Source organism: Lysinimonas soli, assembly GCF_042655435.1.
GTDB lineage: Bacteria > Actinomycetota > Actinomycetes > Actinomycetales > Microbacteriaceae > Lysinimonas > Lysinimonas soli.
This window is the reverse complement of the sequence record NZ_JBHSMG010000002.1, coordinates 55,411-111,636: the sequence shown is the minus strand read 5'-3', so window position 1 is coordinate 111,636 and position 56,226 is coordinate 55,411. Positions and strand designations below refer to the sequence as shown.

General features: G+C 71.3%; 53 protein-coding genes (2 of these 53 cut by a window edge). 24 read left to right on the top strand and 29 right to left on the bottom strand.

Going from position 1 to position 56,226, the window contains the following annotated elements:
• A protein-coding gene (locus ACFPJ4_RS08070) for an HAD-IIA family hydrolase (RefSeq protein WP_386739894.1) crosses the window boundary here: on the bottom strand, positions 1-447 show its 5' portion. 351 nt of this gene lie to the left of the window's left edge; only the first 447 of its 798 coding nucleotides appear in the window; it begins with the start codon at positions 445-447; the stop codon falls past the left edge of the window.
• A gap of 91 nt (positions 448-538) precedes the next feature.
• Between ACFPJ4_RS08070 and ACFPJ4_RS08065 the strand changes: the two genes are divergently transcribed.
• Positions 539-1,303 (top strand): nucleotidyltransferase domain-containing protein, encoded by a 765-nt coding sequence (locus tag ACFPJ4_RS08065; RefSeq protein WP_386739893.1) that lies wholly within the window; start codon positions 539-541, stop codon positions 1,301-1,303.
• Positions 1,304-1,352: 49 nt separating this feature from the next.
• Here ACFPJ4_RS08065 and ACFPJ4_RS08060 read toward each other — a convergent pair whose 3' ends face one another.
• Positions 1,353-2,222, bottom strand: coding sequence for a DNA-methyltransferase (locus ACFPJ4_RS08060; protein ID WP_386739892.1), 870 nt, complete (start codon positions 2,220-2,222; stop codon positions 1,353-1,355).
• A 33-nt stretch (positions 2,223-2,255) separates the two neighbouring features.
• Here ACFPJ4_RS08060 and ACFPJ4_RS08055 point away from each other — a divergent pair, with 33 nt between their 5' ends.
• Complete coding sequence (locus tag ACFPJ4_RS08055) at positions 2,256-2,963, top strand: TrmH family RNA methyltransferase (protein WP_386739891.1); 708 nt, start codon at positions 2,256-2,258, stop codon at positions 2,961-2,963.
• Here the strand turns inward: ACFPJ4_RS08055 and ACFPJ4_RS08050 are convergent.
• The 3 genes from ACFPJ4_RS08050 to ACFPJ4_RS08040 are packed head-to-tail and all read right to left on the bottom strand — an operon-like array spanning position 2,949 to position 6,078.
• Positions 2,949-4,703 (bottom strand): YhgE/Pip family protein, encoded by a 1,755-nt coding sequence (locus ACFPJ4_RS08050; RefSeq protein ID WP_386739890.1) that lies wholly within the window; start codon positions 4,701-4,703, stop codon positions 2,949-2,951. The two genes, ACFPJ4_RS08055 and ACFPJ4_RS08050, sit on opposite strands and share 15 nt — an antisense overlap.
• Positions 4,700-5,398: a hypothetical protein gene (locus ACFPJ4_RS08045; protein WP_386739889.1), complete on the bottom strand. Its 699-nt coding sequence runs from the start codon at positions 5,396-5,398 to the stop codon at positions 4,700-4,702. The genes ACFPJ4_RS08050 and ACFPJ4_RS08045 overlap by 4 nt, the downstream gene beginning before the upstream one ends.
• The gene (locus ACFPJ4_RS08040) at positions 5,395-6,078 is read right to left on the bottom strand and encodes a TetR/AcrR family transcriptional regulator (protein WP_386739888.1); all 684 of its coding nucleotides are present in this window, start codon (positions 6,076-6,078) and stop codon (positions 5,395-5,397) included. Before ACFPJ4_RS08040 ends, ACFPJ4_RS08045 begins: the two co-directional genes overlap by 4 nt.
• Before the next feature lie 214 nt (positions 6,079-6,292).
• Between ACFPJ4_RS08040 and ACFPJ4_RS08035 the strand changes: the two genes are divergently transcribed.
• Genes ACFPJ4_RS08035 through ACFPJ4_RS08020 form a run of 4 tightly spaced genes read left to right on the top strand, consistent with a single transcriptional unit; the run spans position 6,293 to position 9,497 of the window.
• Positions 6,293-7,579 (top strand): adenylosuccinate synthase, encoded by a 1,287-nt coding sequence (locus ACFPJ4_RS08035; RefSeq protein ID WP_386739887.1) that lies wholly within the window; start codon positions 6,293-6,295, stop codon positions 7,577-7,579.
• A gap of 4 nt (positions 7,580-7,583) precedes the next feature.
• Positions 7,584-8,255, top strand: coding sequence for a GNAT family N-acetyltransferase (locus tag ACFPJ4_RS08030; RefSeq protein ID WP_386739886.1), 672 nt, complete (start codon positions 7,584-7,586; stop codon positions 8,253-8,255).
• Complete coding sequence (locus ACFPJ4_RS08025; RefSeq protein WP_386739885.1) at positions 8,245-8,586, top strand: chorismate mutase; 342 nt, start codon at positions 8,245-8,247, stop codon at positions 8,584-8,586. Before ACFPJ4_RS08030 ends, ACFPJ4_RS08025 begins: the two co-directional genes overlap by 11 nt.
• Positions 8,583-9,497, top strand: coding sequence for an SDR family NAD(P)-dependent oxidoreductase (locus tag ACFPJ4_RS08020; protein WP_386739884.1), 915 nt, complete (start codon positions 8,583-8,585; stop codon positions 9,495-9,497). The genes ACFPJ4_RS08025 and ACFPJ4_RS08020 overlap by 4 nt, the downstream gene beginning before the upstream one ends.
• Here the strand turns inward: ACFPJ4_RS08020 and ACFPJ4_RS08015 are convergent.
• The 9 genes from ACFPJ4_RS08015 to ACFPJ4_RS07975 form a co-directional block, all read right to left on the bottom strand.
• On the bottom strand, positions 9,487-11,952 hold the full coding sequence (locus ACFPJ4_RS08015; RefSeq protein ID WP_386739883.1) for an HAD-IC family P-type ATPase: 2,466 nt from the start codon (positions 11,950-11,952) through the stop codon (positions 9,487-9,489). The genes ACFPJ4_RS08020 and ACFPJ4_RS08015 overlap by 11 nt on opposite strands.
• A 9-nt stretch (positions 11,953-11,961) precedes the next feature.
• Entirely contained in the window at positions 11,962-14,316 is a 2,355-nt protein-coding gene (purL, locus tag ACFPJ4_RS08010) for a phosphoribosylformylglycinamidine synthase subunit PurL (protein ID WP_386739882.1), read from the bottom strand.
• Between the two features lie 125 nt (positions 14,317-14,441).
• Positions 14,442-15,365: an endonuclease domain-containing protein gene (locus tag ACFPJ4_RS08005; RefSeq protein WP_386739881.1), complete on the bottom strand. Its 924-nt coding sequence runs from the start codon at positions 15,363-15,365 to the stop codon at positions 14,442-14,444.
• Between the two features lie 191 nt (positions 15,366-15,556).
• Entirely contained in the window at positions 15,557-16,255 is a 699-nt protein-coding gene (purQ, locus tag ACFPJ4_RS08000; RefSeq protein ID WP_386739880.1) for a phosphoribosylformylglycinamidine synthase subunit PurQ, read from the bottom strand.
• On the bottom strand, positions 16,252-16,524 hold the full coding sequence (gene purS, locus ACFPJ4_RS07995) for a phosphoribosylformylglycinamidine synthase subunit PurS (RefSeq protein WP_386739879.1): 273 nt from the start codon (positions 16,522-16,524) through the stop codon (positions 16,252-16,254). Before purS ends, purQ begins: the two co-directional genes overlap by 4 nt.
• Before the next feature lie 35 nt (positions 16,525-16,559).
• On the bottom strand, positions 16,560-17,213 hold the full coding sequence (locus ACFPJ4_RS07990; RefSeq protein ID WP_386739878.1) for a nucleoside/nucleotide kinase family protein: 654 nt from the start codon (positions 17,211-17,213) through the stop codon (positions 16,560-16,562).
• Positions 17,210-17,971, bottom strand: a complete 762-nt coding sequence (locus ACFPJ4_RS07985; protein WP_386739877.1) for an SGNH/GDSL hydrolase family protein — start codon at positions 17,969-17,971, stop codon at positions 17,210-17,212. Before ACFPJ4_RS07985 ends, ACFPJ4_RS07990 begins: the two co-directional genes overlap by 4 nt.
• 35 nt (positions 17,972-18,006) lie before the next feature.
• Complete coding sequence (locus tag ACFPJ4_RS07980; protein WP_386739876.1) at positions 18,007-19,077, bottom strand: glycosyl hydrolase family 18 protein; 1,071 nt, start codon at positions 19,075-19,077, stop codon at positions 18,007-18,009.
• Positions 19,078-19,122: 45 nt separating this feature from the next.
• A complete protein-coding gene (locus tag ACFPJ4_RS07975; protein ID WP_386739875.1) occupies positions 19,123-20,001 on the bottom strand; it encodes a VOC family protein in 879 nt (292 codons plus the stop codon).
• A gap of 55 nt (positions 20,002-20,056) precedes the next feature.
• Between ACFPJ4_RS07975 and ACFPJ4_RS07970 the strand changes: the two genes are divergently transcribed.
• Positions 20,057-20,512 (top strand): MarR family winged helix-turn-helix transcriptional regulator, encoded by a 456-nt coding sequence (locus ACFPJ4_RS07970; RefSeq protein ID WP_386739874.1) that lies wholly within the window; start codon positions 20,057-20,059, stop codon positions 20,510-20,512.
• 70 nt (positions 20,513-20,582) lie between these two features.
• Here the strand turns inward: ACFPJ4_RS07970 and ACFPJ4_RS07965 are convergent, their stop codons facing one another.
• The 3 genes from ACFPJ4_RS07965 to purD are packed head-to-tail and all read right to left on the bottom strand — an operon-like array spanning position 20,583 to position 23,234.
• Entirely contained in the window at positions 20,583-21,050 is a 468-nt protein-coding gene (locus tag ACFPJ4_RS07965; protein ID WP_386739873.1) for a GNAT family N-acetyltransferase, read from the bottom strand.
• Complete coding sequence (locus ACFPJ4_RS07960) at positions 21,047-21,949, bottom strand: phosphoribosylaminoimidazolesuccinocarboxamide synthase (protein WP_386739872.1); 903 nt, start codon at positions 21,947-21,949, stop codon at positions 21,047-21,049. Before ACFPJ4_RS07960 ends, ACFPJ4_RS07965 begins: the two co-directional genes overlap by 4 nt.
• 10 nt (positions 21,950-21,959) lie before the next feature.
• On the bottom strand, positions 21,960-23,234 hold the full coding sequence (gene purD, locus ACFPJ4_RS07955) for a phosphoribosylamine--glycine ligase (RefSeq protein ID WP_386739871.1): 1,275 nt from the start codon (positions 23,232-23,234) through the stop codon (positions 21,960-21,962).
• Positions 23,235-23,294: 60 nt separating this feature from the next.
• Between purD and ACFPJ4_RS07950 the strand changes: the two genes are divergently transcribed.
• Complete coding sequence (locus ACFPJ4_RS07950; protein WP_386739870.1) at positions 23,295-23,660, top strand: sterol carrier family protein; 366 nt, start codon at positions 23,295-23,297, stop codon at positions 23,658-23,660.
• Between the two features lie 81 nt (positions 23,661-23,741).
• The gene (locus ACFPJ4_RS07945; RefSeq protein WP_386739869.1) at positions 23,742-24,050 is read left to right on the top strand and encodes a hypothetical protein; all 309 of its coding nucleotides are present in this window, start codon (positions 23,742-23,744) and stop codon (positions 24,048-24,050) included.
• A gap of 34 nt (positions 24,051-24,084) precedes the next feature.
• Here ACFPJ4_RS07945 and purF read toward each other — a convergent pair whose 3' ends face one another.
• Positions 24,085-25,542 carry an amidophosphoribosyltransferase gene (purF, locus tag ACFPJ4_RS07940; RefSeq protein WP_386740614.1) on the bottom strand — a complete coding sequence of 486 codons (1,458 nt, stop codon included), beginning with the start codon at positions 25,540-25,542 and terminating at the stop codon, positions 24,085-24,087.
• A gap of 89 nt (positions 25,543-25,631) precedes the next feature.
• Positions 25,632-27,140 (bottom strand): MFS transporter, encoded by a 1,509-nt coding sequence (locus ACFPJ4_RS07935; RefSeq protein ID WP_386739868.1) that lies wholly within the window; start codon positions 27,138-27,140, stop codon positions 25,632-25,634.
• A gap of 110 nt (positions 27,141-27,250) precedes the next feature.
• Here ACFPJ4_RS07935 and ACFPJ4_RS07930 point away from each other — a divergent pair, with 110 nt between their 5' ends.
• A complete protein-coding gene (locus ACFPJ4_RS07930) occupies positions 27,251-27,925 on the top strand; it encodes a TetR/AcrR family transcriptional regulator (protein WP_386739867.1) in 675 nt (224 codons plus the stop codon).
• Here ACFPJ4_RS07930 and ACFPJ4_RS07925 read toward each other — a convergent pair.
• On the bottom strand, positions 27,883-28,461 hold the full coding sequence (locus ACFPJ4_RS07925; protein WP_386739866.1) for a hypothetical protein: 579 nt from the start codon (positions 28,459-28,461) through the stop codon (positions 27,883-27,885). The genes ACFPJ4_RS07930 and ACFPJ4_RS07925 overlap by 43 nt on opposite strands.
• 32 nt (positions 28,462-28,493) lie before the next feature.
• On the opposite strand from ACFPJ4_RS07925, the gene purM reads away from it, so the two are divergent.
• Complete coding sequence (gene purM, locus ACFPJ4_RS07920; protein WP_386739865.1) at positions 28,494-29,597, top strand: phosphoribosylformylglycinamidine cyclo-ligase; 1,104 nt, start codon at positions 28,494-28,496, stop codon at positions 29,595-29,597.
• A gap of 45 nt (positions 29,598-29,642) precedes the next feature.
• Here the strand turns inward: purM and ACFPJ4_RS07915 are convergent, their stop codons facing one another.
• Positions 29,643-29,855 carry a DUF3073 domain-containing protein gene (locus ACFPJ4_RS07915; RefSeq protein ID WP_386739864.1) on the bottom strand — a complete coding sequence of 71 codons (213 nt, stop codon included), beginning with the start codon at positions 29,853-29,855 and terminating at the stop codon, positions 29,643-29,645.
• A 166-nt stretch (positions 29,856-30,021) separates the two neighbouring features.
• Here ACFPJ4_RS07915 and ACFPJ4_RS07910 point away from each other — a divergent pair, with 166 nt between their 5' ends.
• Both ACFPJ4_RS07910 and ACFPJ4_RS07905 read left to right on the top strand, forming a co-directional pair.
• Positions 30,022-31,125 (top strand): FAD-dependent oxidoreductase, encoded by a 1,104-nt coding sequence (locus tag ACFPJ4_RS07910; protein WP_386739863.1) that lies wholly within the window; start codon positions 30,022-30,024, stop codon positions 31,123-31,125.
• Positions 31,126-31,138: 13 nt separating this feature from the next.
• Complete coding sequence (locus ACFPJ4_RS07905) at positions 31,139-32,296, top strand: AAA family ATPase (protein ID WP_386739862.1); 1,158 nt, start codon at positions 31,139-31,141, stop codon at positions 32,294-32,296.
• Between the two features lie 21 nt (positions 32,297-32,317).
• Here the strand turns inward: ACFPJ4_RS07905 and ACFPJ4_RS07900 are convergent, their stop codons facing one another.
• From ACFPJ4_RS07900 to ACFPJ4_RS07890, 3 genes are all read right to left on the bottom strand, one after another.
• The gene (locus ACFPJ4_RS07900; protein WP_386739861.1) at positions 32,318-34,567 is read right to left on the bottom strand and encodes an APC family permease; all 2,250 of its coding nucleotides are present in this window, start codon (positions 34,565-34,567) and stop codon (positions 32,318-32,320) included.
• A 69-nt stretch (positions 34,568-34,636) separates the two neighbouring features.
• Positions 34,637-35,239, bottom strand: a complete 603-nt coding sequence (locus ACFPJ4_RS07895; RefSeq protein ID WP_386739860.1) for a PadR family transcriptional regulator — start codon at positions 35,237-35,239, stop codon at positions 34,637-34,639.
• Positions 35,236-36,054 carry a DUF4097 family beta strand repeat-containing protein gene (locus tag ACFPJ4_RS07890; RefSeq protein WP_386739859.1) on the bottom strand — a complete coding sequence of 273 codons (819 nt, stop codon included), beginning with the start codon at positions 36,052-36,054 and terminating at the stop codon, positions 35,236-35,238. Before ACFPJ4_RS07890 ends, ACFPJ4_RS07895 begins: the two co-directional genes overlap by 4 nt.
• Positions 36,055-36,444: 390 nt before the next feature.
• On the opposite strand from ACFPJ4_RS07890, the gene ACFPJ4_RS07885 reads away from it, so the two are divergent.
• Positions 36,445-37,218, top strand: a complete 774-nt coding sequence (locus tag ACFPJ4_RS07885; RefSeq protein WP_386739858.1) for a MerR family transcriptional regulator — start codon at positions 36,445-36,447, stop codon at positions 37,216-37,218.
• Here ACFPJ4_RS07885 and ACFPJ4_RS07880 read toward each other — a convergent pair.
• Complete coding sequence (locus ACFPJ4_RS07880; RefSeq protein ID WP_386739857.1) at positions 37,197-37,322, bottom strand: hypothetical protein; 126 nt, start codon at positions 37,320-37,322, stop codon at positions 37,197-37,199. The two genes, ACFPJ4_RS07885 and ACFPJ4_RS07880, sit on opposite strands and share 22 nt — an antisense overlap.
• Positions 37,319-38,032 carry a membrane protein YczE gene (gene yczE, locus ACFPJ4_RS07875; RefSeq protein ID WP_386739856.1) on the bottom strand — a complete coding sequence of 238 codons (714 nt, stop codon included), beginning with the start codon at positions 38,030-38,032 and terminating at the stop codon, positions 37,319-37,321. Before yczE ends, ACFPJ4_RS07880 begins: the two co-directional genes overlap by 4 nt.
• 61 nt (positions 38,033-38,093) lie before the next feature.
• Here yczE and yczR point away from each other — a divergent pair, with 61 nt between their 5' ends.
• The 5 genes from yczR (at position 38,094) to ACFPJ4_RS07850 (ending at position 49,613) form a co-directional block, all read left to right on the top strand.
• Positions 38,094-39,548 (top strand): MocR-like transcription factor YczR, encoded by a 1,455-nt coding sequence (gene yczR, locus ACFPJ4_RS07870; protein ID WP_386739855.1) that lies wholly within the window; start codon positions 38,094-38,096, stop codon positions 39,546-39,548.
• A gap of 143 nt (positions 39,549-39,691) precedes the next feature.
• Positions 39,692-42,802 carry an efflux RND transporter permease subunit gene (locus ACFPJ4_RS07865; RefSeq protein WP_386739854.1) on the top strand — a complete coding sequence of 1,037 codons (3,111 nt, stop codon included), beginning with the start codon at positions 39,692-39,694 and terminating at the stop codon, positions 42,800-42,802.
• A gap of 195 nt (positions 42,803-42,997) precedes the next feature.
• Entirely contained in the window at positions 42,998-45,064 is a 2,067-nt protein-coding gene (locus ACFPJ4_RS07860) for a DEAD/DEAH box helicase (RefSeq protein WP_386739853.1), read from the top strand.
• Between the two features lie 455 nt (positions 45,065-45,519).
• A complete protein-coding gene (gene recQ, locus ACFPJ4_RS07855) occupies positions 45,520-47,343 on the top strand; it encodes a DNA helicase RecQ (protein WP_386739852.1) in 1,824 nt (607 codons plus the stop codon).
• Positions 47,344-47,525: 182 nt separating this feature from the next.
• Complete coding sequence (locus ACFPJ4_RS07850) at positions 47,526-49,613, top strand: acyl-CoA dehydrogenase family protein (protein ID WP_386739851.1); 2,088 nt, start codon at positions 47,526-47,528, stop codon at positions 49,611-49,613.
• Between the two features lie 25 nt (positions 49,614-49,638).
• On the opposite strand, the gene ACFPJ4_RS07845 is transcribed toward ACFPJ4_RS07850, so the two are convergent.
• Positions 49,639-49,785 (bottom strand): hypothetical protein, encoded by a 147-nt coding sequence (locus tag ACFPJ4_RS07845; protein ID WP_386739850.1) that lies wholly within the window; start codon positions 49,783-49,785, stop codon positions 49,639-49,641.
• A 62-nt stretch (positions 49,786-49,847) separates the two neighbouring features.
• Complete coding sequence (locus ACFPJ4_RS07840) at positions 49,848-51,002, bottom strand: SLC13 family permease (RefSeq protein ID WP_386739849.1); 1,155 nt, start codon at positions 51,000-51,002, stop codon at positions 49,848-49,850.
• A 68-nt stretch (positions 51,003-51,070) separates the two neighbouring features.
• Between ACFPJ4_RS07840 and ACFPJ4_RS07835 the strand changes: the two genes are divergently transcribed.
• The 5 genes from ACFPJ4_RS07835 to ACFPJ4_RS07815 all read left to right on the top strand — a co-directional run bounded on the left by ACFPJ4_RS07835 (position 51,071) and on the right by ACFPJ4_RS07815 (position 55,812).
• On the top strand, positions 51,071-51,748 hold the full coding sequence (locus ACFPJ4_RS07835; RefSeq protein ID WP_386739848.1) for a response regulator transcription factor: 678 nt from the start codon (positions 51,071-51,073) through the stop codon (positions 51,746-51,748).
• The gene (locus tag ACFPJ4_RS07830; RefSeq protein WP_386739847.1) at positions 51,748-53,097 is read left to right on the top strand and encodes a HAMP domain-containing sensor histidine kinase; all 1,350 of its coding nucleotides are present in this window, start codon (positions 51,748-51,750) and stop codon (positions 53,095-53,097) included. Before ACFPJ4_RS07835 ends, ACFPJ4_RS07830 begins: the two co-directional genes overlap by 1 nt.
• A gap of 65 nt (positions 53,098-53,162) precedes the next feature.
• Positions 53,163-54,587, top strand: coding sequence for a ferredoxin reductase family protein (locus ACFPJ4_RS07825; RefSeq protein ID WP_386739846.1), 1,425 nt, complete (start codon positions 53,163-53,165; stop codon positions 54,585-54,587).
• Positions 54,584-55,066 (top strand): FMN-binding protein, encoded by a 483-nt coding sequence (locus tag ACFPJ4_RS07820; protein WP_386739845.1) that lies wholly within the window; start codon positions 54,584-54,586, stop codon positions 55,064-55,066. The genes ACFPJ4_RS07825 and ACFPJ4_RS07820 overlap by 4 nt, the downstream gene beginning before the upstream one ends.
• A gap of 29 nt (positions 55,067-55,095) precedes the next feature.
• Positions 55,096-55,812, top strand: a complete 717-nt coding sequence (locus tag ACFPJ4_RS07815) for an FAD:protein FMN transferase (protein WP_386739844.1) — start codon at positions 55,096-55,098, stop codon at positions 55,810-55,812.
• 2 nt (positions 55,813-55,814) lie between these two features.
• Here the strand turns inward: ACFPJ4_RS07815 and ACFPJ4_RS07810 are convergent, their stop codons facing one another.
• On the bottom strand, positions 55,815-56,226 hold the 3' portion of the coding sequence (locus tag ACFPJ4_RS07810; protein ID WP_386739843.1) for an arsenate reductase/protein-tyrosine-phosphatase family protein. Its footprint extends 257 nt past the window's final position; the window shows 412 of its 669 coding nt (coding positions 258-669); the start codon falls outside the window, past its right edge; it ends in the stop codon at positions 55,815-55,817.

Genomic DNA, 56,226 nt, shown 5'->3' with positions numbered 1-56,226 from the left:
GTTGGTGGCGATGAAGCGGGCGCCGTCGTTGATGAGTCGGATCGCCTTGGTGATCGCCTCGAAGGAGTAGTTGCGGGTCTCGCCGACGACCACGTAGTCGGGGTCGGTCTCGGTCAGGATGAAGCCGACCTCGTGCAGCGCGTTCGTCATCCCGGATTCGCCGATCACGAAGGCTGTTCCGCCCGGCATCTGCGAGGCGCAGAAGTCGGCGGTCGCCAGCGCGCTCGTCCAGATCGCGGCCTCGGGAACATCCAGCCCCGACGAGCGCAGCCGCGCCGCCAGGTCACGCGGGGTGAAGATCGAGTTGTTGGTGAGCACCAGGAAGGGCGTTCCGCGGTCGGTCCACTGCCGGATGAGCTGCTGCGCGCCGGGCAGCGCCGTGTTCTCGTGGACCAGCACGCCATCCATGTCGGTCAGCCAGCATTCGACCTCGCCGCGATCGCTCATGGGGAAAGCGTAGCGACGCCGGCCGGCTCGGCCGACGCCGGTGGTTCCTCGACCCCGCCTCCTCCCCGACCCCCCCGCATAGGATGACCCGATGGATGACGAGGCCTTCGTCGACGAGCTCGCCACTCGGCTGGCCGGCCTTCCCACGGTGGAGGCGGTCGCGCTCGGCGGTTCGCGTGCGCAGGGAACGCACCGCCCCGACAGCGACTGGGATCTCGCGATCTACTACCGGGGCGACTTCGACCCGAACGAGCTGCGGGCGCTCGGCTACCCCGGCGAGGTGTCGCAGCTCGGCGGCGAGGGCAGCGTCTTCGGCGGCGGAGCCTGGCTTCGGGTCGACGGACGCGCGGTCGACGTGCTCTTCCGCGACCTGGCCGACATCGAGGCGGAGCTCGCCGCGGCCGAGGCCGGACGGGTGCGCATCGAGGCGCTCTCCTTCCATCTCGCGGGGGTGCCGAGCTACCTCGTCATCGCCGAACTCGCTCTGTGCCGCGTGCTGCGCGGCGAGCTGCCGCGGCCGGCCTTCCCGGCGGCGCTGCGCCGCTCGGCGTCCGCGGCCTGGTGGGGACGGGCTCGCCTGCACCTCGACTACGCGCGGAATGCACACGCCTCGGCCGGCCGGGCCGCCCAGTGCCTCGCGATGCTCACCGTCGCCGCCTCGCAGACCTCGCACGCGGTGCTCGCGGCTCGGGGTGAGTGGATCACCAACGAGAAGACCCTGCTCGACCGGGCCGGGCTGCGCGGCATCGACTGGATCGTCACCTCGGTGAGCCCGGATGCGGACGGCCTGCGGGCCGCGTGCGACGCGATCGATGCGCTCTGCTCGGATGCCGTGCTTGCGGCCTCGCGTTCCTGAGGGGACGTAGGCCGGCTCTCTCGGGTCAGCAGGCGAGCGGGTCAGCGGGTCACGGGGTCAGCTCGACGACCCGCGCGGCAGGCAGGCGCGCCTGCATGACGGCCACGGCATCCGGACTCTCGTCGACCAGCAGGAAGCGGCGCCCGAGCGCGGCGGCGACCGCGCCCGTCGTGCCCGAGCCGGCGAAGAAGTCGATGACCCGATCGCCCGGTGCGCTCGAGGCCTGCACGATGCGACGCAGCACTCCCTCGGGCTTCTGGGTCGCGTAGCCGGTGCGCTCGGATCCGTTGGTCGACACGATCGTGTGCCACCAGACGTCGGTGGGCAGCTTGCCGCGTGCGACCTTCTCGGGCGTGACCAGACCGGGAGCCATGTACGGCTCGCGGTCGACCGCCGCGCTGTCGAAGTAGTAGTTCTCGGGGTTCTTGACGTAGACCAGGATCGTGTCGTGCTTCGCCGGCCAGCGCTTGGTCGCCTTGGCCCCGTAGTCGTAGGCCCAGATCAGCTCGTTGAGAAAGCATTCGCGGCCGAACAGCGCGTCGAGCGCGACCTTCGCGTAGTGGGCCTCGCGGTAGTCCAGGTGCAGGTAGAGGGTTCCGCGGTCGTCGAGCAGGCGCCACGCCTCGGCGAGGCGGGGCTCGAGGAACTCCCAGTAGTCCTCGAAGCGGTCGTCGTAGCGGAACAGCGTGGTCTTGACCGTCTCGTAGCTGCGGCCCCCGAAGCCGCGCCGGGCCCCCTCGGCGCTGCGGGTCGTCGCGATGCTCTGCCGGCGCTGCACGCGCCCCGTGTTGAACGGCGGATCGAGGTAGACCAGCCGGGCGACCCCGTCGGGCAGCAGCGCCGTCGCGGCGAGGTTGTCGCCCAGCACGATCGTGTCGGGGCCGTCGGGGTCCCAGACGAAGGCGGGGCGGTCGGGCATGTGCCGACATTAACGCGCCGGTAGCCTCGACCCGTGGATGACGACGCCGAGCGCGGCCCCGAGCCGGATGCCGAGCCCTTCGCCGGGGCGGCTGCAGAGCCGGATGCCGAGCCCACCCTGTCGGTCGGGGTCGGCCCATGGCCCGGCGGCCCTGATGCCTGGCCGAGCGACCCGCGCTACGACCGCGAGCTGCTGGCGAACGGCGACGCGCGCAACGTCGTCGACCGTTTTCGCTACTGGACCGTCGAGGCCATCGTCGCCGAGCTCGACCGGCATCGGCACGGCTTCTCGGTCGCGATCGAGAACTGGCAGCACGACATGAACATCGGCTCGATCGTGCGCACCGCGAACGCCTTCCTGGCCGAGACCGTGCACATCGTCGGACGCCGCCGCTGGAACAAGCGCGGCGCGATGGTGACGGATCGCTACCAGCACATCGTGCACCACGACACGATCGACTCGCTCGTCGCCTTCGCCCGGGCGAACGATCGCCCGATCGTCGCGGTCGACAACGTGCCGGGTTCGGTCGACGTGACCGAGTTCGGCTTTCCGGAGCGCTGCATCCTGCTCTTCGGTCAGGAGGGACCCGGCCTCACGGCCGAGGCACTCGATGCGGCGGATGCCGTGGTCGAGATCCGCCAGTTCGGGTCGACCCGGTCGCTCAACGCCGGCGCCGCCGCCGCGATCGTGATGCACCAGTGGATCGAGGAGTGGGCGGCACCGGGGTCAGCCGATCAGTGACGGGCGCAGGTCGCGCAGGGTGCGGAAGCGGGTCATCCGCGTGGCACCCAGCGCCGCCGCGGTGAACGCGACGCCCAGCCAGAGCAACAGCACGCCGGCATCCGACAGCGCGGTGTCGAGACTGCCGCCGTACATCAGCTGGCGCAGCCCGTCGACGCCGAAACTCATCGGCAGCACGTGGTGCAGCGCCGCGAGCGGGGCGGGCAGGGTCTGCCACGGGAAGGTGCCGCCGGCCGTGACGAGCTGCACGACCATGAGCACGAGCCCGAGGAACTGCCCGACGCTGCCGAGCCAGACGTTGAGGGCCAGGATGATGGCCGCGAAGGTCAGCGAGATCAGCACCATGAAGGCGAGCGCTCCGATCGGGTTCGCCACGGTGAAGCCGAGCGCGAGGGTCACGATGAGGAAGACCGCGACCATCTGCAACAGTCCCAGGATGCCCGGCGTGAGCCAGCCGGCCAGGGTCACCCGCAGCGGGCGCTGCACCGCCGTGAGGGCGCGACGTGACAGCGGCTTGACGATGAGGAAGAGCGCGTAGATGCCGATCCAGGCGGCGAGCGAGATGAAGAACGGGGCGAGTCCCGCGCCGTAGTCCTGGGCCTTCGTCACGGCCGTGCGCGTCACCGCGGCGGGATCGCCGATGGTCGACGAGACGGCCTCGCGTTGGGCGGCGTCGGTGTTCGGAATCCGGGCGACCCCGTTCGCGAGTCCGTCGTGCAGGGTCGTCGCCCCGCTGCGCAGCTCGCCGAGGCCCGCGGCGAGCGAACTCGCTCCCGTGTGCGCCTGTGCGGCTCCGCTCGACACCTGCTGCGCGCCCGCGTTCAGCTGGTCGACCTGCGCGGCGAGCGAACTCAGCTGCGACTGCGCGCTGCCCGCCTTGGCCGCGAGTGGGTCGAGCTGGGCGAGCAGGGCGTCGATCTGGGTCTGGGTGAGGCCGTCGGCTGTCAGCTGCGCCGCGAGCTGCGAGCGCAAGGCGGGGATCTGCGCGGCCATGCTGTTGCCGGCCGCGACCGCCTGGTGGCCGGTGGCCGCGAGCTTCGCCGTTCCGGCCGCGACCTGGGACGCCCCGGAGGCGAGCGAGGCGGTTCCGGACGCCAGCGACTGGGCCCCCGACTGCGCGGTCGAGGTGCCGTCGACGAGCCGGGACGCGCCGTCGACCGCGGTCGAGAGCGAACCGCGCACGTCCGAGAGGGCGAGCAGGAAGCGGCCCGCCGCCTCACGGCTGACCTGCGAGGCGATCGAGGTGCGGATCGTGGTCGCCGCCTGCGTGGCGATCGTCGAGGCCAGGTAGCTGTTCGTGTCGTTGGTCACGAGCCGGATGTCGGCCTTCCGCGGCTCGGTGACGGCGGCGCCGTTCGCGCCCACCGTGATGTCGCTCGAGGTGAGATCCGCCGAGAAACTCGCGGGGAACGTGACGCTGAAGTCGTAGGTGCCGCGCTTGACACCTGCCGCCGCCTCCTTCGCCGACACCTCGTGCCAGTCGAAGGAGCCGTTCTTGATGACCTGGGCGGCGACGTCCCGGCCGTAGTTGACGGTGGTGCCGTTGCTGCTGCTGCCCGTGTCGAGCACGACGAGCGCCGCGGGCACCCGCTCGAGGCTCGCGTAGGGATCGCGGTTCGCCCACAGGTAGAGCCCGCCGTACAGCACGGGCACGAGCATCAGCGCGACGAGGGCGAGTCGGGCCAGCGGCGTGGCGACGAGCCGGGCGAGTTCGGCGCGGATCAGGGCGGGGACGGTCATGAGGTGCGGCTTTCGGCGAGGGGTGAGGCGGGCGGCGCGGGGTGCGGCGAGTGGGACGCGGCTGACGTGTCCGGCTCCGGCTCCGGCAGGCGTTCGAGGTGCGCGAGGGTCGCGGCGTCGGTGACGACCAGCACGGCGATCCCGCGGGCGGCGGTCTCGCGCACGACCCGCCACCACAGGGCGGGCTCGCCGCCGTGCCGCTCGGGCGAGGTGATGACGAGGGCCGCGACATCCGGTCGCAGCAGGGCGAGCTCGATCAGCAGGCGCAGCCGGTCGGCACCGCCGAGCGAGCCGAAGGGATGCCGATCCCGCCGATCGACCGAGAGCTCGACCCGCGAGCCGCGGACGCCCGCGAGGGCGAGCTCCTCCCGCACGACGGTGGCGATGCTCACCTCGTCGGAGTGATCGGCGACCAACGGGGTGTCGATGAGGGCGATGGCCCGTCGCAGGGCGGCCGGCCGCAGCACGTGGTCGTGGGCGTCGCCGTCGCCGTCGTCGGCCAGCTCGACCGCGGTCACGCTCCCGGCGTCGAGCTTCATGCGACCGGATGCCGCGAGCGACAGCACCGTCGGACGGATGCCGCCCTCGGTGGCCACGACGGTCGGCACTCCGGGCGCGAAGCTCGCGCTCACCGGCGGGAGCGCCGCGGCCCGCCCCGTGCCGACCGCGGCGCCGTCCAGCGTCACGCGGATCATCGGGCGGCTCCGCCGAGCTCGGGCGTCTCGTCGATCAGACGCCCGGCACTCGCCGCGTCGAGTCCGGCGACCGAGAGGACGGTGAGCATCGCGAGGCGACGGCCGGCGTCGGCGGGGATGCCCGCACGGGTGGCCTCGTCGAGCACGGCGATCGCGGCGCCCTCGATCAGGCGCGCGAGGGTCTCGGGGTCGATGTCGGTGCGGACGCGGCTCCGCGATGCGGCGCTGCCGGCGCTGGCATCCGGTCGGGCGCGGTGTCGCACGGCCCCGAGCAGCTGGGCGCGCACGGGACGCAGCTGTTCGGCGACGAGCCCCTGGAACGGGCCGCGCACCGCGAACAGGGTCATGACCCGCACCGAGTCGACCTCCTGCCACATCTGCGAGGCGATCAGGGCCAGGCGCACGAGCGGATCGGGGTGGTCGACGCCCGCCAGGGATGCGGCGACGCGCGCGGCGCCCGTCGTGACGAGTTCCTTCAGCAGGGCGTCGCGGTTGGCGAAGTGCCCGTAGACCGCACGACGCGTCAGGCCGGCTTCCGCGGCGATCGCGTCGAGACCGGCATCCGGATCGCGGTTCAGGACGACGCGGGCCGCCGCGAGCAGGGCCGCGCGGTTCTCGGTCGCGTCGCGGCGGGGCGAGCGACCCGTCGGGGCGGTGGACGTGGTGGAGGCGGTGGGCATCCTGTCATGGTAGTAACTTGCACATCAATGTGCAAGTTATCTGACGACCCTGCCGCGAGAAGTGCCACATGGCTGCTCGCGGGCGCCGGAAGCGCCATGTCGCACCACTCGCGCCCCGGGTGCGCCGACGAGCGACTTCGGGCCCCGCGCACGCCGTCCGATAGACTGGGGCGTAATCCCTCCGCCCGACTACAGAAGTCCCAGGGAGTCCGCCATGCCCGCGATCGTTCTCATCGGTGCCCAGTGGGGCGACGAAGGCAAGGGCAAGGCCACCGACCTGCTCGGCAGCCGCGTCGACTACGTCGTCAAGTTCAACGGCGGCAACAACGCCGGCCACACCGTGGTGATCGGCGATGAGAAGTACGCCCTGCACCTGCTGCCCTCCGGCATCCTGACGCCGGGCGTCACGCCCGTGATCGCCAACGGTGTCGTCGTCGACATCCAGGTGCTCTTCGACGAGCTCGAGGCGCTGATGGCCCGCGGCCTGGACGTCTCGAAGCTGCTGATCAGCGCCAACGCGCACGTCATCACGCAGTACCACCGCACGATCGACAAGGTCACGGAGCGCTTTCTCGGCAAGCGGCAGATCGGCACGACCGGCCGGGGCATCGGGCCGGCGTACGCCGACAAGATCAACCGGGTCGGCATCCGGATCCAGGACCTGTTCGACGAGAACATCCTGCGGCAGAAGGTCGAGGGCGCCCTCGACCAGAAGAACCACCTGCTGGTCAAGGTCTACAACCGGCGGGCGATCGCGGCGTCCGAGGTGGTCGACGACCTGCTCTCGTACGCCGAGCGGCTGCGGCCGATGGTCGCCGACACCGGCCTGATCCTCAACCAGGCGCTGGATGCCGGCAAGACCGTGCTCTTCGAGGGCGGCCAGGCGACGATGCTGGACGTCGACCACGGCACCTACCCCTTCGTCACCTCCTCGAACGCGACGAGCGGGGGAGCCGCGACCGGATCGGGCGTCGCACCCAACCGTTTCGACCGCGTCATCGGCATCGTCAAGGCGTACGCGACGCGCGTGGGTTCCGGGCCGTTCCCGACCGAATTGTTCGACGAGTCGGGCGAGTTCCTGCGCTCGGCCGGGTTCGAGTTCGGCACCACCACCGGGCGGCCGCGCCGTACCGGCTGGTACGACGCCCCGGTGGCCCGGTACGCGGCGCGCATCAACGGCATCACCGACTTCGTGCTCACGAAGCTCGACGTGCTGACCGGGCTGGAGAGCATCCGGGTCTGCGTCGCGTACGACGTCGACGGCGTGCGGTTCGACGAGATGCCGGTCAACCAGAGCGACTTCCATCACGCGGTGCCGATCTACGAGGACTTTCCCGGCTGGACCGACGACATCACGGGCGTGACCGAGTTCGACCAGCTGCCGAAGAACGCGCGCGACTACGTGCTCGCCGTCGAGGCGATGAGCGGATCGCGCATCTCGGCGATCGGCGTCGGCCCCGGCCGCGACGCGATCGTCGTGCGGCACGACCTCATCGGCTGACACCGTGCCCGCCACCCGTCCCGATCGTGCGCCGCTGGTCGGTCGTTTCGTGCGTCTCGAGCCGTTTCGTCTCGATCACCTGCCGGCGCTGTGGACCGCGCTCGGGCATCCCGAGGTGTTCGCGGGCGGCTACGGGGGCGGCCCGGCCGGCCTGCCGGCAGATGAGGCGGCGTTCGCCGCATGGGCGCCGCGCTACTTCCCGCACGAGACCGGCAACACCTACGTCGTGATCGTGAACGGCGGCCCGCACGACGGACGCGTCGTCGGCGCCTCGACGCTGGGCGACTTCGACGAGGCCCGGGAGCAGGCCCACATCGGCTGGACCGGATTCGACCCGCGGGTCTGGGCAAGTCAGGTGAACCCCGAGACCAAGCTGCTCATGCTCGGCCTCGCCTTCGAGCACGGCTACGGTCGGGTCAAGCTGCAGGCGGATGACCGCAACCTGCGGTCGAAAGCCGCGATCGCGAAGCTCGGCGCCCGGTTCGAGGGGATCGAGCGCCGCTCGATCAAGCGGGCCGACGGCAGCTGGCGCGACACCGCGATCTTCTCGATCCTCGTCGACGAGTGGCCGGGCGTGCGCGCCGGGCTCGAGGCACGGCTGGCGTCGTTCGGGGATGAATCGGTGCGGTTCCGCGAGCACCAGGAGCACGCTCTAGAGTCGGAGCATGACCGCTGAACCGTCCTCAGGGTACGCCGACGCCTCGGCCGAGCTGGCCGCGATCCGGCTGAGCATCGACAACATCGACGCGGCCCTCGTGCACATGCTGGCCGAGCGGTTCAAGTTCACGCAGAAGGTGGGCAGGCTGAAGGCCGCGAGCGGGATGCCGGCCTCCGACCCCGAGCGCGAGCGCGTGCAGATCGCGCGGCTGCGCTCCATCGCCGAGCAGGCGCAGCTCGATCCGGCGTTCGCCGAGAAGTGGTTCAACTTCGTCGTGGCGGAGGTCATCCACCACCACGAGCAGCTCGCCACGGGGGCCGTCGAGACGTCTGCCGAGACACCGGCGTGAGCTGGGATCCTCGCGCCCTGCCCTCCGAGACCGGGCGGTGCTACGTCGTCACGGGCGGCAACGCCGGCATCGGGTACTTCACGAGCGAGCAGCTCGCCTCGACGGGGGCTCGCGTCATCCTCGCCTCGCGTTCGGCGCCGCGGGCCGAGCGGGCGATCGCCTCGATCCGGGCGCGGGTTCCGGGCGCTCTCGTCGACGTCGTCCCGCTGGATCTCGCCTCCTTGGGCTCGGTCGCCGACGCGGCCGCGCGGCTGCGCGAACTCGGGCCGATCGACGGGCTGATCAACAACGCCGGGCTCGTGAGCCCGTCTCGCCGCCGCGAGACGACCGTCGACGGTCTCGAGCGCACGATCGGCGCGAACTTCTTCGGCCATTTCGCTCTCACCGCACAGCTCTGGCCGTCGCTCACCGAGCAGGGCCGCGTGGTCGGACTCGGCAGCATGGCGACCCGGATGGTGCGCCTCGACGCCGACGATCTGCTCTCGGAGCACCGCTATCGCCCGTTCCGGGCCTACGGTCTCTCGAAGCACGCCGTGCACGGCTTCGCCTTCGAGCTGGACCGCCGCATCCGCGCGGCCGGCTCGCACCGGCTGTCCCTGCTCGCACATCCCGGCTATGCCGTCACAGGCCTCGCCGCCGCGCGCGAGGGGATCACGGAGCAGTCATGGCTGGGCCGCGCGGGCGACCGCGCGATGGGGTTCATGGCACAGGGCAAGGACCGCGGGGCCTGGCCCGCCGTGCGCGCGGTGCTCGATCCGGATGCCCGCAGCGGCGAGTTCTACGGTCCCGCCCGCTCGGTCGCCGGGCCGCCGATCGCGATCGAGCCGGTGCCCTCCAGCGCCTCGCCGCAGTTCGGTGCCGCGCTCTGGAACCTCGCCGAACAGCGCACCGGCGTGAGTTTCACGGTCTGAGGCGACGGCGTGCCGTCGTCACCCCGCTGCGCCGCAGCACCTCGAGGGCGAGGATGCCGAGGGCGGCGGCGACCGCCGCGGCCGGGAGGACCGGCGCCGGCGGTCCGAGCGAGAAGAAGTCCGACACCCACGGGATGAGCACGGTGCCGGCGAGGCCGAGCGCGAGCGCGAGCAGCAGCAGCACCCGGCGCAGGTCCAGCGGGCGCAGCAGGATGCCGAGCAGCCAGAGCCCGACCACGGTCAGGGCGAGCACCACGGCGGTCGAGGTGGCGGTCGCATCCGCCTGCATGGCGCGCAGGGCCACGACGAGCCCGGTGACCACGAGCGCGATGACGAGACCCGAGGGCACGCAGAAGCGCAGCGCTCGCCGCAGGAACCCGGCCTGCGCGCGGTCGGTGGCGGCGAGGCCCGCGAGCACCAGCGCCGGCAACCCGATGGTGAGCCCGTCGGTCGCGGCGAACTGCCGCGGCAGCAGGGGGAAGGTCCAGAGCAGGGCACCGAAGACGATCGCGAGCACGATCGCGTACACGGTCTTGGCCAGGAAGAGCTTCGCCAGCCGTTCGACGTTGCTGATCACCCGCCGGCCGTAGGCCACCGTCTGCGGCAGCCGGTCGAAGTCGCCGTCGAGCAGCACGAGCTGCGAGACCGCGCGGGTGGCCGCGACGCCCGATCCCATCGCGATGCCGAGGTCGGCGTGCGAGAGGGCGAGCGCGTCGTTCGCGCCGTCGCCGATCATCGCCACGATGTGACCGGCCGAGCGCATCGCGAGCACCATGTCGCGCTTCTGCTCCGGGGTCACCCGGCCGATGATCGGATGCCGGTCGAGCGCCGCGGCGAGCCCGGCCGGGTCGGTGGGCAGCGTCCGCGCGTCGATCGCCTCGGTGACCGGGATGCCGGCGGCCCGCGCGACGGCGGCGACCGTGGAGGGGTGATCGCCGGAGAGGATCCGCAGCTCGACCCCCTGCTCGCGGAAGAAGGCCACCGTGGCCGCCGCATCGGGGCGCAGCCGCTCGCGCACCGTGATCAGGGCGACGGGCTCGAGCGGGGCGGAGCGCAGCCACGCGGTGTCCGCGGCGGCCCGCGCCGCGACGTCGCGCTCGCCGGAGGCCCGCAGCGGCACAGCGCTCGCCGCGAGCACGAGCACCCGCAGCCCGGATGCCGCGAGCTCGCCCGCCCGCGTGAGCACCGCCGACGCTGCGACTCCCCCGCGCCCCTCGGCCAGCACGACGTCGGGAGCGCCGAGCACCCAACTGCCGCGGGCCGGTCCGGCCGCGAAGCCGACCGCGCTCCACTTGCGTGCCGAGTCGAAGCCGACCGCCGTCGGCGCGGGGTCGGCCGCCTCCGGTCGGCTGTCGGCGCCGGCCGCGGCGCCGACGGCGGCGCCGACCGCCCCGAAGCGCTCGACCAGGCTGCGCGCCGTGACGTTGGCATCCGGTCGCGTTCCGAACCAGCCCAGCACGGCATCCCAGCCCGGCCGCTCGTCGAGCAGCTCGCAGCCGTCGAGCACCATCGTTCCGTCGGTGAGCGTCCCTGTCTTGTCGAAGCACAGCACGTCGACGCGGGCCAGCGTCTCGACGGCGGGCAGGTCCTGCACGAGCACCCGGCTGCGCAGCAGGGCGACCGCGGCGACGGCGAGGGCGACGCTCGTGATGAAGACGAGGCCCTGCGGCACCATCCCGATCACGCTCGAGATCGCCCGGATCGCCCCCTCGCGCCAGCTCCCGTTCGCGAGGGCCGTCGACCAGCCGCCCAGGGCATCCATCTGCCCGTTGAGCACGAGGGCGGCGATCGGCAGCAGGATCCAACTGACCCAGCGGATGACGCGCCGCAACGCCGCGCGGATCTCGGAGGTCGCCCGTCCCGTCCCCCGGGCCCCCGCCGTGATCCGGTTGGCGTACGACGACGCCCCCACTCGCGTCGCCCGCGCCAACCCGGTGCCCGCGACCACGAACGACCCGGCCAGCAGCTCGCGCGCGGCCTCCGCGGGGATCGGGTCCGCCTCGCCGGTCAGCATCGACTCGTCGAGCTCGAGGCCGTCGGCGCTCAGCACCACGGCATCCGCGACGAGCTGGTCTCCCGCCGTGAGCACGAGCACGTCGTCGCGCACGACGGCGTCGCGGGCGACCAGCGTGGGCACTCCGTCGCGGAGCACCCGCGCCTGCGGCGCCTCGAGCAGGGCCAGCCGGTCGAGGGTGATCTTGGCGCGGGTCTCCTGGGCGACGCCGATCGCGGTGTTGGCGATCGCGAAGAAGCCGAAGAGGGCATCCACGACGTCGCCGAGCACCAGCAGCGCTCCGAACGAGAGCCCGACGACGAGGTTGAACAGCGTGAGCACGTTCTCGCGGACGATCTGCCAGACCGGCCGGCTCGTGACGGCCCGGTAGCGGTTGCTCAGACCCGCGCGAACGCGCTCCTCGACCTCGGCTGAGCTGAGTCCGCGCACCGGGCCGGCCATGTCATTCGATCAGATCGTCGCGCCGAAGTGCGCGGCGAGCGGACGAGCCCAGGTGCCGCGCAGCTCGTCGAGGGGAACCGAGAACAGGTCCTGCACCTCGAGCAGCGGCTCGCTGTCGGTCACGCCGACCCGCAGCACGGGGTAGCCGCGGCCCTCGCAGAGTCTGGTGAACTTCACGTCCTCTTCGCGCGGCACGGCGACGAGCACGCGTCCGGTCGATTCGCTGAAGAGGGCGGTCGCGACATCCACCCCGTCCCGGGCGCACAGCTCGCCGAGCCAGATGCGCGCGCCGACGCCGAATCGCAGCACGCCCTCGCTGAACGCCGCCGCGAGTCCGCCGTCGGCGAGGTCGTGCGCGGCGTTGAAGAGTCCCTCGTGGGCGGCCGCGGCGAGCAGCTCGCCGAGCTCCTTCTCACGGCTCAGGTCGACGGCCGGCGGGCGACCGCCGAGGTGCCCGTGCACGACCCCGGCCCAGGCCGAGCCGTCGAGCTCGAGCGCGGTCGTGCCCAGCAGGTACAGGTTGTCGCCCGGGTCCTGCCAGCCCGACGGCACGCGGCGTGCGACGTCGTCGATCGTGCCCATCACGGCGACGACGGGGGTCGGGTGGATCGGCACGTCGCCCGTCTGGTTGTAGAAGCTCACGTTGCCGCCCGTGACCGGGATGCCGAGCTCGAGGCAGCCGTCGGCGAGGCCTTCGACGGCCTGCGAGAACTGCCACATGACCTCGGGGTTCTCGGGCGAGCCGAAGTTGAGGCAGTCGCTGACCGCGACCGGGGTCGCGCCCGTGGCGGCGACGTTGCGGTACGCCTCGGCGAGGGCGAGCTGCGCTCCGACGTAGGGGTCGAGGTAGGCGTAGCGCCCGTTCGCGTCGGTCGCGAAGGCGACGCCGAGTCCGGACGTCTCGTCGACGCGGATCATGCCGCCGTCATCCGGGTAGCTCAGTGCCGTGTTGCCGAGCACGTACCGGTCGTACTGGTCGGTGATCCAGCTCTTGTCGGCCAGGTTGGCGCTGCCGATCAGCTCGAGCAGCTGCGCGCGCAGAGCGGGCCCCTCGGAGGGCCGCGGCAGCTCGGAGGCCGAGTTGGCGCGCACCGCGTTGAGCCAGGACGGGTAGGCCAGCGGCCGGTCGTACACGGGGCCGTCGACGGCGACCGTGCGCGGGTCGACGTCGACGATCGTCTCGCCGCGCCAGGTGATGGCCAGGCGGCCGGTCTCGGTGACCTCGCCGAGCACGCTGGTCTCGACATCCCACTTGCCGGTCACGGCGAGGAAGGCGTCGAGCTTGCCCGGCTCGACGATCGCCATCATGCGCTCCTGGCTCTCGGACATGAGGATCTCCTCCGCCGTGAGCGAGGGATCGCGCAACAGCACGCGGTCCAGCTCGATCGCCATGCCGCCGTCGCCGTTGCTGGCGAGCTCGGAGGTGGCGCACGAGATGCCGGCCGCGCCGAGATCCTGGATGCCCTGCACCAGATCCCCCGCGAACAGCTCGAGGCAGCACTCGATGAGCACCTTCTCGGCGAAGGGGTCGCCCACCTGCACCGCCGGCCGCTTGGTCGGCCCGCCCGCGCTGAAGGTGTCGGAGGCGAGAATGGATGCCCCGCCGATCCCGTCCCCGCCGGTGCGCGCCCCGAACAGCACGACCTTGTTGCCCGCGCCGCGGGCGTTCGCCAGATGCAGGTCCTCGTGCCGCAGCACGCCCACCGCGAGGGCGTTGACCAGCGGGTTCGCCTGGTAGATCGGGTCGAACCAGGTCTCGCCGCCGATGTTGGGCAGCCCGAGGCAGTTGGCGTAGAAGCTGATGCCGCTCACGACGCCGGGAACGACGCGGGCCGTGTCGCGGTCGTCGATCGCGCCGAAGCGCAGGGCGTCCATGACGGCGACGGGGCGCGCGCCCATCGAGATGATGTCGCGCACGATGCCGCCGACACCGGTCGCGGCACCCTGGAACGGCTCGATGTAGCTCGGGTGGTTGTGGCTCTCGATCTTGAAGGTGACCGCCCAGCCCTCGCCGACATCCACGACCCCGGCGTTCTCGCCCATGCCGACCATGAGGTTCTTGGTCATCTCGGGGCTGACCTTCTGCCCGAACTGGCGCAGCCAGACCTTGGAGCTCTTGTAGGAGCAGTGCTCGCTCCACATCACGGAGTACATCGCGAGCTCGCCGCTCGTGGGGCGCCGGCCGAGCAGCTCGCGGATGCTCTGGTACTCCTCGGTCTTGAGGCCCAGGGCGGCGTAGGGCTGCTCGCGCTCGGGCGTCGCGGCGGCGTTCGCGACGGAGTCGACGGTGCCCGGTGCGGCGGCGCCCGATGCGGCGGGGACGGCCGGTGCGGCGGGGACGGGGGTGGCGGTGGTGTCGGACACGCGGGCCGGGGCTCCATTCGCGGGAAGGTCGGGTTTCAGTCTATCGAGCCGCCCTCCCGGGGGCTCCCGGGGCCCCGCGTGGGCCTGCGCCCGCCCCACGGCGCCGAGACTCCCCGAATCGACCCTCACCGCCGCGCGAAGGTCGATTCGGGGAGTCTCAGTGCCGATCGCACCCGGTCGACCGTCGCATCCGGGGTCGCGAAGAGCCCCCGCGACCGCACCCGGATGACGCGCCACTCGTCCGCGACGAATCCGTCGATCCGCGTCATGTCGATCTCGTATTGCCGGGTGCTCGTGCGGTGCTGGTCGCCGTCGTACTCGACGATGACCCGCGCCTCTCGGTAGACCAGATCGGCCCGGCCCAGGATCCGACCCGCGCGGCTGCGCACCTCGGCGTTGACCTTGGGCTCGGGCAGGCCCGCTCCGACGAGAAGCACGCGCAGCAAGGTCTCGGGGCGCGACTCGGCCCCCTGCCTGACCAGGGCGATCGCGGCGCGGCTGCGCCGGCATCCGCGTCCACGGAACGCTCGCACGGCAGTCCTCAGCTCGGCGAGAGCGAGGTGCGGTCTCACCTCGCCCGGATCGAGGACCACCGGGTCGAGCACGATCGCATCTCCGAGAGCGACGAGGTCGGGCAGCGACAGCAGCGAGGCGCATTCGCAGAACAGCGTGGCCGGATCGGACACCGGGAGCCCGTCACGCAGCACCTGAGCGCCCCATGCCGAGACATGGCCCTGAACGCCGGTCGTGCGAGTCGCGTTACGCGGCGGACGGACCGTGAGATGGATCGGGTGATCGCCGGGCGGGAGGGGCAGGTTCCAGAGTTCAGCGGCACTCGTATGGCTGAAGCGTTCGCCCTCTCGCAACAGCGGAGCGCAGGCGCGATGCCGGCCGAGTGATTCCTCGGCCGACGCCTCGACCCGGATGCCGTGAAAGGGGCGCAGGAGGTCGGCTCCGCGCAAGCGTCCTTCGCCGATCCCGTGGCCGTGTGCATCGCGGGTGCGGAACGCGGTTGACCGCAGGGTGGGCGGCAGGATGATGCGCGGCATCCAGAGATCGTGGCCCGCTCGGCCGGCGGGCGGGCCTCACCATGCACAACCGCGCATCGAGACTCCCCGAATCGACCTTCACCGCCGCCGGAAGGTCGATTCGGGGAGTTTCGGCGGGGTGGCGCGGTGGGGGTGGGGTGCGGTGGGGCGCGGTGGGGGTGGGGCGCGGCGGGGCGGCGCGCGGCCGCGGGTCAGGCGCGGGCGAGGGCCCCGTGCAGCACGCTCGTGAAGAAGGTCAACCCGTCGACGCCGGAGCGCATGGCGTCGGGGGTGTCGGGCCCGAAGCCGGGCTCGGTGGCGTGCTCCGGATGCGGCATCAGCCCGACCACGTTGCCGCGCGCGTTGGTCAGCCCCGCGATGTCGTCGAGCGAGCCGTTCGGGTTGACGTCGAGGTAGCGGAACGCGACCAGACCCTCACCCTCGATCCGCTTGAGCGTCTCGGCATCGACGATGAAGCCGCCCTCGGCGTTCTTCAGCGGGATGGTGATCTCCTGGCCGACCGTGAATCCGTTGGTCCAGGCGGTCGACGCGTTCTCGACCCGCAGCTTCTGGTCGCGGCAGACGAAGTCGCCGTGGTCGTTGCGGATCAGCCCTCCGGGCAGCAGGTGCGCCTCGACGAGGATCTGGAAGCCGTTGCAGATGCCGAGCACCGGCATCCCCGCGTTGGCGGCGGCGATGACCTCGGCCATGATCGGCGAGCGGGCCGCGATGGCGCCGCAGCGCAGGTAGTCGCCGTAGCTGAAGCCGCCGGGCAGCACGATGGCGTCGACGCCCTGCAGCTCATGATCGCCGTGCCACAGTGCGACGGCCTCGCCACCGGCCCGTCGCACGGCGCGCTGAGCATCGCGGTCGTCGAGCGAACCGGGGAAGGTGACGACGCCGATCCTCATGAGGCGGACCCGGCCGCGGTCGTCTCGGCGACGTAGACCCGCACGACGTCTTCGATGACCGAGTTGCTGAGCATGTCGTCGGCGAGTTTCTGCGCTTCGGCGAGCACGGCATCCGTGACCTCGCCGTCGACGGTCAGCTCGAAGCGCTTGCCGATGCGGACGGCGGTGAACTCCGACTTGCCGAGCCGGGCGAGGGCTCCGGCGACGGCCTTGCCTGCGGGGTCGAGCAGTTCCGCCTTGGGCATGACCTCGACGACGATGGTGGACACGTGCGACTCCCCGGGGCTCGGGTGGGTGGATGCCCTCAGTCTACCGAGACGGTCGCGGTCGCCCGCTGTCGGCCCTCGGCGATCAGGCGGGCGTTGGGCTCGTCGACCTCGTCGACCCAGAGCTCGGCCTCCTCGGGGGTCTTGCCGTACGCGACGTGGCGGTCCAGCAGCCGGGCGCGGCGCAGCGCCGGGTCGGCGTCGAGGTACCAGATCGGGTCGAGCAGCCCCGCGACCCGATCCCAGCCGTCCCGGTCGTGCAGCAGGTAGTTGCCTTCGACGATGACGATCCGGATGTCGCAGCCGATCGCCAGCGCATCCGGAACCGGTTCCTCGATCGCGCGGTCGAATCCGGGTGCCGACACCGTGCCCGGCTCCCCGCGGAGCCGCTGAAGCACCCGCACGAACCCCTCCACGTCGAAGGTGTCGGGGGCGCCCATGCGGCCACGGCGTCCGAGTTCGACGAGGCGCGCCTGCGGCAGGTGGAACCCGTCCATCGGAAGCACCGCGGCGGGCAGGTCGATGAGCTCGAGTTCGTGCCGGAGGGCCGCGGCGACGGTGGACTTGCCGACCCCGGGCGGCCCGACCAGGCCGAGCAGGGTGCGCCCGGATGCCGGGGTGCTCTTCTGGGCGGGCTCCCGCCGGAGCCCCTGCGCGAGCCCGCGCGCGAGGGTCGCCGCGTCGACCGTCACGGCCTCGCGCGGAACGCCGCGACGATCCCCTCGGCGAGCGCCTGGTACCCGGCCGCGTCGGGGTGGAAGCCGTCGGACGCGACCGACCGACCGTCGAACCCGGAGGCCGTCGCGGCCCCGTGCTCGCGGGCGACGCGCCCCGCACGCCGGGTCAACCCGTTGGCGTGCCGGCCGAGCACCCAGCGCACGGGGTTCGGGAGCGCCGCGAAGCGGCCGAACCCGGGCGGCGCGACGACGATGAGCCGGGCCTCGGGAGACCCGGCGTGCAGGCGATCGAGCAGGGCGCCCAGCGCGCGGGCGAACTCGGACGCCGGCCGCAATCGCATGGCGTCGTTCCACCCGACCAGCACGACGCCGAGGTCGAAGTGCGCCGCGACGGCGGCATCGGCGAACCCCTCGAGCACCTCGCGAGCGGTCGCCCCGCTGCGCCCGACGGCGCGCCACGCGACGGCGCCCCGATCGCTGAGCAGCCGGGCCAGCCGTCCCGGAATGGCGTCGTCGAGGGTCGTCACCCCGGTTCCGACCGCGGTGGAGTCGCCGACCACGAGCACCCGCAGCGGATGTCCGACCCCGGCGCCGACCCCTGAGCCGACGCCGACAGCTGCATCTGCGCCCGCTCCGGCCCCGGCACGTCCCCGGGCGCCGACGAGTCCGTCGTGCGCGCCGCGCGCCTCCGGAAGCTGCGGCACGCTCGCCCGCAATCGGGCGGCCTGGCGCAGCACGATCGGCGCGAGCAGGAGGGCGGGGACGCGGCTCACGGCGCGAGTCTAGCGACGGGTCCAGCGCCGGGCCCTCACCCGGTCGCGGTGGGCGACGGCGTGGCCAGTGACTGTGTCGTCAGCGGGTCGGAGAGCGCGAGCGACCAGACCGCGACGCCGTGGAGCCCGAGGCGCTCGGCGAGGGCGACGCGCAACGCGATCGATCGCGTGTCGGCCCACCAGAACACCTGACCGTCTTTCAGGGTCGCCGTCCACTCCCCCGTGCCCTGGTCGAAGCGCGCGATCGAGCCGTCGGCCTCGACGAGACGGCGCGCGCGATGGTCGCCGACCGTGTGCGTGCCGTCGCTCGCCCAGCGGTAGCCGTAGCCGGCCACGCCGAGGTCGATCTGCCCGGGTTGAGCCGTGATGAGCAGCGCGTCGAGCACCTTCTTCTGCCAGTTCAGCGACCCGACCGGCCCGGGGTCGGTCGGGTCGAAGGTGCCGTGCTGGTCGTAGGCCATGACCGTGAGCCGGTCGAGCGACCGCAACAGCCCCGCGACGTCGTAGCCCTGGCGCAGGTAGCCGCCGGGGGTCGTCGAGGGCTGGATGGCGGCATCCAGGTGCACCGCGGGACCGACCGCACGCCGCAGGGCCGCCGCGAACGCCGTGAGCCCGGGCGCCTCGGACGCGCTCAGCGACTCGAGGTCGAACATGACGCCGTCCCAGCCCCCGGACTTCACGACGGCGGCGAGCGAGGCGGCCGCCGACTCGCGATTCGCCGCGGTGCCGAGCATCGCGGCGGCGACCGTGTCGCTGAACCTGCCGCCGTCGATGTTGAGCAGCAGCACCTCGGCCTTGAGGCCGAGCCGGTGGGCGTGGGCCAGTTGGGCCAGAACGGCGGGCGTCGGTGCCGTCACGGATGCCCCGTCGCTCGCGATGTCGATGCCCGAGACCGCGACCGTGCTCATGCCGGTCTTGCTGGCATCCAGGTTGACGGGGTCGCCCCACGACGGCTGGAACCCCGTGACGACGGCGGTGCTCGGCGCAGCGGTGTGCGGTTGGGGCGCGACGGCGCGCGGCGTGGTGGGGCGCGACACGCAGCCCGCCAGCACGACGGCGAGCAGCGCGATGGCGGTCGCGCTCGCGATCAGGCGGCGGGGTCGCATCCGTCCATCATGCGCCGAGCGACGGGGTGTCGGCGCGTTTCGTCCTCAGGCGCGGGCGGCCTCGACGCGGATCAGGTTGCCCCAGGGGTCGTCGACGCTCACGGTCCTGCCGTCGTTGCGCGTCGCGAGGCCGTAGTGCCCCATCCGCTCGTCGAGGGCGCCGAGGTCGTCGGCAGTCGGGACCACGATGTCGACCCGTCCGAGGCCGAGCGTGCGCTGGCGCCGACCGGCGCCGCGGCTGTTCCAGATGTTCATCGCCATGTGGTGGTGGTACTTGCCCGCGCTCACGAAGAGGGCTTGGCCGGGCAGCTCGATCGTCGAATCCCAGCCGAGCCGGTCGACGTAGAACTCGCGTGCCGAGGCGATGTCACCGACCGAGAGGTGCACGTGGCCGACCCGGGCGTCGCCCCAACCGGCACCCGCGAGGCCCTGCTCGGTGAGGTTCTGCTGCAGGAAGGCGTTCGGGTCGAGGTAGAGCGTGCTCATCTCGATCTGTCCGTGGGTCCAGCTCCAGGCGCTGCGGTCGCGGTCCCAGTACAGCTCGACGCCGTTGCCCTCGGGGTCGTCGAAGTAGAAGGCCTTGCTCACCAGATGGTCGCTCGATCCCGTGAACGAGCCGGGGAGCATCCGGGCCACGGAGTAGACCGCGGCGGCGAGGGCGGCCTCGCTGTCGAACAGGATCGCGGTGTGGAACAGCCCGGCCTCGTGCGGCGCCGCGTGGCGCAGCCCAGGCGTCTGCTCGAGGATGACGATCTCGCGCCCCCCTCCCTCGGGCGCGGTCCGGCCGAGCACGGCGCGGGAGCCGTCGGCCGACAGCAGTTCGAGGCCGACGCCGTCGCGGTAGTAGGCGGTCATCGCGTCGAGGTCGGCGACGTTGAGAGTCACGGCACCCATGGCGGTGTCGGCGGCCAGTTGTTCGATCATGATGGGTTTAATGTAGTTGAGAGTTCAAATATTCCGAACAGACGGAGAGGATGTCGTGGCCGAGCACCTGAGCGACGCGGGCAACCGGGCCTGGCGCGCCCTCGCCTCCGTGACCCACCTGCTCGGCGCCGAGTTGGAGCGTCAGACCCAGCGCGACGCCGGCATGCCGCACGTCTACTACGTGCTGCTCGCGGCCCTCTATGAGGCTCCCGGGCGGCGGCTGCGGGCGGGTGCGCTCGCCGAGGCGGCCCGGATCAGCCCGAGCCGGCTGAGTCATGCCGTTCGGAGCATGGAGGAGTCGGGGTGGGTCACGCGCGAGCGCGCGGCAGGCGACGGGCGGGGTCAGCAGATCGTGCTCAGCGAGGCGGGGGTGACGGCGGTGCGGCGCCTGGCGCCCCTGCAGCAGGCGAACGTGCGGGTGCCACTTCTCGGCGACCTCGACGACGAGCGGCTGACTCGCTTGGCCGAGCTGCTCGAGCCCCTGGCGGCGCGGCTGGAGTCCGCGCGCTGAGTCGCGCGGGCCGACCCGCGGCGCCGCGCCGGGCACGCAGAGCCCGGGCACCGCATCCGCTCGCCGAGCCTCAGGCCGCGAGCACCTTCTCGTAACAGACCGAGAGCGGCGAGTCGACGTAGTGGCCGTACGGCGCGATCCGCGCGTAGCCCTCGCGCTCGTAGAAGCGCTGGGCCGGAGTCATCCGGTCGCCCGTCTCGAGCAGGAGGCGCGTCCAGCCCCGTCCGACGGCGTCGGCCTCGAGGGTGCGCAGGATCTCGCCCGAGAGGCCGCGCCCCCGGTAGGCGGGATCGACGTACATCCGCTTCACCTCGCCGTGCGCGTGGCCGAGCTGCCGCAGCCCGCCGCAGGCGACGGCCGTGTCGCCGACGAACGCCACGTAGAACACGAGCATGTCGCTCGCGGTCGGCTTCGGCCCCGGCTCGGTGTCGTCGTAGTCCGGGTAGAAGACCGCGTTGACCTCGCGCTGCTGCGCCGTGCGAAGCTGCTCCCCGCCGGGATCGTCCCAGTCGACGGCGCGGATCAGCCAGGGCGTCACGCCGTGAGCCTCTCGATCAACTCCTCGTACCGTGCAGCGGTGCGCTCGACGATCTCGGCCGGCAGCTCGGGCGGAGTGCCCGTCTTGTCCCAGTTCGCCGCGAGCCAGTCGCGCACGATCTGCTTGTCGAAGCTGTCGAGACGGTGGATGCCGCCAGCGGCATACGTCTCGGCGTCCCAGTAGCGGCTCGAGTCGCTCGTGAGCACCTCGTCGGCCAGCGTCAGCTCGCCCGTGGCGGGGTCGCTGCCGAACTCGAACTTCGTGTCGGCAAGGATCAGACCGCGCTGCTCGGCGATCGCCGCAGCGGTGCGGAAGATCGTCAGGCTGGCGTCGCGGATCGCGGCCGCGGTCTCGGCTCCGAGCAGCTCGACGGTGCGGTCGAAGCTGATGTTCTCGTCGTGCTCGCCGAGCGGCGCCTTGAAGGCGGGCGTGTAGATCGGCTCGGGCAGTCGGTCGCCGTTGCCGAGCCCCGCGGGCAGGGGGATGCCGCACACGCTCTGGGTCTGCTGGTACTCCAGCCAGCCCGAGCCGACGAGGTAGGCGCGCACGACCGCCTCGATGGGGTGCATGTCGAGCTCGTGCACGAGCATCGCCCGCTCGGCGATGCCGGGGGGCAGGTGCTCGCCGAGCGAGGGGTGCGCCGCGGCGAGATGGTTGCGCATGCCGAGGCGGCCGAACCACCACAGGCTCAGCTGGGTCAGGTGGGCGCCCTTGCCGGGGATCCCGGGCTCGAGCAGGTGGTCGAAGGCGCTCACCCGATCGGATGCCACGACCAGCACGCGGCCGGGCGCCGCCTCCGAGGTGTACAGGTCGCGCACCTTGCCCGAGTACACGTGCGTCCAGTGCAGCGCCTCGAGTCGTGCGTCGCCGCGCGGGACCCCTCCGGCCTGTGTGATCATCGTGCCCACCTCATCGTGCCACCCGTTCTGCGATGTCGTGCCGGTAATGCGAGCCCTCCAGCTGGATGCGGCTCAGGCTCTCGTAGGCGGCGTCGCGCGCGGCGCCGAAGTCGGTTGCGCGCGCCACGACGCCGAGCACCCGGCCGCCGGTGGCGACGAAGCGGCCCTCGGCGAGGGCGGTGGCGGCGTGCAGCACGGTCACTCCGGGCACGGCCGCCGCGGCATCCAGTCCGGTGATGACCCGCCCGGTGATCGGGGCGTCGGGGTAGCCCTCGCTCGCCAGGACGACGACGACCGTGACGTCGTCGGAGAACGTCGGATACGGCAGGCGCCCGAGGCCGCCGGTCGCGGCCGCCAGCAGCAGCCCCGACAGCGGGGTCTCGAGCCGGGGCAGCACGACCTGCGTCTCGGGATCGCCGAAGCGCGCGTTGAACTCGATGACGCGGATGCCGTGCGGCGTCACGATCAGGCCGCAGTACAGCAGTCCGATGAAGGGCGTGCCCTCGGCCTCGAGCGCGCGCACCGTCGGCAGGGCGACGGTGTCGAGCACCTCGTCGACGAACGACGCCTCGCTGCCCCAGCGGTCGTTGAGCCATGGCAGCGGCGAGTACGCGCCCATGCCGCCGGTGTTCGGGCCGGTGTCGCCGTCGCCGGCCCGCTTGTAGTCCTGTGCGGGGCTGAGCGGGACGACGTCGTGGCCGTCGGCGAGGAAGAACAGCGACACCTCCTGCCCGCCGAGGAACTCCTCGACGAGCACCTCGCCCTGCTGGAGGTAGTGCTCGGCGTGGGCGAGTGCGGCGGCGCGGTCGTCGGTGACCAGAACGCCCTTGCCCGCGGCCAGACCGTCTGCCTTGACGACGTGCGGAGCGCCGAGCGCGTCGAGAGCGGCCTCGACCTGCTCGATGGTGGAGGCACGGTGGGCGCGACCGGTCGGCACGCCCGCGGCATCCATGATGCGTTTCGCGAACGCCTTGGAGCCTTCCAGCGCCGCGGCCGCCTTGCCCGGTCCGAACACCGGGATGTCCTTCGCCCGCAGCGCGTCCGCGACGCCCGCGACGAGGGGGGCCTCGGGGCCGATCACCACGAGGTCGATCCCGTTGTCGGCGGCGTAGCCGGCCACGAGCCGTCCGTTCGAGGCGTCGAGCCCGACGGTCTCGACGCCGGGCTCGGCTGCGATGCCCGCATTGCCCGGAGCCGCGACGATCTCGTGCCCCGCGTCCTCGCGCAGCAGGGCCACCACGATCGCGTGCTCCCGGGCGCCGGAGCCGAGGACGAGGATTCTCACGGTCACAGGCTACCGGCGGTAGCGTGACCGGATGGACGAGCTTCGACGGGGCGATCGCGCATGAGCGTCCGCCGCAGGATCGACCCGCCCGCCGGCTCGGCCGCCGTCGACGCGGTGATCGCCGGAGCCGGCGACCGAGACACGGTGGCGCTCGCGGTGCGCTACCTGCTCGAGGTGCTCGCCTCCGATTTCGAGGGGCACACCGTCGAGGTGCGCGTGCCGCCGTGGGGTGCCGTGCAGGCGATCGAGGGGCCGCGGCACACCCGCGGGACTCCTCCCAACGTCATCGAGACGGATGCCGCGACCTGGATCGCGCTCGCCACGGGCTCGCTGCGGTGGGACGAGGCGGTCGCGGGGGCGGCGGTCGCGGCATCCGGTCAGCGCGCGGATCTGCGTGAGGTGCTTCCGCTGTCCTGGCGCGCCTGACCGCGGGGCGGATGCGGGTGAGTGAGGCGGATGCCGGACCACTCGGCCGCGGAGCCCCGGCGGATCGGCGACAATGGACGGGTGACCACCCCCCAGCCGAGCCTCGCCGAGTCCGCGACACAGGTGCGAGTGCGCCGCGCGCCGCGGCTGCCGGTGTTCCTGCTGCTGGGGGCGGTCGTCGGCGCCATCGTGACCCTGATCGTCACGGGTCTGGCCCCTGCCGACCCGAAGATCGGATTCGCGGCCACCTACGGGTACTTCTGCTTCTACGGCGTTCCCGCCGGGGTGGTGCTGGGCGCGATCGTCGGACTGCTGCTCGACCGCCGCTCGGTGCGCCGCTCGCGCATCGTCGCGGCCGAGCGCGAACAGGTGGGTCCCCCCGAGGCCTGAGGCCCGACGCCCCGGCGCTCAGCCGTCGCGCGGCTCAGCTCAGCTGATTCGCCTCGACCCAGGCGAGGTACTCGGGCGTGACCGTGCCGGTCACGTAGTCGCCCGTGAAGCAGCTCATCTCGAGGCGCTCGATGTCGGAGCCCTCGAGGATCGCCGCCTGCATGTCGGCGACCTCCTGGTAGATCAGGTAGTCGGCGCCGAGCTCGGTCGCGATCTCGGGGATCTTGCGGCCCGAGGCGACCAGTTCTGCGCGACTGGGCATGTTGATCCCGTAGACGTGCGGGTAGCGCACGGGCGGCGCCGCCGAGGTGAAGGTGACCGAGTTGGCGCCGGCCTGACGGGCCATGTCGACGATCTCACGCGAGGTCGTCCCGCGCACGATCGAGTCGTCGACGATCAGCACGTTCTTGCCGCGGAACTCGGAGCCCATCGCGTTGAGCTTCTGCTTGACGCTCTTGGTGCGCTGCTCCTGCCCGGGCATGATGAAGGTGCGGCCGACGTAGCGGTTCTTGTAGAAGCCCTCGCGGTACTCGATGCCGAGCTTCTGGGCGACCTGCATCGCGGCCGGGCGCGACGAGTCGGGGATCGGCATGACCACGTCGATGGCTCCCGACGGGGTGTACTTCGCGATCGTGTCGGCCAGGCGGTCGCCGAGTCGCAGCCGGGCGTCGTACACCGAGATCCCGTTCATGATCGAGTCGGGGCGCGCCAGATACACGTACTCGAACGAGCAGGGGATGAGCACGGGGTTCTTGGCGCACTGCCGCGAGAACATCTCGCCGTTGCGGGCGATGAAGATCGCTTCGCCCGGGGCCACGTCGCGCACGACCTCGTAGCCGCCGCTCTCGAGCACGAGCGACTCGCTCGCCACGACCCACTCGGTGCCCACCAGGCCGCTCGTGCGCTTGCCCAGGACGAGGGGGCGGATGCCGAACGGGTCGCGGAACGCCAGCAGCCCCTGCCCCGCGATGAGGGCGATCGCGGCGTACGAGCCCTCGACCCGCTCGTGGAGCGTCGAGATCGCGTCGAACACCTGATCGGGGTCGAGGTCGGTGCCGCGCACCTGCGACTGCAACTCGTGCGCGAGCACGTTGACGAGCAGCTCGGTGTCGGAGCTCGTGTTGAGGTGGCGCCGGTCGATGTGGAACAGCGCCTCGGTCAGCTCGCGGGTGTTGGTGAGGTTGCCGTTGTGCACGAGCACGATGCCGTAGGGCGCGTTCACGTAGAACGGCTGCGCCTCCTGCTCCTTGTTGGCGTCGCCCCGGGTCGCGTAGCGCACGTGGCCGAGGCCCATGGTGCCGAGCAGACTGCGCATGTCGCGCGTGCGGTAGGCCTCGCGCACCTGGCCCTTGGCCTTCTGCATGTGGATGATGCTGCCGTCGGAGGTGGCGATGCCCGTCGAGTCCTGTCCGCGGTGTTGCAGCAGGGCGAGCGCGTCGTAGACCTGCTGGTTGACGGGACTCGAAGAGACGATGCCGACGATGCCGCACATGGGGCGGATGGCTCCCGGAAGTTCGATGGGGCGCACTCGACCGAGTACGCCCCATCTTCCCATACGAGGTGCTCCCTCGCCGGGCCGCCTCAGTGGGCGATGACCGGCTCCGGCTCGCCCGCGGTCGTCGCGGGCGCCGCCGCGGCGTGCGCGAGCGACAGCCCCTGACTGCGCCGGCGGAACAGCAGCGCGGCCAGCACGGCACCGAAGGCGAAGAACCCGGCGCCCCAGCCGTACGCGGCCGCGTAGCCGTGCACGGCGGCCTCGGCCGCGACGGTGGACGTGGGCGGCAGGTGCGAGGCGACGTAGTCGGTCGCGGCGGTGGCGGCGAGCGTGTTGAGCAGCGCGGTGCCGATCGAGCCGCCGACCTGCTGGCTGGTGTTGGTCATCGCCGAGGCGACCCCGGCGAAGTGCCGGTCGACGCCCAGCGTCGCGGTCTGCATCGAGGCCGGCATGATCGTACCCATCGCCGCGCCGAGCACCAGCAGTGCCGGCAGCACGTCGGCCGCATAGCTGCTGGTCAGTTCGAGCCGGGTGAGCATGAGCATCCCGACGGTGCCGAGGCTCATGCCGATCGGGACCAGGATCTTCGGGCCGAAGCGGGGCACGAGGATGTTGGTGCCGAGCTGGGCGGCGAGCACCAGCATCCCGATCATGGGCAGGAAGGCCAGCCCGGTGTTGATCGGGGTGAACTTGAGCGAGGTCTGCAGGTAGTAGGTCACGAACAGGAAGATCCCGAACATGCTCGCGCCGGCGATCAGGATCGACGCGTAGGCGGCGCCCCGGTTGCGATCGAGCACGATCGACAGGGGGAGCAGGGGGTGCGCGGCACGCCGCTGCCAGAGCACGAAGGCGATGAGCAGGATGCCGGACGCCGTCAGCATGCCCCAGGTGAGCGGTGAGCCCCAGCTGTCGCTCTCGGCGTTCGAGAACCCGTAGACCAGGGCGAACAGAGCGGCGGAGACCAGGATCGTGCCCGGGATGTCGAGCTTGGGCCGCGGTCCGCTGCGCGCGATCGGCGGGACGACGAAGGCCGCGCCGGCGATCGCGATGATGGCGATCGCCACGTTGATGTAGAGGTTCCAGCGCCAGCCGACATCCTGGGTGAGGTAGCCGCCGAGCAGTAGGCCGATGGCGCCGCCGCCGCCCGCGATGGCACCGAAGATGCCGAACGCGCGGGCGCGCTCCCTCGGAACCGTGAAGGTCGTGGTCAGTACGGCGAGAGCGGTCGGGGCCAGCAGTGCGCCGAACGCGCCCTGCAGCGCGCGGGCGCCGACGAGCAGCCCGAAGGTTCCTGCCGCGCCACCGAGGGCGGAGGCGAGGGCGAAGCCCACGAGGCCGATGACGAAGGCGCGCTTGCGCCCGATCAGGTCGGAGATTCGCCCACCGAGCAGCAGCAGGCTGCCGAACGCGAGCGAGTACGCGGTGATGATCCACTGCCGATCGCCGTTGCTGAAGCCGAGGTCGGCCTGGGCGGACGGGAGGGCGATGTTCACGACGGTGGAGTCGAGCACGACCATGAGCTGGGCGAGCGCGACGATGGCGAGAGTCCACCAGCGGCGGGAGTTCGCCGGGGTGGTCGAGGAGTTGTCAAGCATGAAGGAGACTATATACGGTACTGTGGAGTTTCGGAAATGAACAGTTCCTGAACCGACGAGTTCCGTGTCGTCGGATATCATCGACACGACAGGGAATGGGAGATGCCGCGATGACGCAGCTCGACGCCACCCCCAAGCTGGGGCGCAAGCGAGATCTGACGCGCGACTCCGAGATCCTCGACGCCACGCTCAAGGTGCTGGCCGAGACCGGCTACGACGGGATGACCATCGACATGGTCGCGGCGCGCGCCAAGGCGGGCAAGGCGACCGTCTACCGGCGCTGGGCGTCCAAGAGCGAGCTCGTGATCGACGCCGTCGCGTGCATGAAGTCGGCAGACATCGACTTCGACGCGCTCCCCGACACCGGGACGCTGCGCGGCGACCTCGTCGCCATGATCAAGCCGCACTCCGTCGAGAGCGCGGCCAAGAAGCTGCAGGTGATGGCCGGCCTCGTGTCGATGCTGTCGCGGCATCCGGAGCTCGCCGACAGTGTGCGTGCTGCGGTCATCGAGCCGCGTGCGAGCGCCAACCGGGTCTTCCTCAGACGGGCCATCGAGCGGGGCGAGATCCCGGCGGATGTCGACGTCGAGCTGGTCTCCCAGATCGGCGGCGCGATGGCGACGCACCGCACGCTCATGCTGGGCGAGCCGGTCGACCGCGCGTTCGTGCTCTCGGTCATCGACGGTGTGATCCTGCCGGCGGTCGGCCTGCGCCCGGGCACCCCCGCTGGCCAGCCGCCGACTCAGACCAGCGCCGCGACGATCGGCGCCAGGGCGTCGCGGTAGAGGATCGGCTCGTCGCGGGTCGCCTCGTCGACCGCGATCACGTCCTCGCCGATCCACCAGATGCCGGATGCCGCGAGCGGGAGCACCTCGATGCGCAGCCGGAACGGCCGGGATGCCCGCCCGAGCGCGACCTCCTGCTCGTGCACCAGCTCCTGGATCGTGACGTCGGGAGCGCGCTGCATCCGGGCGATGGAACTCCCGTTGTGCTGCTCGTGGGCGACCATCGCCCAGGCGCGGGCGCTGTCGAGGTGCCGGCGCACCGCCGCCGAGAAGGCGTCGGTGCCGGCCTCGTCCCCTTCGGGAAGACCCCAGCTGCGGGCGTCGGGCTCGATGAGCGGGATCCACCAACGGGTCCAGGCGAAGGCGATGGAGGGCTCGGGTGGGTCGACCTCGGGCAGGCCCGTGCCGAGCATGCGGGGCAGACCGCTCGGGTCGACGATGCCGAGGGCGTCCCGCAGGTAGAGCGCGACGAGCACGTCGCGGGAGGCGTCTTCGACGACCTCCCACCGGGGACGGCCCAGCGGTCCGGCGTGCACGCGGCCAGGGTACGCCCCGGTACCCTGGAGCCGTGACGGGCCCCTCGAACAGCTACGCCCAAGCCGGAGTCGACACGGCGGCCGGTGATCTCGCGGTCGAGTTGATGAAGTCCGCGGTCACGCGCACCCACGGCCCGGAGGTCCTCGGCGGGGTCGGCGGATTCGCCGGACTGTTCGACGTCTCCTTCCTGACGGGCTTCTCGCGCCCGCTGCTGGCGACGAGCACGGACGGCGTCGGCACCAAGGTCGCCATCGCTCAGGCCCTCGACAAGCACGACACCATCGGACAGGATCTCGTCGGCATGGTCGTCGACGACATCGTCGTGGTCGGCGCCAAGCCGCTCTTCATGACCGACTACATCGCCTGCGGCAAGGTCGTGCCCGAGCGGATCGCGGCGATCGTCGGCGGCATCGCGGCGGCCTGCGCGGCGACCGGGACGGCGCTGGTCGGCGGCGAGACCGCCGAGCACCCCGGACTCCTCGGCCCGGACGACTACGACGTCGCCGGCGCGGCGGTCGGCGCCGTCGAGGCGGATGCGGTGCTCGGCCCCGAGCGCGTCGAACACGGCGACGTCGTGGTCGCGATCGCCTCGAGCGGGCTGCACAGCAACGGTTTCTCGCTCGTGCGTCACATCCTCAGCACCCGCGGGATCGGCTACGGCGACACCTCGGCCGAACTCGGCGGGGTCGTCGGCGAGGTGCTGCTCGAGCCCACCCGGCTCTACACGGCTCCCCTGCTGCGGGTCATCGACGATCTCCCGGGTGCGGTGCACGCCCTCAGCCACATCACGGGGGGCGGGATCGCCGCCAACCTGGCCCGCGTGCTGCCGCGCGGCTCGTGGGTCGAGCTCGATCGCTCCACCTGGAGTCCGCAGCCGGTGTTCCGCGTGCTCGCCGAGCTGGGCGGGATCTCGCTCGCCGACACCGAGGGCACCTGGAACCTCGGGGTCGGGATGATCGCCGTCGTCGCGCAGGGCGCCGCCAGTTCGGTGACGCATGCGCTCACCGCCGCCGGGCTGCCGGCCTGGGTCGCCGGGAGGGTGACGGTCGGCGAGCACGAGCTGAGCGGATTCGAGCAGGGCGCCAAGGGCGTCGACGGCGGGGCCGTCAGGCTCGTCGGCGACTTCGCCGGCTAGCTCGGGTTCGCGGGCAGACGACGCCCGCGAGAGCTCGGCGCTCGGTCAGGCGCTCTTGGACTCGTTCTCTTTTTCGTCATCGTCGTCGAGCGCGCTCGCGTACGCCGAATACTCGGGCCACTTCTCGAGGTCCTCCTCGAGACGCGGATCTCCCGAGGAGAGCTCCTGCTGAAGTGCACCGTAATTGGTGTCTGGGCTGAAGTACTTCAGGTCGCGTGCGACCTTCGTGTGCTTCGCCTTTTGACGGCCGCGCCCCATGCGTGACCCCCTCATGAATCAGGATGCGGAACAGGGTGAAAGACTGCGCGGAAGTCTACCACGCAGCATCTGCGCGGCATCCGGCCGGTCCCGCCCCAGGGCGATGCTACGCCAGTCGGTGAGGGAACCGCCGGGCGCCTGTCGGGCTTCCGAGTAACGTTGACGCGTGACCGATCGCACCACCGACACGTCCGTGGTCGTGATCGGCGCGGGACAGGCGGGCCTCTCGGTCGCGTACTACCTGCGTCGTTTGGGGCTGGATCCGGGCAACGACTTCGTGGTGCTCGATCGCGGCCCCGGCACCGGAGGCGCCTGGCAGTTCCGGTGGGAGGCCCTGCGGCTCGGCTATGCCCACCGCGTCAACGACCTGCCCGGCATGGAGGAGCTCGGCGTCAGCTTCGACACGGCCGACCGGCACGCTCCGGCCCGCGATGTCGTGTCGGATTTCTACCGCCGTTACGAGGAGCACTTCGACCTCCAGGTGGTCCGGCCCGCCAACGTCACCAAGGTCGAGTCGACGCTCGACGGCTTCATCGTGCATTTCGAGGGTGAGCACGGGCCGCGCGAGGTGACCGCGAAGGTGCTGGTCAACGCGACGGGCACCTGGGGCTCGCCGTTCGTGCCCTGGTACCCCGGCATGAACGACTTCCGCGGTCGCCACCTGCACACCACCGACTACGTCGACGCCGCCGAGTTCGCCGACAAGGACGTCGTGATCGTGGGCGGTGGCACGAGCGCGATCGGCTTCCTGATGGAGCTCGAGAACGTCGCGAAGTCGCTGACCTGGGTCGCCCGGCGGCCGATCGTCTTCCTCGAGGACCAGGAGCTCAACATCGAGGCGGGCGTCTCGGCCGTGGCGCTGCAGGATGCGGCCGCGCGCGAGGGGCGCGCCCTGCCGAGTATCGTCTCGACGACCGGGGTGCCGCGCTCGCGGCGCATCCAGGCCGCCATCGACCGCGGGCTGCTGCGCGCGCGACCGATGTTCGCCTCGGTCGAGGCCGACGGGGTCCGCTGGTCCGACGGCTCGTTCCAGCACGCCGATGCCATCATCTGGTCGACGGGCTTCCGGCCCGAGTTGCGTCACCTCGCGCCGCTCAAGCTGCGCGAGAAGGAGGGCGGCATCGGCGTCGGGGGCGGAGCGTCGTGGCGCAACGCGCGGGTGTTCTTCGCGGGGTACGGGCCCACCGCGTCCACGATCGGGGCGAACCGGGCCGGCCGCACCATCGCCCGGCAGGTCGTGGCGACACTGAGCTCGCTCGAACAGCGCTAGCGGCGACATCCGGATGCTGCGCACGCTCGCCGTCGAGGGGTACCGCTCGCTGCGACGGCTGGTCGTTCCGCTCGAGGCGGTGACGGTCGTCACGGGGGCGAACGGCAGCGGGAAGTCCAGCCTCTACCGCGCCCTACGGCTGCTCGCGGCGGCCGGACGGGACGGCGCCGTGGCGGCCCTGGCGCGGGAGGGCGGCCTGCCCTCGACGCTCTGGGCCGGCCCCGAGACCATCGGGCGGGCGGTGAAGGAGGGCGGTCCGGCTCAGGGAACCGTGCGGGCGGGGCCGGTCTCGCTGCGGCTCGGGTTCGCGGGCGAGGACTTCGGCTATGCCATCGACTTCGGCCTGCCGCAGCCGGCCCGCAGCTCGATGTTCGGGCGCGACCCCGAGATCAAGGCCGAGAGCGTGTGGAGCGGGACGGTGCTCCGCGCCGGATCGCGGCTGAGCGAGCGCCGCGGGCCGAGCGTGCGGTTGCGCAGCGAGACGGGCTGGACCGTCTTCGAACGCAGCATTCCGGCCTGGGCGAGCATGCTGTCCGAGGTCGGCGATCCGCTGCTCGCGCCGGAACTGCTCGCCCTGCGCGACTCGCTGCGCGGCTGGCGCTTCTACGACCACGTCCGCACCGACGAGTCGGCGCCCGCCCGCTCCTCGGTGGTCGGCACGCGCACGCCCGTGCTGGCCGCCGATGGATCCGATCTCGCCGCCGCCCTGCGCACGATCGTCGAACAGGGCGGCGACGCGCGGCTGCACGTCGCGATCGACCGCGCGTTCCCGGGCAGCCGTATCGGGGTGGAGGATCGCGGCGGTCGCTTCGCCCTGCTGCTGACCCAGCCCGGGCTGCTGCGACCGCTCAAGGTCGAGGAGCTCTCGGACGGCACCCTGCGCTACCTGCTCTGGGTGGCGGCGCTGCTCAGCGAGCGTCCGGCCGAGCTGCTCGTGCTCAACGAACCGGAGACGAGCCTGCACCCCTCGCTGCTCGGGCCGCTCGCCGAGCTGATCGCCGACGCGGCGGCGCGCTCGCAGCTGATCGTCGTGTCGCACTCGACCGAACTGGTCACCGCGCTCGCCGCACGGGGCGCGCTCGTGCACCGGCTCGAGAAGCAGTACGGCGAGACGGTGCTGCTCGGTCAGGGGATGCTCGACGAGCCACCCTGGCACTGGCCGGCGCGGTAGGCGGGGCGGTGGGCCCTGCGGTCAGCCCTGCCGGGGGGTCTTCGACGCCGGGGTCTTCGGAGAGCCGGCCGCCGGGGCCGCTGCTTTCGTCGCCGTGGCACGGGGCGGCTTCGGGGCCGTGCTCGCGTCCACTGCCCTCGCTGTCGGCTTCGTCGCGGTCTTCGTGGCGGTCTTGGTGCCGCCCGCACCCGCATTGCTTGCGGCACGACTCCGCGCGGCTTCGGCGCGCGCTTCCTTGATGGCGGCCGGCGGCATGGCACGCCGTTGCACGGGCCGGCGCGGTTCGCCGCGGCGGTCCTGACCGGGCAGGGGTCGCGAACGGCGACCGTAGATCAGGTCGGACGAGTCGAGCAGCCACGGCACGAGCGCGATCATCACGCCGTGCACGAGCATCAGCTTGTGACGGATGCGTCGCGCCTTGTGGTTGTGCAGCAGGTTCTCCCACCAGTGCCCCACGATGAACTGCGGGGTGTACACCGTGACGACCTCGGAGCCGTTGGTGGCGCGACAGGCCTTGATGTACTTGATCAGCGGCACGCTGATGTCGCGGTAGGGCGAGTCGAGCACCCGCAGCGGGATCTTGATGTTGTGCGCGTCCCACTGCCGCTCGAGTTCGTCGGTCGCGGCGTCGTCGATCGAGACGTGGATCGCCTCGATGCTCTCGTGCCGGGCCGCGATCGCGTAGTCGAGCGCCTTCAGGACCGGCTTGTTGAGCTTGCCGACCAGCACGACCGCGTGGTCGCGCTCGGCGCCGAAGCGGGTGGTGGCATCCGCCTCGATCTCGCGGTCGACGTCGCGGTAGTACCGGTTCACCCCGAGCATCAGCGTGAACAGGATCGGCATGATCACGAAGACCAGCCACGCCCCGTGGGTGAACTTGGTGATCGTGACGATGACGAGCACCGAGAAGGTCATGAACGCGCCGAAGCTGTTGATGACGAGGTAGGTGCGCACCTGCCCTCGTCTCAGGCTGCCGGTGCCCTCGCGCAGCAGCCGCTGCCAGTGCCGGATCATTCCGGTCTGGCCGAGGGTGAAGGAGACGAACACCCCGATGATGTAGAGCTGGATCAGCGCCGTCACGTTGGCGCGGTACACCACGAGGATCACGGCGGCCGTGATGGCCAGCGCGATGACGCCGTTGGAGTAGATCAGGCGGTCGCCGCGGGTGGCGAGCGACTTGGGCGCGTAGCGGTCGGTCGCCAGGACCGAGCCGAGCAGGGGGAAGCCGTTGAAGGCGGTGTTCGCGGCGAGCAGCAGCACGGCGGCGGTCGCGGCCTGCACGATGAAGAAGGGGATCGAGTTGTTGCCGAAGACGGCCGCGGCGATCTGCGCGATCAGGCTGCGCTGGGGGGTGGTCGCGCAGTTCTGGAAGCCGACCAGGTTGCAGGCGTCCTCGACGTAGTGCACGCCCGAGATGAGGGCGACCGAGATGAGGCCGACGAACAGGACGATCGCGATCCCGCCCATGGCCACGAGGGTCTTCTGGGCGTTCTGGATCTTGGGACGGCGGAAGGCCTGGACGCCGTTCGAGATCGCCTCGACGCCGGTCAGGGCGGAGCATCCGCTCGAGAAGGCGCGCAGCAGCAGCAGCACGACCGCGGCCTGCGCGATCGACTGCCCCTTGATCGCGTAGCCCGCCGTCTCGGCGACCGGGGCGTCGCCGAGCGCGGTGCGCACAAGAGCGACGACGATCATGACGGCGATGCTGCCGATGAAGAGGTAGGTGGGCACCGCGAAGGCCTTGCTCGACTCACGCACTCCGCGCAGGTTGACCGCCGCGAGGATCACGATGAACGCCACGGCCATCTCGACGCGGAAGTTGTTGAGCATCGGCAGGGCCGAGATGATGTTGTCGACGCCGGAGGCCACCGAGACGGCGACGGTCATGATGTAGTCGACGAGCAGGGCCGAGGCCACGACCAGGCCGGCCTTCTCGCCGAGGTTCTTGCTCGCGACCTCGTAGTCGCCGCCGCCGCTCGGGTACGCCTTGATGAGCAGCCGGTACGAGGTCACCACGACGATCAGCAGCAGCACGACCGCCCCGGCGACCCACGGGGTGAAGGCCAGGAACGACAGGCCGCCGATCAGCAGGATCAGCAGCAGCTCCTGCGGCGCATACGCCACCGACGAGAGCGGGTCGCTCGCGAAGATCGGAAGCGCCAAGTGCTTGGGGAGCAGTTGTCCCTCGAGCTTGTCGGAGGGCAGTGGTTCTCCGATGAGCCAGCGCTTGGGCGACCGGGTCTCTTCGGGAGACCGGGTGTCGTCAGTCACGAGGGGCCAGCGTACACCGATGCCATGGACTGTGCATTTCCCACGCGGATGCCGTGGAGGGGCGTCGTTTCAGCCCCGGAGAGCGGCGGTCACCTCGCGCCGCAGCTCGGTCAATCGGCGGGTGATCAGCTCGACGATCGCCGGGTCGAGCCGCCCGAGCGAGACCTCGGCGCGCAGGTCCGAGCGCAGCTGCTGACGGAAGTCGTTGATCGCGGCCTCCGCGTCGCGCAGGCTCATCCGCGCCGCCACGCGCGGGTCGTCGCGGCCGGCGGTCCCCTCGCCCCGTGCGTCGCGGGTCGCGGCGGCGAGGTCGGCGCGGAGGGTCTTCATCGCGTCGTTGACCGAGAGGCGCACCTCGTCGGCCAGCCGCCGCACAGAGTCGCCCAGCTCCAGCTCGATGCCGTCGAGCTCGTGTCCGCGTGCGGCCAGCTCGGCGCGGCCGGCCGCCGTGATCTCGTACACGGTCTTGCGTCCATCGCTCTGCTTGGTGACGAGGCCGTCCTCCTCCAGCTTGGCGAGCCGCGGGTAGATCGTGCCGGCGCTCGGAACGTAGGTGCCGCCGAAGCGTTCGCTGAGCGCCTGGATGAGTTCGTATCCGTGCATGGACCGCTCGGAGAGCAGGCTCAGCAGGTAGAGCCGCAAGTGACCGTGCGCGAAGACGGGGGGCGTCATGAGGCGGTGGATGCGGCGGGCCGCTGCGCATGCAGCACGCTCACGTTGCCGCTCACCGTGTTGGCGCGGAAGTCGAGCCAGCGCTGGTCGAGCGACCCGTGTTTGCCCGTGTAACGGCCGCGCACCCCGGTGATCTCGGCGTCGTCGAGCTGCAGGCGCCCGCTCACCGTGTTGATCGTGTACGACACCGGGACGTCCTCGTCGAGGCGCACGGTGATCGAGCCGCTGACCGTCGAGAGCCGCAGTTGATCGGGGATGCCCGTGACATCCACGACGACGTCGCTCGTGACGCCTTCGCACGTCATGCCGAGCACCTCGCCCGACACGGTGACGTCGCCGTTCACGCTGTGCGCGGCGATCTTGCCGTGGTGGTTGCGCACCGAGATCTCACCGCTGACCGAGTTGACCTGCAGTTCGCCGCGAAGGCCGTCGATGATGAGGTCGCCGTTCACGGTGCTGATCGTCGCGTCGCCGTTCAGGCCGCTGATCAGGCCCGATGCGGTGACGACGCCGAACTTGAGCAGCGTCTCGCGCGGAACCATGATGCTCACGTCGGCGCTCGCCGTGCCGCGGAACGACGAGAAGACGTCCAGCCAGTTGTCCCAGCTGAGCTGGGGGTGGTCGATCTCGAGGCTGTCGCCCTCGACCGCCACCTTGAGGTCGCGGCCGGTCACCGAGTGGATCTCGACCCGGGCGCCCGGCTCGTCGTGGCCGACGATGTCGACGTGCCCGCCGATGAGGCTGACCTTCAGCTTGCGGATGTTCTCGACATCGATCGTCTTGGGCCCCTCGACGAGCCACTTCTCCTGGGCCATGGTGGCCTCCCCTCTCGCGATATATCGCGTCTCTTCGACTCACGATATATCGCGTTCCGCGCCCGCGCAACCCCGCCCCGCCCCGTCCCACCCCGCCCTGCCCCGCCCTGCCCCGCCCCGCCCTGCCCCGCCCCGCCCCGCCCCGCCCCAGTCGACCAAATGAAGGAGAAACGGGGTCCGGATGCCCGACTCGCGCCGATCTCCCGCGCTGCGGGCGCGCGTCTCCTTGATTTGGCAGGTGTAGGTGTAGGTGCAGGTGTAGGTGCAGGTGCAGGTGCAGGTGCAGGTGGAGGGGGTGGAGGTGGTGGAGGTGCGGTGGTGGGCGGGCGCGGGCTTGACCTTGACGTTGCGTCAACGTTTAGTTTCGAGACACGAGAGAGGAGGTGGGCGATGAGCACTGTGGCGGGCGGATGGAGCATCCAGCAGGTGGCGCGGCTGGCCGGCACGACGAGCCGCACGCTGCGCCACTACGACGACGTCGGGCTCGTCAAGCCGAGCCGGATCGGCGACAACGGCTACCGCTACTACGACAGCGCGGCGCTCGTCCGCTTGCAGCGCGTGCTGCTGCTGCGCGAGCTCGGCCTGGGCATCCCGGCGATCGCCGACGTGCTGGCCGGTCAGCGCGACGACGTACAGGCGCTCGAGAACCATCTGCGCTGGCTCGATCAGGAGCAGAGCCGCCTGGCGCGGCAGCGCGCCAGCGTGCAGCGGACCATCGACGACCTGAGAGGAGGTGAGATGACGATGGCAGAGAAGATGTTCGACGGATTCGACCACACCCGGTACCGGGAGGAGGTCGAGCAGCGCTGGGGTCGCGAGGCGTATGCCTCGGCCGATGCCTGGTGGCGCGGAATGTCGGCCGAGGAGAAGGCCGCCTGGACGGCGCGACAGACCGCGCTGCAGGCCGACTGGATCGCGGCCGCCGAGCGCGGCGACGCCCCTGACGGCGCCGCGGCGCAGGCCCTGGCGCAGCGTCAGTTCGACTGGCTCGCGGGAGTGCCGGGCACTCCGGGCTTCGCCGACGGCGGCCCGACGAAGGAGTACTTCACGGGACTCGGTGACATGTACGTCGCCGACGAGCGGTTCGCCGCGAACTACGGCGGCGCCGCGGGAGCGGCCTTCGTGCGCGATGCGATGCGCAGCTACGCGGAGCGCGAGTTGTAGGCGGGGTCGAACGGCATCCGCCGGTGACCGTCGCGACGCACCGTGACGATCGTCGCCGAGATGGCCCAGAGCGCCAGCGACAGGAGGGCGAGGAGGTAGATCACGAGGTCGCCTCCTCGCCCGCCGCGTCGGCCGCGGCCGCGCCGTCCCCCACCCCATCCGCCGCGCGGCCTGCTGCCGCGACCGCCGCCGGGCGAACCGGCACGTTCAGCAAGGGGAGCGTCACGTTGACCATCGGCCCGATGAGCAGCGCGAACGCGATGGTCCCGACGCCGAACTGGCCGCCGAGCAGCCAGCCCGCGATGAGCACGGTGACCTCGATGGCGGTGCGTGCGATCCAGATCCTGAGGCCGGTGCGCCGATGGATGCCGGTCATCAGCCCGTCGCGCGGTCCGGGTCCCAGCCGCGCCCCGATGTACAACCCGGTGGCCAGCGCGACGAGCGCGAGCCCGCCCGCGTACACCAGAGCCTGGGCCGCCGGCACCGTCTGCTGCGGCACCAGCCAGAGGCCGAGCTGCGCGCTCGGCCCGATCAGGAGCACGTTGAGCAGGGTGCCGGCGCCCGGGCGCTGCCGGATCGGGATCCAGAGCAGCAGCACGAGCGCTCCGATGATGTTGGTGACGAGTCCGAACGGCAGCCCCGTGTGCGCCGCGACACCCTGCGAGAGCACGTCCCAGGGCGGGACGCCGATGCCGGCACGCACCATGAGCGAGATCCCGATGCCGTAGAGGAACAGCCCGAGCAGCAGCTGGGCGATCCGGCGGGCCCACACCGTGCGCGAGCCGGCGAGGCGGGGAAGGGCGATGGCGGTCATGGGGCCATCCAATGGCCAGATTGGACTTCCGACAAGGGGCCAATCCAAGTAGAGTGGCCGCATGTCGTCGCTCTCCGCTCGTGCTTTGGCCTCCGCCTTGGGCAGTTGGCGTGGAATCTCCTCCGCACCGGCCTATGCGGCCCTGGCCGACCGCATCCGGCTGCTCGTGCTCGACGGGCGGCTCGCGCTCGGCGCCCGGCTGCCGGCCGAGCGGGAACTCGCGGCCCAGCTCTCGCTCAGCCGCACGACGATCTCGGCGGCGTATGCCGAGCTGCGCGACTCCGGCTACCTCGAGAGCCTGCGCGGTTCGGGCAGCATCGTGCGCCTGCCGTTCCGGGGTGCGGCCCCGCTCGAGGCGATCGCCCCGGCGCACCTGCTCGACTTCAGCAAGGCGACCCTCCCGGCGGTGCCCGCGGTCGCGGCCGCGGCGGAGCGCGCGAGTGCGTTGCTGCCCGCGTACCTGGGCGAATCCGGGTTCGATCCGATCGGATTGCGCGCCCTGCGTCAGGCACTCGCCGATCGCTTCACCATGCGCGGGCTTCCGACGGATGCCGACGAGGTCATGATCACGGTCGGCGCCCAGCATGCGATCGGTCTGCTCGCCCGCACGCTGCTGTCGCGCGGCGATCGGGCACTCGTGGAATCGCCGAGCTACCCGCACGCGTCGGAGGCGCTGCGCGCCAACGGCGCCCGGCTCGTGCCGGTCGCCGTGACGACCGAGGACGGCTGGGACGAGCTCGGTCTCGAGCAGACCTTCCAGCGCACCAGCCCCACTCTGGGCTACCTCATGCCCGACAACCACAACCCCACGGGCCGTTCGATGCCCGTCGAACTGCGCGAGCGCACCATCGCGTTCGCCGCCGAGCAGGGCACGACCCTGATCGCCGACGAGACCATGGGCGAGCTCGGGTTCGCCGATCTCTCGGCGGACGCGCGTCCCATTCCGCCCTTCGCCGCATCCGCTGGAGCCGACACCCGGGCGCGGCTGGTCACGGTCGGCTCCGTCGGCAAGACGGTGTGGGGCGGTCTGCGCGTCGGGTGGATCCGGGCCGACCGCGAACTCATCCAGCGGATCGCACGGGTGCGCTATTCGAGCGACCTCGGCACCCCGGTCTTCGACCAGCTCGTCGTGCTCGAGCTGCTGGGCGACTACGACCCGATCCTCGTCGACCGCCGCGCCTACCTGCGGGCCGGGCGCGACCACCTGCTGGCGGCGCTGCGCGCCCGGCTGCCGCAGTGGACCCTGCCCGTTCCCGAGGGGGGGCTGACCCTCTGGGTCAACCTCGGGGCCCCCGTGAGCTCGCAGCTCGCGCTCGCCGCCCGCAATGAGGGGCTCGTGATCGCGGCCGGCCCGCGGTTCGGCATGAACGGCGTGTTCGAGCGCTTCCTGCGGGTGCCGTTCAGTCACCCGCCCGAGCTCATCGACCGGGCGGTCGAGGCGCTCGCGGCGGCGTGGAACGGGGTGGCGCGGCATCCGGTCGTCTTCGCCCAGGAAGACCTGGCGGAGGTCGTCTAACCCACCCGAGGGTGGACGTTTTTCATCCCCGGGGAGTACCGGGTGTGCGCAGCGCCTTGCGATACTGACGGGAGTGCACGGCGGCGTGCGCCCTGGTATTCGCCGCAGTCGCGCGGTGCCGGACGACCTCAGGAGAACTCCTCGTGCATCTGCTGTCCGTTTTCAGCCTGCGCAACCGCGCGCTCATCGCCCTCATCACCGTGGTGGTGGCCGTCTTCGGCGGCATCTCGCTGACCCTGTTCAAGCAGGAGCTCATCCCCTCGCTCTCGCTCCCCTCGGTCTACATCGTCACGAGCTACCCCGGCGCGTCGCCCGACGTGGTCAGCAAGGACGTCTCCACCCCGATCGAGAGCGCCATCCAGGGCATCGAGAACCTCGACTCGACGACCGCGACCTCGAACACGGCGTCGTCGGTCGTCACCGCCTCGTTCAGCTACGGCACGAGTCTCGCGACGTCGGAGCAGAAGGTGCAGCTGGCACTCGACCGCATCTCGACCACCCTTCCGAGCGGGGTGACCCCTCAGGTCATCACCTTCAGCCTCAGCGACTTCCCCGTCATCCAGCTCGCCGTGACGAGCGACCTCGACCCGCACGCCCTTGCCTCCAAGCTCTCCTCGCTCACGGTCACCGATCTCAAGCAGCTCGACGGAGTGAGCGACGTGACCCTGCTCGGCGCCGCCTCGCAGCGGGTGACCATCACGCCGGATGCCGACACGCTTCTCAAGGACGGCCTCAGTATCCAGGCGATCAAGTCCGCCCTCGCGGCGAACGGCACCCTGCTCGCCAGCGGATCCATCACCGAGAACGACAAGACGCTCACCGTCCAGTCGGGCGCCAAGCTCACCTCGACCACTGACATCGCCGGGCTGCCCGTGCTCGGCGGGCGGCTGGCGACGCCCCCGACGATCGGCGAGCTCGCGACCGTGGCCGTCGTCGACGACCCGATTGCCGGGTACTCCAGCATCAACGGCAAGCCGGCGGTGAGCCTCAACATCACCAAGACGGCCGCCGGCAACACCGTGACGGTCTCGAAGACGGTGCGCGACGACATCCCGAAGCTCGAGGCGCAGCTCGGCCACAACACGAAGTTCACCGTGGTGTCGGATCAGGCGCCGTCGATCACCCAGTCGATCAACAGTCTCGCCGAGGAGGGCGGTCTCGGCCTGGTCTTCGCGGTCATCGTGATCTTCTTCTTCCTGTTCTCGGTGCGTTCGACCCTGGTGACCGCGATCTCGATCCCGGTCTCGGTGTTCATCACCTTCATCGGCATGACGGCCGCGAGCTACACGCTCAACGTGATCACCCTCGCCGCGCTCACGATCGCGATCGGGCGCGTCGTCGACGACTCGATCGTGGTCATCGAGAACATCAAGCGGCACATCGGGCTGGGCGAGGACAAGCTGCAGGCCATCAAGACCGCGGTGCGCGAAGTCGCCGTCGCGGTCACGGCGTCGACGGTCACGACGGTCGCGGTCTTCCTGCCGGTCGCGTTCGTCGGCGACATCACGGGCGAGTTGTTCCGGCCGTTCGCCCTGACCGTGACGATGGCGCTGCTGTCGTCGTTGTTCGTCTCGCTGACGATCGTGCCCGTGCTCGCCTACTGGTTCCTCGGCAACCGCAAGGTCGTCCACAAGCACGCCGAGGGGGAGCCGACTCCCGAAGCGGCGGCCGGCGCCGCGCAGCCCGACGAGCTCGAGACCCCGAGTCGGCTGCAGCGGGTGTACCTGCCCGTCATCCGGTGGACCCTCAAGTTCCCGGCGATCGTGCTGGTCGCGGCGCTCCTGCTGCTCGCCGGCAGCGGCCTGGTGGCGACCGGACTGAAGACCAACTTCATCGGCAACAGCGGTCAGAACACCCTGACGGTGAGCCAGACCCTGCCGCTCGGCACGAGCCTGGCGGCCCAGAACACGGCCTCCGAGAAGGTCGAGACCACGCTGCGCAGCATCCCGGGCGTCGACACCGTGCTGCTGACCATCGGCTCGGGCGGCAGCTCGCTGCGGGCGGCCTTCGCGGGCGGCGGGTCCAGCACCTTCTCGATCACGACCGATCCGAATGCCGACCAGGCGAAGCTGCAGAACACCATCACCCAGCGCCTCAAGAAGATCACCGGCGAGGGCGACATCCGGGTGCAGGCCGCGCAAGGCGGATTCGCCTCGTCGAACATCGCGATCGACATCACCGCGGGAAGCGACGCCGATCTGCGCAAGGCATCGACCGACATCCTCGCGAAGGTCGACAAGCTCTCGGTCGTCTCGACCGCGTCGAGCAACCTGTCGGCGTCGCTGCCCTACCTGGCCGTGCAGGTCGACCGCGCCAAGGCGGCGGCTGACGGCCTGACCGAGCAGCAGGTCGGCGGCATCGTGACCCAGGCGATGAACCCCAGCGCGACGGGCACGATCGTCATCGACGAGAAGACCCTCTCGATCTACGTCGACAACCCGGCCGCGCCGACGACGAAGGCCGAGCTCGAGGCCTTCTCGATCCCGACCCCGAAGGGGGCCGTCCCGCTCTCGGACCTGGCCACCGTGACGACGGTGAACGGGCCCTCGAGCATCACGACCATCAAGGGACTGCGCAGCGCGACCCTCACGGTCGTGCCCGGAACCGACAACACGGGCAACGCGTCGTCGCTCGTGCAGGCCGCCGTCGACAAGGTGAAGCTGCCCGCGAGCGCCACCGTGACCCTGGGAGGCGTGACCGCGCAGCAGTCCAGCTCCTTCGGCCAGCTGGGCCTCGCGCTGCTCGCTGCCATCCTGATCGTCTACGTCGTGATGGTGGCGACCTTCAAGAGCCTGCGGCAGCCCCTGCTGCTGCTGGTCTCGATCCCGTTCGCCGCGACAGGAGCCGTGCTGCTGCAGGTGGTGTCGGGCGTGCCGCTCGGAGTGGCCTCGATCATCGGATTGCTGATGCTGGTCGGCATCGTCGTCACGAACGCGATCGTGCTCGTCGACCTGATCAACCAGTACCGGGAGCGAGGCCTGAAGGTGGGCGATGCGATCGTGCACGGCGCCTCGCGGCGACTGCGGCCGATCCTGATGACCGCGGTCGCGACGATCGGGGCCCTGCTCCCGCTGGGCCTCGGCATCACGGGGCACGGCGGGTTCATCTCCCAGCCGCTCGCGATCATCGTGATCGGCGGGCTGGTCTCGTCGACCATCCTCACGCTGCTCGTGCTGCCCGTGCTGTACTACCTGGTCGAGGGCGCGAAGGAGCGACGGCAGGATCGCCGAGCGAAGTCGCCGAGAATCAGCTAGGGTTGCTCGGTCGGCTCACGACATCGCGGAGTTCTCCGCATGCACCACTGTTAGTCGTGCGGGCCGGATCACCAGCGCATCCGTTGGTGAGGAATCCATTCAGGAAAACGGCCCCGACCGACGATCGTTCGGGTTCTCGCTGCGCGTGCTCATCGCACCGCCGCGCACTCTGTACAGAACACCGGAAAGATCATCATGCCCATCAACAAGAAGGGCGCGCCCGTGCGCGCCTCCCGTCCCTCGACCGGCTCCTCGGCCAACGCCGTGCGCAAGTCCGGCAGCGTGAGCCCGAAGCACCGCGGCTATCGGCCGGATGCCGCCCCGGCGCCGTCGGACCGCGAGCCCAAGAAGCGCTGGAACGCCGACGAGCGCGCCGCCCGCGGTCACTCGGAGCAGCGCCCGCGCGGTGCCGCCGCCAGCAACAGCGCCCGGGTCGGCCGCGAGCGCGTCGAGCGCTCCGCCGACGGACGCCCGAACTGGGAGCCGAAGCGCGCCTACGACGGCCGCCCCACCCACGACGCCCGCCCCGCTCGCGACGAGCGCGGCAACCGCCCGGCGCGCTCGTTCGACGACCGGCCCTCGCGCGGCTCCGACGCGCGCGACGACCGGCCCGCTCGCTCCTACGACGCGCGTCCCCCTCGTTCGTACGACAACCGCCCGGCTCGCGACGACCGTCCGGCTCGCGGCTACGACCGCCCGGCCGACCGCGCCGCGCGTCCCGCCAAGAGCTGGGACCGCCCGCAGCGCGATGACCGTCCGGCCCGTTCGTACGACCGCGACGCGCGTCCGGCCCGCACCTCGGACGACCGACCGGCCCGCAGCTACGACCGCGACGCCCGTCCGGCTCGTTCCTACGACAACGACCGTCCTGCCCGCAGCTACGGCAACGACCGCCCGGCGCGCTCGTTCGACGACCGCCGCCCCCAGCGCGACGACCGTCCCGCCCGCAGCTGGAGCGACCGCGCCCCGCGCCAGGACGCCCCGCGCCACGAGGCGCCCCGTCACGAGGCGGGTCCGCGTCCGATGGTCGAGGACGTCGTGCTCGAGCGTCTGACCGCGCAGGCCGTCACGGCCGGCGAGGTCGACGGCATCGGCTTCTCCGATCTCGGACTCGGCTCGAACATCGTCCGCGTGCTCGCCGAGCTCGGAGCGGCCACGCCGTTCCCGATCCAGGCCGCCACGATCCCGGATGTGCTCGCGGGTCGCGACGTGCTCGGCCGCGGCCGCACCGGCTCCGGCAAGACCATCGCCTTCGGCGCCCCGCTCGTCGAGCGTCTGCTCGCCCTGAGCGCCGGAGCCGACAAGGGAACCCGTCGTGAGTTCGGCCGCGCCCCGCGCGCGCTGATCCTCGCGCCGACCCGTGAGCTCGCGCTGCAGATCGACCGCACCGTGCAGCCCATCGCCCAGAGCGTCGGCCTCTTCACGACGCAGATCTACGGCGGCGTCCCGTACGCCCGCCAGCTCGGTGCACTGCAGCGCGGCGTCGACATCGTGATCGGCACGCCCGGCCGCGTCGGCGACCTCGCCGCGCAGGGCAAGCTCGATCTCTCGAAGACCATCATCACGGTGCTCGACGAGGCCGACCACATGTGCGAGCTCGGGTTCGCCGAGCCCGTGCAGGAGATCCTCGACCGCACCGCTCAGGGCGGCCAGAAGCTGCTGTTCTCGGCGACCCTCGACAAGGGTGTCGCCGACATCGTCGAGCGGTACCTCGTCGACCCGGCCGTTTTCGAGGTCTCGGGCGAAGACCAGGCGAGCTCGACCATCGATCACCAGGTGCTGCTGCTCGACCAGCGCGACAAGCAGCAGGTGCTCATCGAGCTCGCGTCCGGTCCCGGCAAGAAGCTGGTCTTCGCACGCACGCGTGCGTTCGCCGAGCAGCTCGCCGACCTGCTGGACGAGGCCGGCATCCGTGCCGAGAGCATCCACGGCGACCTCAACCAGTCGCGTCGCACCCGTGCCCTCGAGAAGCTCACGAGCGGTCGCGTCGACGTGCTGGTGGCCACGGACGTCGCGGCACGCGGCATCCACGTCGATGACATCGCCCTGGTGATCCAGGCCGACGCCCCCGACGAGTACAAGGCGTACCTGCACCGCTCGGGCCGCACCGGCCGCGCCGGCAAGGAGGGCACCGTCGTGACCCTCGTGCCGCGCAACCGCCGTCGCCGCACCGAGGAGCTGCTGGCCCGCGCCGAGATCGAGGCGAACTGGACGAGCGTCGTTCCCGGTGACGCCTTCATCGAGGAGCTCGCCGCGCGCTGACCCAGCACGATGTCGGATATCCGGGGCCTTCGTCCATCACCGGTGGATGAGGGCCCCGTCTGTCCGACAAGGGGAGCGGATGCTGATCCGCCCCTGAGAGGCCGACACCGAGTTGTTCCGGGCCGGGGTCGGTGCGACGGGGCCCGTGCGCGGCCTATGTACGCGGCCATCGGTTACGGCCTCGACGACGCGATGAGCCTCGGCCGACGGCTGATCGCCGACGGCTGAGAACGTCGACGATCTCCCACGGCTCCGAGCGCCGGTGAGAATGGGCGCGTCGCCCGCTTCCCCCCAGAAGCGGGCGACGCCACGAGACTCTTCCCCCGAAGATCCCCTGTTGCCTGGTCCGAAGCTACCCGGGTTCCTCTCCTCCCCGACACCACGTCTTGGGGGGCCACCCGGTCGAGGGGCAGACAGGGCGTGGGCTGTCCGTCGCGGCACGTACTGTTGACGGCATGGTCTCCCCGGCATCCCCCGCATCCGAGGTGCTGCACCGGGTCTTCGGCTACGAGGCCTTCCGTGGGCAGCAGGCGGCGATCGTCGACCGGGTCATCACGGGGGGCGACGCCCTCGTTCTCATGCCCACCGGCGGCGGCAAGTCGCTCTGCTATCAGATCCCCGCGCTCGTCAGATCGGGCACCGGCGTCGTCGTCTCACCGCTGATCGCCCTGATGCAGGACCAGGTCGATGCGCTCTCGGCCGTCGGCGTGCGGGCGGCCTACCTGAACTCGACGCAGGATGCCGACGAGCGCCGCCGCGTCGAGTCCGCTCTTCTGGCGGGCGAGCTCGATCTGGTGTACCTCGCGCCCGAGCGGCTCAAGCTGGACTCGACCCTCTCGCTGCTCGACCGTTCCCCCGTCGCGCTGTTCGCGATCGACGAGGCGCACTGCGTCTCGCAGTGGGGTCACGACTTCCGCCCCGACTACCTCGCTCTCTCGGTGCTGCACGAGCGCTACCCCACGGTGCCGCGCATCGCCTTGACCGCCACCGCCACCGAGCAGACCCGGCGCGAGATCGCCGCGCGGCTCGACCTGGGCGGGGCCGAGCTGTTCATCTCGAGCTTCGACCGCCCCAACATCCAGTACCGCATCGAGCCGAAGGATCAGCCGCTGCGCCAGCTGTTGCAGCTGATCCGTACCGAGCATCCCGGCGACGCGGGCATCGTCTACTGCCTGTCGCGCGCCTCGGTCGAGAAGACCGCCGCCGCGTTGGTCGCCGAGGGCATCTCGGCCCTTCCGTATCACGCGGGCCTCGACGCGGCGACGCGCTCGCGCAACCAGTCGCGCTTCCTTCGAGAAGACGGCATCGTCATGGTGGCGACGATCGCCTTCGGCATGGGCATCGACAAGCCCGACGTGCGGTTCGTCGCCCACCTCGACCTGCCCAAGAGCGTCGAGGGCTACTACCAAGAGACTGGTCGCGCCGGTCGCGACGGCCTTCCCTCGACGGCCTGGCTGGCCTACGGCCTGCAGGATGTCGTGCAGCAGCGCCGCATGATCGACGAGAACGAGGGCGACCTGGCTCATCGTCGCCGGCTGTCGGCGCACCTCGACGCGATGCTCGCGCTGTGCGAGACCGTCGAGTGTCGCCGGGTGCAGTTGCTCGCCTACTTCGGTCAGCCCTCCATCGCCTGCGGCAACTGCGACACCTGTCTCTCCCCGCCCGAAGCGTGGGATGGCACGGTCCCGGCCCAGAAGCTGCTGTCGACCGTCGTGCGGTTGTGGCGGGAGCGCCACCAGCGATTCGGCGCCGGTCACCTGATCGACATCCTGCTCGGCCGCGAGACCGAACGGGTGCGCTCGCAGTCGCACGCCGAGTTGAAGACCTTCGGCATCGGCACGGAGCTGAGCGAGCAGGAGTGGCGCGGGGTGGTGCGTCAGTTGCTGGCACAGGGGCTGCTCGGCGTCGCGGCCGACGGCTACGGAACCCTGGTGATCACGGATGCCTCGGCCTCGGTGCTCGACGGCTCGCGCACGGTCATGCTCCGTCGCGAGACCGCGCGTCCGGTGCGCGCGAGCAAGCAGAAGGCCGGCGCCGAGCTGCCCGACGAGGCCCGCCCGCTGTTCGAGCGGCTGCGCGAGTGGCGCGCCGGGGTCGCGCGCGACCAGGGGGTTCCGGCCTACATCGTGTTCGGCGACGCGACGCTGCGCGGCATCGCCCTCACGCGGCCGTCGACGCTCGAGCAGCTCGGCACGATCTCGGGCGTCGGCGAGAAGAAGCTCGAGAGCTACGGCGCCGGGGTGCTCGACGTCGTGGCGGCGGAGTCGGCCGCCGCCTGATCCGGGCTGAATGACACGCTGCCGCTGTGAGACACCCCACAGCCGCAGCATCCTGAGATTGTAGAGATCGTCCAACGACGTGACCCGGTTTGGCCGAGCCGGTCGTGGGCTCCGCACCACGGAATCGCAGACCCGGGCGTGCGCGCGTAGCGTCGACGCCGACCTAGTTTCAGGAGTCCGCCATGACCAGCACGATCGACCGAGCGACGGCTTTCGGCATCGCCTCGACCCCCTCCGACAGCGTTCAGCTGAACCCCGCCGCGCTCGCCGAGGTGCTCTTCGGCCGCTGGGCAGAGGCACGCAAGCACTCGCGCGAGCTGCTCAAGCGCGACGAGTTCCACTTCGTTCCCGGCCTGAGCATGGCCGAGCACCGGGTCAGGGTGCTCGGGCAGCTGGGTCGCCTGGTCGAGGAGGGCGTCGTGCACCGCGCCTTCCCCAAGCACCTCGGTGGCGAGGAGGACCACGGTGCCAACATCGCCTCGTTCGAAGAGCTCGTCATCGGCGACCCCTCCCTGCAGATCAAGTCGGGCGTGCAGTGGGGCCTGTTCGGTGCGGCCGTGCTGCACCTCGGCACCGCGCGGGCGCACGACCAGTTCCTGCCGTCGATCATGAGCCTCGCGACGCCCGGGGTGTTCGCGATGACCGAGACCGGTCATGGCTCGGATGTCGCCAGCATCGGCACGACAGCGACCTTCGACCCCGACACCGACGAGTTCGTCATCGACACCCCGTTCCGCGCCGCCTGGAAGGACTACCTCGGCAACGCGGCCAAGGACGGCCAGGCCGCCGTCGTGTTCGCGCAGCTGATCGTCGCGGGCGTCAACCACGGGGTGCACGCCTTCTACGTGCCGATCCGCGACGGCGCCGACTTCCTTCCGGGGATCGGCGGAGAGGACGACGGCCTCAAGGGCGGTCTCAACGGGATCGACAACGGCCGGCTGCACTTCAGCGGCGTCCGCATCCCGCGCACCAATCTGCTCAACCGCTACGGCGACGTCGACGAGAACGGTAGGTACAGCTCGCCGATCGCGAGCCCGGGCCGGCGCTTCTTCACGATGGTCGGCACGCTCGTGCAGGGCCGGGTCTCGCTGGACGGCGCCGCGACGGTCGCGAGCAAGCTCGCTCTGACGATCGCGATCCGCTACGCGAGCGAACGCCGCCAGTTCAGCGACGGCGTCGGCGACGGCGAGATCGTGCTGCTCGACTACCAGCGCCACCAGCGCCGGCTGCTGCCGCGCCTGGCGACCACCTACGCGATGTCGTTCGCGCACGACCAGCTGCTCGAGAAGTTCGACGCGGTGTTCTCGGGAGAGCAGGACACCGACGAGGACCGCCAGGATCTCGAGACCCTCGCGGCTTCGCTCAAGCCCTTCAGCACCTGGGCCGCGCTCGACACGATCCAGGAGGCGCGGGAGGCCTGCGGAGGAGCCGGCTTCCTGGCCGAGAACCGTTTCACGCAGCTGCACGCCGACCTCGACGTCTACGCGACCTTCGAGGGCGACAACAACGTGCTGCTGCAGCTCGTCGCCAAGCGCCTGCTCGGCGACTACGCGCGCCGCCTGGCCAAGCCGGATGCCGCCGCCATCGCGCGTTTCGTCGCGGGCCAGGTCGGCGAGGTCGCGGTCAGTCGCTCGGGCCTGCGCGCGCTCGGGCAGAAGATCGCCGACTTCGGGTCGACCGCTCGGTCGATCGGCTACGTGCGCGGCGAGGCAGCGCAGCGCCAGCTGCTCACCGACCGGGTCGAGACGATGGTCGCGGCGATCGCCGCCCGCCTCAAGAACGCCGGCACGCTCTCGCCCGCCGACGCCGCGAAGCTCTTCAACGAGAACCAGAACGAGCTCATCGAGGCTGCGTACGCGCACGCCGAGCTGCTCGAGTGGGAGGCGTTCACCGAGCGCCTGGCGACGATCGAGCACGACGGCAACCAGCGTGTTCTGACCTGGTTGCGCGACCTGTTCGGCTTCACGCTCATCGAGAAGCACCTGGCCTGGTACCTCATCAACGGCCGGCTCTCGGCCTCGCGCGCGGCGGCGATCACCGACTACATCGACGATCGGCTGCTGCCGCGGCTGCGCCCCTATGCGGTGCAGCTCACCGAGGCGTTCGACTTCGCTCCCGAGCACCTGCGGGCGCCGATCGCGAGCGGTGCTGAGCGGGAACGCCAGGACGAGGCGCGCGCCTACTACCGGGCGCAGCAGGCGGCGGGCACCGCTCCTGTGCTCGAGAAGTCGCTGGCCAAGAAGGCGAAGGCCGACGGCGGCGAGGGCTGACGCGAACGCCCGTCGGCGCTCGCGGCTACTTGCGGGTGGCCTTGGTCACGGCATCCGTGTTCTCGGAGCGCGCGTTGCGGGCCTTCTTGTCGTTCTTGTCCAGTCGCTTCTCTTTGAGGGTCTTGGCGGCCGCGGTCTTGGTCGTGTTCTTGCGTGCTGATTTCTCGCCCATGATGGCGCCTCTGTTCTGAACTTCGTCGAGGGTCTGAGTGACCCTGTGGTGAGACTACGCCGTCAGCGCGCCAGCACGAGTCCCAGCGTGGCGAGCACCACGGTCACGGGGGCGACCACGGCTCCCAGCAGCACGTAGCGCGACCAGCGCAGCTCGACCCCGAGGGTCTGCAGCCGGGAGTGCCAGAGCAGGGTGGCCAGCGATGCCCAGGGGGTGATCAGCGGCCCGGCATTGACCCCGATGAGCAACGCCGCGAGGCGCAGCGGCGAGCCGGCCACGGGCTCCAGGGCGAGGTAGGCGGGGAGGTTGTCGATGGCGTTGGCGCCCAGCATGCCCGAGACCGAGAGGCGCAGCAGGGCGGCCGGGCTCTCGCCGGATCCCGCCACCTGAGCCAGGAGCACGGTGAGCCCGAGCGAATGGCCGGCCTCGAGCACGAGGAACAGGCCGCCGGCGAACAGCACGAGCTGCCAGGGCAGCAGGCCGAACCGCAGCGCGCCGCGTCGGCGGACGGCGAACACGACGATCAGCACGATCGCAGCGCCGCAGGCGGGCATCCAGACCGGGATCCCGGTGACGAGCAGGGGAAGAAGAAGCAGCAGCACGCCCGCGCTGATCCAGAACAGGGCTCGGTCGTCGACCGCGGGCGCCGAGCTCGGTTCGAAGCGCCGGGCGAGGTCGCGACGGAACAGGAGCAGCAGGGCGAGGCACGGCACGATGATCGCGATCGCGGCCGGCACGGCGAGCAGGGCGACGAAGCGGCCGGGATCCGAGAAGCCGAGCGCGTGCAGGGCGAGGAGGTTCGTCAGGTTGGAGACCGGCAGCAGCAGCGATGCCGTGTTGGCGAGCCAGGCGGTCGTCAGGGCGAAGGGCAGCGGGGGCAGGCCGTTGTGGCGGGCGACGAGCACGACGACGGGGGTGAGCAGCACGGCCGTCGTGTCGAGGGAGAGGAACGCGGTGCTGAGCACGGCGAGCAGCACGACGAAGAGCCAGAGCAGCCACGCGCGGCCGCCCGCGGCACGCGCGGTGCGCTCCGCGACGGCGGCGAAGACGCCCGCCTCGGCGGCCAGCTCGGCGACCACCGTGATCGCGACGGCGAAGAGCAGGATCGGCCAGACCCGCTCGGCGAGGGCGCCCGCATCCGCCAGCGGCAGGATCCCGGTCGCGATGGCGACGCCGCCGAGAACGAGCAGGACTGCTCCGAGGATCGCGAGACGCACCGCACCATTCTGCGGGGTGTCGTGGCCTCCACCTGGCGGATCGGGCTCGCGCTTGCTTGACTGTGCTCATGGCCCGGATCCTCATCGTCGAGGACGACGCGCGCATGGGGGCCCTGGTCGCCGAGGGGCTGCGCGACGAGGGCTACGACGTCGAGGTCGTCGACAACGGCGTGGATGCCCTCATCGCCGCGGCGAACGAGGACTTCGCGGCGGCGGCGATCGACGTGATGCTGCCCGAGATGTCGGGCTTCGAGATCTGCCGCCACCTGCGAGCCCGCGGCAGCACCCTGCCCGTTCTGCTGCTGACCGCGCGGGACGCCGTCGAGGACCGGGTGCTCGGACTCGATTCCGGGGCGGACGACTACCTGATCAAGCCCTTCGCCTTCGTCGAGCTGAGCGCGCGCATCCGGGCCCTGGTGCGTCGCGACGCGGCGGCACCCAAGTCGACGCTGCGGGTCGCCCAGCTCGAGCTCGACTCGGCCACCGTACGGGCCTCGGTCGCGGGGCGTCCGCTGCCGCTGAGCACGAAGGAGTTCGCGCTGCTGCGGCTGCTCGCGGCCCGGCTCGGCGAGACGCTCACCCGCGACGAGATCCTCGGCGAGGTGTGGGGCACCACGCACCACATCGACCGCAACATCGTCGACCAGTACGTGAGCTACCTGCGCCGCAAGCTCGATCCGACGGCGGCGGGGGTGCAGATCGTCACGGTGCGTGGGGCCGGGTACCGGCTGATCGAGCAGTCCTGATGCGCCGGCTCTCGATCCGCGCCCGCATCACGCTCGGCAGCGTGCTTGTCGCGGCCGCCCTGCTCGCGATCGCCCTGGGCGTCGTGCGGGTGCAGGTCGGCGACATCCTGTCGAACGCCGACGTCGCCCTCGCTCGGGGCGACCTCGCCTCGTTCCAGCGCGACATCACCGCCAACCCGACGGCCGAGGTCGACGACCCCGGAACCGGCGTGCTGGTCTATGTGCGCGATCCATCGGGCGCGGTCGACGTCAACACGCTGCCGCACGACGTGCTCGCGCTCGTCGAACATCGCCCCGCGGCTGACGAGCAGTTCACGACGACCGACGACGAGCACCGCGGTTTCGTGGTCGTCGCCCGCACCGTCAAGACCAGCGCCGGCGAGTGGGCGCTCTGGTCGGCCCGCAGCACGTCGTCGAGCGAGTTGGCGATCGCCGGTCTCGACCGGGTGCTGGTGATCGGCGGCATCGTGCTGCTGCTCTGCTTCGCGATCGCCTCGTGGCTGCTGGCGAGCTTCGCCCTGCGACCGGTCTCGCGGATGCGGCGGCAGGCCGAGACGCTGGGAGCGGGGATCGACGGCGATCTGCCGGTCGGTCCGGCCGATGACGAGATCGCCGCGCTCGCCGTGACGCTCAACGAACTGCTGGCGCGGGTGCGGGCGTCGACGGCGCGCGAGAAGCAGATGGTGTCGGATGCCGCGCACGAGCTGCGCACGCCCCTCGCGGCGCTGACCACCCAGCTCGAGCTCGCCCACGACGACACCGGCGACGCCGAGGCGCTCGCCGCCCACCTGCGGGGTGCCGAGGCGTCCGTCGAGCGGCTCTCGTCGCTGGCCACCAACCTGCTCGAGCTCAACCGCCTCGAGGCCGAGGACGGCCGCGTCGGCCACGCCCGGACCTCTGAGCTCGTGACCGAGCTCATGGGCGGGGTCGACCGGGCCCGCATGCTCGCCCTGTCGCGGTCGACCGAGATCGGATTCGAGCTCGACGTCGGCGGCGAGGAGCAGGACTACGCGCTCGACCCGCAGGCCTTCGGCCGGATCGCCGACAACCTGCTCGCCAACGCGATCACCGCGGTGGGCACCGGCGGGTCGGTCGAGGCCGGCCTGGTCCAGGATTCGGCCGGGATCACGCTGTCGATCGTCGACAACGGCCCCGGGATGCCCGAGTCGTTCCGAGCCACCGCCTTCGAGCGCTTCAGCCGCCCCGACCACGGACGCACGACCGCCGCGGGGGGCAGCGGCCTCGGCCTGGCGCTCGTGCACGCCCTCGTCACGGCGGCCGGCGGAACCGTCGAGTTGCACAACCGACAGCCGGGATTCGAGGTCGCGGTGCGGATCCCGAAGATGTGAGATCTCACACCTGAGCGCCGCCCAGCTCATGGCTTCCGTATATGAAGCTCGCAGAGACTGGGTTTGTGACGACGACCCAGACCCCGCTGCGCCCGGTGCTACCCCGCCGCGATTCCCGCATGCCGCGGATCGATCGTCGCAAGCAGTACGCGCGACGGGCCAGGATGTCGGATCTGCTGGTCACCCTGCTCTGGGTCTCGGGTGCGGCATCCGTCGCCCTCTACCTCGCCTACAGCGGAGCGCACGAGGCGACCACGCCCGCGAGCTTCGTGACGACGCTCGGCATCGTCGCCGGCCTCATCGGCAGCGACTTCGTGCTGGTGATGCTCGTGCTGGCGGCCCGGGTGCCGCTCATCGACCGCACGATCGGACACGACCGCGCCGTCGCGGTGCACCGCCAACTCGGCAAGCCCGCCCTCTACCTGCTGCTCGCCCACGGCGCGCTGCTGCTCATCGGGTACGGCATGAGCTCCGGCGTCAACCCGATCGCCGAGATCGGCCCGATGCTCGCACTGCCCGACATGCCGCTGGCGTTCCTGGGAACCGCGCTGTTCATCCTCGTCGTCGTGACCTCGCTCGTGGCCGTGCGCCGCCGGTTCAGCTACGAGGGCTGGCACCTCGTGCACCTGCTCAGCTACGTCGCCGTGATCACGGCGCTGCCGCACCAGTTCAGCGTGGGCGGCATCCTGGCGGCGGGCACCTGGCAGCGGGTCTACTGGATCGGCCTGTACGTGCTCGCGCTCGGGGCGATCGGCGTCTACCGCTTCCTCATGCCGGTGATCTCGACGTTCCGGCACCGCATCACGGTCGCCAAGGTCACGACGGTCTCGCCCGGGGTCGTCTCGATCTACCTGCGTGGACAGGATCTGCGGCGTCTCGGCAGCGAGGGCGGCCAGTTCCTGATCTGGCGGTTCTGGACCGGGCGCACCTGGTGGCACTCCCACCCGATCTCGCTGTCGGCGATGCCCAGCGACACGATGGCGAGGATCACGGTGCGCGAGCTCGGCAACGGAAGCGCGAGGATCAGCTCGATCCCGGTCGGCACCTCGGTCTCGATCGAGGGGCCATACGGCCTGTTCTCGGATGTCGCCCGCACGGCCCCCAAGCTGGCGATCATCGCCGCCGGCATCGGCGTCACGCCGGTGCGCGCGCTGCTCGAGAACGCCCGCATCGCTCCCGGCGAGGCGACGATCCTGTTGCGCGCCAGCAGCGAGCGGGAGGCCTACCTCTGGGACGAGATCGGCGAGATCGCGGCCGCGAAGGGAGCGACCCTCTACACCATGGTCGGGCACCGGGCCCGCAGCGGGCCGAGCTGGATGTCGGAGCGCGACGCGCAGCGCCGCGTGACCATGCGCAGCGTCTTCCCGAAGCTGCTGGAGTCCGACCTGTATCTGTGCGGCCCGAGCGCCTGGCTCGACGCGGTCGAAGCGGATGCCCGCGCCGCCGGCATCCCGGAACATCAGATCCACGCAGAGAGGTTCGACTGGTGAGAAAACGAGCAGTCGCCGCCAGCGTTCTGGCGTCCATGGGCATCCTCACGATCGGCTGGCAGGTCGGCGCGGCCGCCGCGCACACCGGGGCGCCGACCGGCAGCGCGGCAGGCGCGACCGCGCCGACCACGGCGCCGGCGCCGTCCGCCGCCGCATCGACGGCGCCCGTCGCAGCCGCCCCGGCCGCCTCGGGGGCTTACAAGGACGGGACGTACTCGGGCGCGGTCGCGCAGACGCCGTTCGGCAACGTGCAGATCAAGGTCACGATCTCGGGGGGCAAGATCACGGGCTTGACGCCGCTGCAGCTGACCGACGCGGGCGGGCGGTCGGTGCAGATCAGCAACTACGCCGCCCCGATCCTGCGCCAGGAGGTCCTCGCGGCGCAGTCGACCCAGGTCGACAACGTCAGCGGCGCGACCTACACGACCGACGGGTACCTGCAGTCGGTGCAGTCGGTGCTCGATCAGGCGAAGGCGTGACCCGGCACGTCTTTCCGACGATGGGGACGATGGTCTCCGTGACCCTCGCCGACGCCGACGCCGCCCGGACGGGGCTGATCGAGCGGGTCGAGGCGGCCTTCTCGAGCGCCGACGCGCGGTTCAGCCGCTACCGCCCCGATTCTGAGCTGAGCCGGGTCGTGACAGGAGAGCTGGCCCTTCTCGACGCGTCGGAGGAGCTGACCGTCACCTACGCGGAGGCGATCGAGTGGCGGGGCCGCACCGACGGCGCGTTCAGTCCGCATCGTCCCGACGGCAGCATCGATCTGGACGGCATCGTGAAGTCGGCCGCCATGCGGACCGTCGGCGAACTGCTCGACCGCGAGGGATGCCACGACTGGAGCCTGGTCGTCGGCGGCGACCAGCTCGTGCGGGGCTCGGGCCCGGACGGACTCCCGTGGATCACGGGGATCGTCGACCCCGCCGACCGGGCGGCCCTGCTGTGCTCGATCGCGGTGCGCGCGCCGCGCCGGGCCGTCGCGAGCTCGGGCAGCGCCGAACGCGGCGATCACATCTGGACGGTCGGCCTCGTGCCCGAGTTCGTGCAGGTCACGGTCGTCGCCGACGACATCGTGACCGCCGACGTGCTCGCGACCGCGATCGTGGCAGGAGGCGCTGCGACCCTGGATGCGGCGTGCGAGCGCTGGCCGATCGACGTGCTGACGGTCGATCGCGCGGGCGAGCTGCGGGCGACGAGCGGCTTCCGGGCCGCGCTCGCCACGCCCTGATCTCAGCCGACCAGGGTGGCCAGCAGCTGATCGACGTGGGCGCGGATCTCGTCGCGAACCCGGCGCACCTCGTCGAGCGGCAGAGACTCCGGGTCGTCGAGCACCCAGTCCTGATACCGCTTACCGGGGTAGATCGGACAGGCGTCGCCGCATCCCATCGTCACCACGACATCGGCGGCCTGCACGACGTCGTCGGTCAGGGGTTTGGGGAACTCCGCACCGAGGTCCAGGCCGATCTCCTCCATCGCCTCGACGACCGCGGGGCTCAGCTCGGCGGCGGGTGACGACCCCGCCGATCGGACATGTACCCGACCCGCCGAAAGCGCTGCGGTCATGACGGCGGCCATCTGCGATCGACCGGCGTTGCGCTCGCAGACGAACAGCACCTCGGGCACCGGCCGGGCGACCGTGCCG

Bases quoted from the DNA above. Each gene is read 5' to 3' on its own strand.
- ACFPJ4_RS08050 (WP_386739890.1), bottom strand. From the start codon at position 4,703: ATGACCGTCCCCGCCCTGATCCGCGCCGAACTCGCCCGGCTCGTCGCC.
- ACFPJ4_RS07905 (WP_386739862.1), top strand. From the start codon at position 31,139: ATGCTGCGCACGCTCGCCGTCGAGGGGTACCGCTCGCTGCGACGGCTG.
- ACFPJ4_RS07980 (WP_386739876.1), bottom strand. From the start codon at position 19,077: ATGCGACCCCGCCGCCTGATCGCGAGCGCGACCGCCATCGCGCTGCTC.
- ACFPJ4_RS08065 (WP_386739893.1), top strand. From the start codon at position 539: ATGGATGACGAGGCCTTCGTCGACGAGCTCGCCACTCGGCTGGCCGGC.
- ACFPJ4_RS07885 (WP_386739858.1), top strand. From the start codon at position 36,445: ATGAGCACTGTGGCGGGCGGATGGAGCATCCAGCAGGTGGCGCGGCTG.
- ACFPJ4_RS08040 (WP_386739888.1), bottom strand. From the start codon at position 6,078: ATGCCCACCGCCTCCACCACGTCCACCGCCCCGACGGGTCGCTCGCCC.
- ACFPJ4_RS07895 (WP_386739860.1), bottom strand. From the start codon at position 35,239: ATGACGCCCCCCGTCTTCGCGCACGGTCACTTGCGGCTCTACCTGCTG.
- ACFPJ4_RS08015 (WP_386739883.1), bottom strand. From the start codon at position 11,952: ATGGCCGGCCCGGTGCGCGGACTCAGCTCAGCCGAGGTCGAGGAGCGC.
- recQ (WP_386739852.1), top strand. From the start codon at position 45,520: ATGGTCTCCCCGGCATCCCCCGCATCCGAGGTGCTGCACCGGGTCTTC.
- ACFPJ4_RS07835 (WP_386739848.1), top strand. From the start codon at position 51,071: ATGGCCCGGATCCTCATCGTCGAGGACGACGCGCGCATGGGGGCCCTG.
- ACFPJ4_RS07915 (WP_386739864.1), bottom strand. From the start codon at position 29,855: ATGGGGCGCGGCCGTCAAAAGGCGAAGCACACGAAGGTCGCACGCGAC.
- purQ (WP_386739880.1), bottom strand. From the start codon at position 16,255: ATGAGGATCGGCGTCGTCACCTTCCCCGGTTCGCTCGACGACCGCGAT.
- ACFPJ4_RS08005 (WP_386739881.1), bottom strand. From the start codon at position 15,365: ATGCCGCGCATCATCCTGCCGCCCACCCTGCGGTCAACCGCGTTCCGC.
- ACFPJ4_RS07830 (WP_386739847.1), top strand. From the start codon at position 51,748: ATGCGCCGGCTCTCGATCCGCGCCCGCATCACGCTCGGCAGCGTGCTT.
- yczE (WP_386739856.1), bottom strand. From the start codon at position 38,032: ATGACCGCCATCGCCCTTCCCCGCCTCGCCGGCTCGCGCACGGTGTGG.
- ACFPJ4_RS08035 (WP_386739887.1), top strand. From the start codon at position 6,293: ATGCCCGCGATCGTTCTCATCGGTGCCCAGTGGGGCGACGAAGGCAAG.
- ACFPJ4_RS07890 (WP_386739859.1), bottom strand. From the start codon at position 36,054: ATGGCCCAGGAGAAGTGGCTCGTCGAGGGGCCCAAGACGATCGATGTC.
- ACFPJ4_RS07960 (WP_386739872.1), bottom strand. From the start codon at position 21,949: ATGATCACACAGGCCGGAGGGGTCCCGCGCGGCGACGCACGACTCGAG.
- ACFPJ4_RS07845 (WP_386739850.1), bottom strand. From the start codon at position 49,785: ATGGGCGAGAAATCAGCACGCAAGAACACGACCAAGACCGCGGCCGCC.
- ACFPJ4_RS08060 (WP_386739892.1), bottom strand. From the start codon at position 2,222: ATGCCCGACCGCCCCGCCTTCGTCTGGGACCCCGACGGCCCCGACACG.
- purF (WP_386740614.1), bottom strand. From the start codon at position 25,542: ATGTGCGGCATCGTCGGCATCGTCTCTTCGAGTCCCGTCAACCAGCAG.
- ACFPJ4_RS07860 (WP_386739853.1), top strand. From the start codon at position 42,998: ATGCCCATCAACAAGAAGGGCGCGCCCGTGCGCGCCTCCCGTCCCTCG.
- ACFPJ4_RS07930 (WP_386739867.1), top strand. From the start codon at position 27,251: ATGACGCAGCTCGACGCCACCCCCAAGCTGGGGCGCAAGCGAGATCTG.
- ACFPJ4_RS07815 (WP_386739844.1), top strand. From the start codon at position 55,096: ATGGTCTCCGTGACCCTCGCCGACGCCGACGCCGCCCGGACGGGGCTG.
- ACFPJ4_RS07975 (WP_386739875.1), bottom strand. From the start codon at position 20,001: ATGATCGAACAACTGGCCGCCGACACCGCCATGGGTGCCGTGACTCTC.
- ACFPJ4_RS08025 (WP_386739885.1), top strand. From the start codon at position 8,245: ATGACCGCTGAACCGTCCTCAGGGTACGCCGACGCCTCGGCCGAGCTG.
- ACFPJ4_RS07850 (WP_386739851.1), top strand. From the start codon at position 47,526: ATGACCAGCACGATCGACCGAGCGACGGCTTTCGGCATCGCCTCGACC.
- ACFPJ4_RS08045 (WP_386739889.1), bottom strand. From the start codon at position 5,398: ATGATCCGCGTGACGCTGGACGGCGCCGCGGTCGGCACGGGGCGGGCC.
- yczR (WP_386739855.1), top strand. From the start codon at position 38,094: ATGTCGTCGCTCTCCGCTCGTGCTTTGGCCTCCGCCTTGGGCAGTTGG.
- ACFPJ4_RS07950 (WP_386739870.1), top strand. From the start codon at position 23,295: ATGAGCGTCCGCCGCAGGATCGACCCGCCCGCCGGCTCGGCCGCCGTC.
- ACFPJ4_RS07935 (WP_386739868.1), bottom strand. From the start codon at position 27,140: ATGCTTGACAACTCCTCGACCACCCCGGCGAACTCCCGCCGCTGGTGG.